The 57,671-nt window shown below is 66.4% G+C and carries 49 protein-coding genes and 1 riboswitch (1 of these 50 running past the window's edge); of the genes, 24 read left to right on the plus strand and 25 right to left on the minus strand.

Going from position 1 to position 57,671, the window contains the following annotated elements; all coding sequences use genetic code 11:
• Positions 1-129: 129 nt before the first annotated feature.
• A complete protein-coding gene (locus tag GR303_RS03325; protein WP_161721412.1) occupies positions 130-1,326 on the minus strand; it encodes a fumarylacetoacetate hydrolase family protein in 1,197 nt (398 codons plus the stop codon).
• Between the two features lie 469 nt (positions 1,327-1,795).
• Here GR303_RS03325 and GR303_RS03330 point away from each other — a divergent pair, with 469 nt between their 5' ends.
• From GR303_RS03330 to chrA, 3 genes are all read left to right on the plus strand, one after another.
• On the plus strand, positions 1,796-2,584 hold the full coding sequence (locus GR303_RS03330; RefSeq protein WP_161721411.1) for an LOG family protein: 789 nt from the start codon (positions 1,796-1,798) through the stop codon (positions 2,582-2,584).
• A gap of 115 nt (positions 2,585-2,699) precedes the next feature.
• Positions 2,700-3,524, plus strand: a complete 825-nt coding sequence (locus GR303_RS03335) for a chromate resistance protein ChrB domain-containing protein (RefSeq protein WP_161721410.1) — start codon at positions 2,700-2,702, stop codon at positions 3,522-3,524.
• Between the two features lies 1 nt (position 3,525).
• The gene (chrA, locus tag GR303_RS03340) at positions 3,526-4,926 is read left to right on the plus strand and encodes a chromate efflux transporter (protein WP_161721409.1); all 1,401 of its coding nucleotides are present in this window, start codon (positions 3,526-3,528) and stop codon (positions 4,924-4,926) included.
• Between the two features lie 55 nt (positions 4,927-4,981).
• Here chrA and GR303_RS03345 read toward each other — a convergent pair whose 3' ends face one another.
• The 5 genes from GR303_RS03345 to GR303_RS03360 form a co-directional block, all read right to left on the minus strand.
• Positions 4,982-5,761 carry an SDR family oxidoreductase gene (locus GR303_RS03345; protein ID WP_161721408.1) on the minus strand — a complete coding sequence of 260 codons (780 nt, stop codon included), beginning with the start codon at positions 5,759-5,761 and terminating at the stop codon, positions 4,982-4,984.
• An 18-nt stretch (positions 5,762-5,779) separates the two neighbouring features.
• Positions 5,780-6,691, minus strand: coding sequence for a dihydrodipicolinate synthase family protein (locus GR303_RS03350; protein WP_425515140.1), 912 nt, complete (start codon positions 6,689-6,691; stop codon positions 5,780-5,782).
• A gap of 98 nt (positions 6,692-6,789) precedes the next feature.
• Entirely contained in the window at positions 6,790-6,963 is a 174-nt protein-coding gene (locus GR303_RS24310; RefSeq protein WP_201751882.1) for a hypothetical protein, read from the minus strand.
• A gap of 87 nt (positions 6,964-7,050) precedes the next feature.
• The gene (gene ppc, locus GR303_RS03355) at positions 7,051-9,837 is read right to left on the minus strand and encodes a phosphoenolpyruvate carboxylase (protein ID WP_161721406.1); all 2,787 of its coding nucleotides are present in this window, start codon (positions 9,835-9,837) and stop codon (positions 7,051-7,053) included.
• A 90-nt stretch (positions 9,838-9,927) separates the two neighbouring features.
• Complete coding sequence (locus GR303_RS03360; protein WP_161721405.1) at positions 9,928-11,238, minus strand: Hsp70 family protein; 1,311 nt, start codon at positions 11,236-11,238, stop codon at positions 9,928-9,930.
• Between the two features lie 185 nt (positions 11,239-11,423).
• Here GR303_RS03360 and GR303_RS03365 point away from each other — a divergent pair, with 185 nt between their 5' ends.
• From GR303_RS03365 to nagA, 8 genes are all read left to right on the plus strand, one after another.
• Positions 11,424-13,772 (plus strand): Tex family protein, encoded by a 2,349-nt coding sequence (locus tag GR303_RS03365; protein WP_161721404.1) that lies wholly within the window; start codon positions 11,424-11,426, stop codon positions 13,770-13,772.
• 50 nt (positions 13,773-13,822) lie between these two features.
• Positions 13,823-13,929: riboswitch (TPP riboswitch) on the plus strand.
• Between the two features lie 70 nt (positions 13,930-13,999).
• Entirely contained in the window at positions 14,000-15,004 is a 1,005-nt protein-coding gene (gene thiB / locus GR303_RS03370; RefSeq protein ID WP_161721403.1) for a thiamine ABC transporter substrate binding subunit, read from the plus strand.
• A 6-nt stretch (positions 15,005-15,010) separates the two neighbouring features.
• The gene (locus GR303_RS03375) at positions 15,011-16,588 is read left to right on the plus strand and encodes an ABC transporter permease subunit (RefSeq protein WP_161721402.1); all 1,578 of its coding nucleotides are present in this window, start codon (positions 15,011-15,013) and stop codon (positions 16,586-16,588) included.
• Positions 16,575-17,276, plus strand: a complete 702-nt coding sequence (locus tag GR303_RS03380) for a thiamine ABC transporter ATP-binding protein (RefSeq protein WP_161721401.1) — start codon at positions 16,575-16,577, stop codon at positions 17,274-17,276. Before GR303_RS03375 ends, GR303_RS03380 begins: the two co-directional genes overlap by 14 nt.
• Before the next feature lie 107 nt (positions 17,277-17,383).
• Positions 17,384-18,310, plus strand: coding sequence for a glucosamine kinase nucleotide-binding domain-containing protein (locus GR303_RS03385; protein WP_246205259.1), 927 nt, complete (start codon positions 17,384-17,386; stop codon positions 18,308-18,310).
• Entirely contained in the window at positions 18,307-19,092 is a 786-nt protein-coding gene (locus tag GR303_RS03390) for a GntR family transcriptional regulator (RefSeq protein ID WP_161721400.1), read from the plus strand. The genes GR303_RS03385 and GR303_RS03390 overlap by 4 nt, the downstream gene beginning before the upstream one ends.
• The gene (locus GR303_RS03395; protein WP_161721399.1) at positions 19,082-20,137 is read left to right on the plus strand and encodes an SIS domain-containing protein; all 1,056 of its coding nucleotides are present in this window, start codon (positions 19,082-19,084) and stop codon (positions 20,135-20,137) included. The genes GR303_RS03390 and GR303_RS03395 overlap by 11 nt, the downstream gene beginning before the upstream one ends.
• On the plus strand, positions 20,137-21,270 hold the full coding sequence (nagA, locus tag GR303_RS03400; RefSeq protein WP_161721398.1) for an N-acetylglucosamine-6-phosphate deacetylase: 1,134 nt from the start codon (positions 20,137-20,139) through the stop codon (positions 21,268-21,270). The genes GR303_RS03395 and nagA overlap by 1 nt, the downstream gene beginning before the upstream one ends.
• 5 nt (positions 21,271-21,275) lie before the next feature.
• On the opposite strand, the gene GR303_RS24565 is transcribed toward nagA, so the two are convergent.
• The 4 genes from GR303_RS24565 to GR303_RS03420 form a co-directional block, all read right to left on the minus strand.
• Positions 21,276-21,713, minus strand: a complete 438-nt coding sequence (locus GR303_RS24565; protein WP_161721397.1) for a GNAT family N-acetyltransferase — start codon at positions 21,711-21,713, stop codon at positions 21,276-21,278.
• Positions 21,710-22,534 (minus strand): ABC transporter permease subunit, encoded by an 825-nt coding sequence (locus GR303_RS03410; protein WP_161721396.1) that lies wholly within the window; start codon positions 22,532-22,534, stop codon positions 21,710-21,712. The genes GR303_RS24565 and GR303_RS03410 overlap by 4 nt, the downstream gene beginning before the upstream one ends.
• A gap of 4 nt (positions 22,535-22,538) precedes the next feature.
• A complete protein-coding gene (locus GR303_RS03415) occupies positions 22,539-23,486 on the minus strand; it encodes an ABC transporter permease (RefSeq protein ID WP_161721395.1) in 948 nt (315 codons plus the stop codon).
• Between the two features lie 62 nt (positions 23,487-23,548).
• Positions 23,549-25,048 carry an ABC transporter substrate-binding protein gene (locus GR303_RS03420; RefSeq protein ID WP_161721394.1) on the minus strand — a complete coding sequence of 500 codons (1,500 nt, stop codon included), beginning with the start codon at positions 25,046-25,048 and terminating at the stop codon, positions 23,549-23,551.
• A 141-nt stretch (positions 25,049-25,189) separates the two neighbouring features.
• On the opposite strand from GR303_RS03420, the gene GR303_RS03425 reads away from it, so the two are divergent.
• From GR303_RS03425 to GR303_RS03450, 6 genes are all read left to right on the plus strand, one after another.
• Positions 25,190-26,287 carry an anhydro-N-acetylmuramic acid kinase gene (locus GR303_RS03425; protein ID WP_161721393.1) on the plus strand — a complete coding sequence of 366 codons (1,098 nt, stop codon included), beginning with the start codon at positions 25,190-25,192 and terminating at the stop codon, positions 26,285-26,287.
• A gap of 5 nt (positions 26,288-26,292) precedes the next feature.
• A complete protein-coding gene (locus GR303_RS03430; RefSeq protein WP_161721392.1) occupies positions 26,293-27,327 on the plus strand; it encodes a serine hydrolase domain-containing protein in 1,035 nt (344 codons plus the stop codon).
• A 92-nt stretch (positions 27,328-27,419) separates the two neighbouring features.
• The gene (locus tag GR303_RS03435) at positions 27,420-28,310 is read left to right on the plus strand and encodes an N-acetylmuramic acid 6-phosphate etherase (protein WP_161721446.1); all 891 of its coding nucleotides are present in this window, start codon (positions 27,420-27,422) and stop codon (positions 28,308-28,310) included.
• A gap of 43 nt (positions 28,311-28,353) precedes the next feature.
• Positions 28,354-29,262 (plus strand): N-acetylglucosamine kinase, encoded by a 909-nt coding sequence (locus tag GR303_RS03440; RefSeq protein WP_161721391.1) that lies wholly within the window; start codon positions 28,354-28,356, stop codon positions 29,260-29,262.
• An 86-nt stretch (positions 29,263-29,348) separates the two neighbouring features.
• Positions 29,349-30,284 carry a sugar kinase gene (locus tag GR303_RS03445; RefSeq protein ID WP_246205258.1) on the plus strand — a complete coding sequence of 312 codons (936 nt, stop codon included), beginning with the start codon at positions 29,349-29,351 and terminating at the stop codon, positions 30,282-30,284.
• A gap of 82 nt (positions 30,285-30,366) precedes the next feature.
• Positions 30,367-31,833, plus strand: a complete 1,467-nt coding sequence (locus GR303_RS03450; protein WP_161721390.1) for a PAS domain-containing protein — start codon at positions 30,367-30,369, stop codon at positions 31,831-31,833.
• A 15-nt stretch (positions 31,834-31,848) separates the two neighbouring features.
• On the opposite strand, the gene GR303_RS03455 is transcribed toward GR303_RS03450, so the two are convergent.
• The 8 genes from GR303_RS03455 to GR303_RS03490 all read right to left on the minus strand — a co-directional run bounded on the left by GR303_RS03455 (position 31,849) and on the right by GR303_RS03490 (position 44,072).
• Positions 31,849-33,432 carry a peptide chain release factor 3 gene (locus GR303_RS03455; protein ID WP_161721389.1) on the minus strand — a complete coding sequence of 528 codons (1,584 nt, stop codon included), beginning with the start codon at positions 33,430-33,432 and terminating at the stop codon, positions 31,849-31,851.
• A 272-nt stretch (positions 33,433-33,704) separates the two neighbouring features.
• On the minus strand, positions 33,705-34,820 hold the full coding sequence (locus tag GR303_RS03460; protein WP_161721388.1) for a succinylglutamate desuccinylase/aspartoacylase family protein: 1,116 nt from the start codon (positions 34,818-34,820) through the stop codon (positions 33,705-33,707).
• 45 nt (positions 34,821-34,865) lie between these two features.
• Entirely contained in the window at positions 34,866-35,846 is a 981-nt protein-coding gene (locus tag GR303_RS03465) for a glucokinase (RefSeq protein ID WP_425515141.1), read from the minus strand.
• 62 nt (positions 35,847-35,908) lie between these two features.
• Complete coding sequence (locus tag GR303_RS03470) at positions 35,909-37,717, minus strand: glycoside hydrolase family 15 protein (protein WP_161721386.1); 1,809 nt, start codon at positions 37,715-37,717, stop codon at positions 35,909-35,911.
• Between the two features lies 1 nt (position 37,718).
• Positions 37,719-38,471, minus strand: coding sequence for a trehalose-phosphatase (gene otsB / locus GR303_RS03475; RefSeq protein WP_246205256.1), 753 nt, complete (start codon positions 38,469-38,471; stop codon positions 37,719-37,721).
• 24 nt (positions 38,472-38,495) lie between these two features.
• On the minus strand, positions 38,496-40,697 hold the full coding sequence (locus GR303_RS03480; protein ID WP_246205296.1) for an alpha,alpha-trehalose-phosphate synthase (UDP-forming): 2,202 nt from the start codon (positions 40,695-40,697) through the stop codon (positions 38,496-38,498).
• 279 nt (positions 40,698-40,976) lie between these two features.
• On the minus strand, positions 40,977-42,302 hold the full coding sequence (locus GR303_RS03485) for an HlyD family type I secretion periplasmic adaptor subunit (RefSeq protein WP_161721384.1): 1,326 nt from the start codon (positions 42,300-42,302) through the stop codon (positions 40,977-40,979).
• A complete protein-coding gene (locus tag GR303_RS03490; RefSeq protein WP_246205255.1) occupies positions 42,303-44,072 on the minus strand; it encodes a type I secretion system permease/ATPase in 1,770 nt (589 codons plus the stop codon). It lies immediately after the preceding gene.
• 392 nt (positions 44,073-44,464) lie between these two features.
• On the opposite strand from GR303_RS03490, the gene GR303_RS03495 reads away from it, so the two are divergent.
• Positions 44,465-45,319: a ribonuclease E inhibitor RraB gene (locus tag GR303_RS03495; protein ID WP_161721382.1), complete on the plus strand. Its 855-nt coding sequence runs from the start codon at positions 44,465-44,467 to the stop codon at positions 45,317-45,319.
• On the opposite strand, the gene GR303_RS25100 is transcribed toward GR303_RS03495, so the two are convergent.
• From GR303_RS25100 to GR303_RS03525, 7 genes are all read right to left on the minus strand, one after another.
• Positions 45,316-45,447, minus strand: coding sequence for a hypothetical protein (locus GR303_RS25100; RefSeq protein ID WP_281351416.1), 132 nt, complete (start codon positions 45,445-45,447; stop codon positions 45,316-45,318). The two genes, GR303_RS03495 and GR303_RS25100, sit on opposite strands and share 4 nt — an antisense overlap.
• Positions 45,447-46,496: a cytochrome d ubiquinol oxidase subunit II gene (cydB, locus tag GR303_RS03500; protein WP_161721381.1), complete on the minus strand. Its 1,050-nt coding sequence runs from the start codon at positions 46,494-46,496 to the stop codon at positions 45,447-45,449. Before cydB ends, GR303_RS25100 begins: the two co-directional genes overlap by 1 nt.
• Before the next feature lie 11 nt (positions 46,497-46,507).
• A complete protein-coding gene (locus GR303_RS03505; protein ID WP_161721380.1) occupies positions 46,508-47,944 on the minus strand; it encodes a cytochrome ubiquinol oxidase subunit I in 1,437 nt (478 codons plus the stop codon).
• Between the two features lie 68 nt (positions 47,945-48,012).
• Positions 48,013-48,891: an MBL fold metallo-hydrolase gene (locus GR303_RS03510; protein ID WP_161721379.1), complete on the minus strand. Its 879-nt coding sequence runs from the start codon at positions 48,889-48,891 to the stop codon at positions 48,013-48,015.
• A gap of 67 nt (positions 48,892-48,958) precedes the next feature.
• Complete coding sequence (locus tag GR303_RS03515) at positions 48,959-49,309, minus strand: hypothetical protein (protein WP_161721378.1); 351 nt, start codon at positions 49,307-49,309, stop codon at positions 48,959-48,961.
• A 212-nt stretch (positions 49,310-49,521) separates the two neighbouring features.
• Positions 49,522-50,694 carry a DNA topoisomerase IB gene (locus GR303_RS03520; protein WP_161721377.1) on the minus strand — a complete coding sequence of 391 codons (1,173 nt, stop codon included), beginning with the start codon at positions 50,692-50,694 and terminating at the stop codon, positions 49,522-49,524.
• Between the two features lie 28 nt (positions 50,695-50,722).
• Positions 50,723-51,040: a SemiSWEET family sugar transporter gene (locus GR303_RS03525; protein WP_161721376.1), complete on the minus strand. Its 318-nt coding sequence runs from the start codon at positions 51,038-51,040 to the stop codon at positions 50,723-50,725.
• 110 nt (positions 51,041-51,150) lie between these two features.
• On the opposite strand from GR303_RS03525, the gene GR303_RS03530 reads away from it, so the two are divergent.
• The 6 genes from GR303_RS03530 to GR303_RS03555 form a co-directional block, all read left to right on the plus strand.
• Positions 51,151-52,302 carry a glycosyltransferase family 4 protein gene (locus GR303_RS03530; RefSeq protein ID WP_161721375.1) on the plus strand — a complete coding sequence of 384 codons (1,152 nt, stop codon included), beginning with the start codon at positions 51,151-51,153 and terminating at the stop codon, positions 52,300-52,302.
• On the plus strand, positions 52,299-52,949 hold the full coding sequence (locus tag GR303_RS03535) for a class I SAM-dependent methyltransferase (protein WP_161721374.1): 651 nt from the start codon (positions 52,299-52,301) through the stop codon (positions 52,947-52,949). Before GR303_RS03530 ends, GR303_RS03535 begins: the two co-directional genes overlap by 4 nt.
• A 150-nt stretch (positions 52,950-53,099) precedes the next feature.
• Positions 53,100-53,603: a Fur family transcriptional regulator gene (locus GR303_RS03540; RefSeq protein ID WP_161721373.1), complete on the plus strand. Its 504-nt coding sequence runs from the start codon at positions 53,100-53,102 to the stop codon at positions 53,601-53,603.
• A gap of 88 nt (positions 53,604-53,691) precedes the next feature.
• Entirely contained in the window at positions 53,692-54,978 is a 1,287-nt protein-coding gene (ispG, locus tag GR303_RS03545; protein ID WP_161721372.1) for a flavodoxin-dependent (E)-4-hydroxy-3-methylbut-2-enyl-diphosphate synthase, read from the plus strand.
• Positions 54,979-55,160: 182 nt separating this feature from the next.
• Positions 55,161-57,107, plus strand: a complete 1,947-nt coding sequence (locus GR303_RS03550; protein ID WP_161721371.1) for a potassium transporter Kup — start codon at positions 55,161-55,163, stop codon at positions 57,105-57,107.
• 43 nt (positions 57,108-57,150) lie between these two features.
• Positions 57,151-57,671: the 5' portion of a GNAT family N-acetyltransferase gene (locus GR303_RS03555; protein ID WP_201751883.1), read on the plus strand. Its footprint extends 31 nt past the window's final position; 521 of the gene's 552 nt are visible here — the first part of the coding sequence; its start codon is at positions 57,151-57,153; its stop codon lies off the right edge, out of view.

Here is a 57,671-nt window from a genome sequence, read left to right on the forward strand (position 1 = left end):
CGGCTTCAGCCTCCGCCGCGGACGCGCGGGCGTACTCGCCCACCACGTCGGCGGTGTTCGACGGGTTGATGTTCGGCGATGCCTCCGTCGCGCCGACCCACTCCCCAGCTATGTAGTTCTTCGTCATCGCTAACCTGCCTGTCTGGTGTTGATGAGGCCACGCTGGGCCAAGTTGGACATGAACGCGCCGATGCCGAAGGTCCAAGGTTCGCATTCGGAACTCGGCTTCATGCGGTTGACGAGAGCTCCCAGCTTGGGAGCGGCGATGGTGACGATGTCGCCCTGCTTGTGCGTGAAGCCCATGCCCGGCTCATCCCGATCCTGGGTCGGGGCGAACATCGTTCCCAGGAAGAGCGCAAATCCGTCGGGATACTGGTGATGAGGGCCGATGGTCTGCGCGACGAGATCCTCGGGATCTCGGCTGATCTTCGTGATGGAGGACGATCCTTCGAGCGTGAAACCGTCCTCGCCCTCCACCTTGAGCGTCACCGTGGTCTGGCGCACGTCGTCGAGGGAGAAGGTTGCGTCGAAAAAGCGGATGAACGGGCCGATGGAGCAGGATGCGTTATTGTCCTTGGCCTTCGAGAGCAGCAGGGCGGAGCGGCCCTCGAAGTCACGAAGGTTCACGTCGTTGCCGAGCGTCGCCCCCACGATCTTTCCCTCGGCCGTGACGATCACCACCACTTCGGGCTCGGGGTTGTTCCAGGTGGATTTGGGATGCAGGCCCGCATCCATGAAGGCGCCCACGGCGGAGAGGGTCGGCGCCTTGGTGAAGACCTCCGCATCCGGGCCGATCCCCACCTCAAGGTACTGGCTCCAGGCGCCTTGATCCATCAGAACCTTCTTCAGCGCCATGGCCTCTGCGGAGCCCGGTTTGAGCCGGCTGAGATCGTCGCCCACGAGCCGGAGCACTTCGGCCCGGATCGCTGCAGCGGCGCTGGCATCCCCCCGCGCGCGCTCCTCGATGACGCGCTCCAGCATGGAGACAGCAAAGGTCACGCCGGCCGCCTTGATCACCTGCAAATCGATGGGTGCCAGGAGCCAGGGCTTCGAGAGGTCTCGGGTATCGGGAGGCGTGTTGGCGGCAATCTCCTCAAGCGACCCGACCCGCTCGCCCTTTGCTGATTTCACCACCTTCGCCGGATCGTCCATGGCGGCCAAGCCGCTCACCGTTGAGCAGACAGGGGAAATGTCGAACAGACCGTCCTCCCGGATTGCCACCACGGAAGGGCCGAGGCCGGGACGCCAGACACGCCCGACAAGGGCGCCCTCGAAGCGGTCGGCAGGCAGAATACGGTCTATGGTCGTTGAAGACAGGTGATCCATCGGCTGGCGCTCGCTTTCCCTTGAGGGCGCTTTCTCGCTCTCGTCCCTCATGCGACCTTGATATAGCCTCCGTATCGGGAGCGACGATAGAGAAAATAAGCATGGGTGCCCCTCGCTGGAGGAAGTTCGGAACAAACCCGATTCATCCCCCGTTGCGCAGCGAAGTTGCAGAGAAGGCTACCTGAGCAAGGATGCAGTTCATGTCCGATACACCGTCTCCCAACCCGCAGCCCGACGTTCCCAACCCTGCGCCTCAACCCGTGCATCCTGATCCGGGCCCTCCCGGACTTCCCGGATCGCAGGAGCCCGTCGGCGTCCCGCCGACGACCCCGAGTGAAGCTCCCAGTCCGGTCGAGCCCGTGGGAATTCCTCCCTCCAGCCCCCAGGAGCTTCCGATCGGCCCGATGGGGAATTAACACCACCTCGGAAACCGTGAATTGTGCCGACCTCACCGAAGGAGTTTTCCATCATGGACGACACCACGCCCCCGAACGCCTCCAACATGGCCTCGCCGTCCTACCGGCTGGCGGCCATGGATCAGGACTTCCTCCTGGGAGATTCCATGCGCGGTGTCCGTTTCCTGCTGGAATATGCCAAGGCCGAGGAGAGCCTGCGGACCTGGGGCGTGCGCAGCACGATCGTCGTCTTCGGCAGCGCCCGCATCCGCGAGGATGGACCGGGACGGCATCCATTCTGGTACAGGGAGGCGCGCTCCTTCGGGGCCATCGCCTCCCAGCGGGGCGGCGCCCTGACCCACAACAACGGCATCCGGGACAATGTGATCGCCACTGGCGGGGGCCCGGGGATCATGGAGGCGGCCAACAGGGGCGCCTCGGAGGTCGGCGCCCCGTCCATCGGCTTCAACATCACCCTGCCGCACGAGCAGGCGCCCAATGCCTATTCGACCCCGGAACTGACCTTCCGCTTCCACTACTTCGCCATGCGCAAGATGCATCTGGCGATGCGGGCCAATGCCCTCGTGGTGTTTCCCGGCGGCTTCGGCACCCTGGACGAGTTGTTCGAGCTTCTCACCCTCCGGCAGACGGGGAAGGCGCCTCCGCTTCCGATCGTGCTTTTCGACCGCGGGTATTGGGAATCCGTGATCAAGTTCGATGCCTTGCTCGAACACGGCATGATCAATCCTGACGACCGCCATCTCTTTCATTACGCTGAGAATGCGGAGGAGGTCTGGAGCTCCCTGATCGAGAACGGCCTCGTCGTGCAGACGCTGGAGAGGGAAGCCGGACAGGACTTTTGAATTGATTTGACAAACCTGGCGGGCTGAACTTTGATTGCTGCCATGGGGATTGCGATCTCCCCACGAGGCGACATGCCCAAGCATCGCATCCGCACCTAACCATCACGGATGCATCATGTCGTCGTTCAACACCATCTCCATCGAAAAACTCGCTCGTCTTGTCGGCACGCCCAAATGTCCGGTTCTCATCGATGTCCGTACCGACGAGGACTTTGCGGACGATCCCCGCTACATTCCTGGATCCATAAGGCGTCCGTTCGCCACCGCCCCGGATTGGGCTCCCCAGCTCATGGGGCGATCGGCGGTCGTGATCTGCCAGAAGGGACTGAAGCTCAGCCATGGCGTGGCCGCCTGGCTCCGGCATGCCGGCATCCAGGCCGATTCCCTCGAAGGCGGAGCATTGGCCTGGGCCCATGCCGGCCTGCCCATGGTCCCCGATTCGCAAATTCGCCAACGAGACTCGCAAGGACGAACCGTCTGGGTGACACGCTCCCGCCCCAAGATCGACCGGATTGCCTGCCCGTGGCTGATCCGTCGGTTCGTTGACCCTTCAGCCGTCTTCCTCTTCGTTCCGCCGTCGGAGGTCCAGGCTGTTGCCGAGCGCTTTGCTGCAACGCCTTTCGACATTGAGGGCAGCGATGTCTTCTGGACCCATCGCGGCGATCTTTGCACATTCGACGTGATGGTCGAGGAATTCGGCCTTGCCACAGCGCCCTTGAGACAGCTCGCCACCATCGTCAGAGGGGCTGATACCGCTCGGCTCGATCTGGCGCCCGAAGCCCCCGGCCTGCTGGCAGCTTCCCTAGGTTTGTCGCGCATGTATGCGGACGATCTCGCCCAACTTGAGGCCGGCCTGCCGCTCTACGACGCCTTCTATCGCTGGTGTCGCGACGCGACGGACGAGACTCACAACTGGCCATCGAAGAAGCCCGGAGCATGACATGAGCGGAACCGCTGGATCCTCTGGCCGCCGGCACGCCCAGCCTCTCCCGGCCCATGGCGTCTCTCTCGGCGAAGCCTTCCGGGTCTGGCTGCGTGTCGCGGCCTTGAGCTTCGGCGGCCCGGCGGGCCAGATCGCCGTGATGCATCGCATCCTGGTGGAGGAGAAACGCTGGATTTCGGAGAGCCGCTTTCTTCATGCCCTCAACTACTGCATGCTCCTGCCGGGACCCGAGGCCCAGCAACTTGCCACCTATATGGGTTGGCTCATGCACCGCACCGTCGGCGGGATCATGGCCGGCGGCCTGTTCATCCTGCCCGGCATCGTCGCGATCATGGCGCTCAGCTGGATCTATGCCCTGTTCGGACAGGTCGGCTTCGTCTCGGCCCTGTTCTTCGGCCTGAAGGCGGCCGTGCTCGCCATCGTGCTCGATGCAGTGGTGCGGATCGGCAGGAGAGCCTTGAAGAACCGGGTCCTGATCGGGATGGCCGCCGTGGCCTTCGTGGCGATCTTCTTTCTCGACGCACCCTTTCCGCTGATCATTCTCGTGGCCGGACTGACCGGCCTCCTCGCAGGAAAGGCCGGCCTGCCGCAGTTCCAGATGAGCGGGCATGGCAATGGCAACGCAACGGATACCGACGATCTGCTCGGCGACGAACTGCCAGCCCATGCTCGCCCGAATGCGGGACGAAGCCTGCGCATCGCAGCCGTGTGGCTTGCGCTCTGGCTCCTCCCTGTTGCGGCTCTGCTGCTGACCCTCGGCGGAGGCAATGTCTTCAACCAGATCGCCGTCTTCTTCTCCAAGATGGCTATGGTGACCTTCGGCGGGGCCTATGCGGTGCTGGCCTATGTGGCCCAGCAGGCCGTCGAGACCTATGGCTGGCTGCGCCCGGGAGAGATGCTGGATGGGCTCGGCATGGCGGAGACGACGCCGGGTCCCCTGATCATGGTGCTGCAGTTCGTGGGCTTCATGGCGGCCTTTCGGGATGCGGGGGCCCTGAGCCCGCTCCTCGCCGGCACTTTGGGCGGCCTTCTCGCCACCTGGGTGACCTTCGCCCCCTGCTTCCTGTGGATCTTCCTCGGCGCGCCTTACATCGAGACCCTGCGCGGCAACAGGGCTTTGAGCGGCGCGCTCTCCGCCATCACGGCGGCCGTGGTCGGTGTGATCCTGAACCTCGCTCTCTGGTTCGGGATCCATACGATCTTCAGGGAGGTTCAGCCGTTCGCATGGGGGCCGTTCGAATTCGACGCCCCGGTCTGGGAGAGCGTGAATCCTTGGGCGCTTGCGCTCTCTGCCGGGGCCATCGTTGCCATGTTCCGCTTCCATGCCGGAATGCTGCCGACACTGGCTGCAACGTCAGCAGCCGGAATCGTCCTCTACCTGGCTGGCGCTATCGGCTGAGAGTCGGCTGCGAGGCAGGGTGGGGCAGCATCCTGCCTCACCCCATTGTGGTCGATCAGGTCACGGACGAGATCTGCCCGCCATCCACGCGCAGGATCGAGCCCGTCATGAACGAGGCCCTCTCGCTCGCGAGGAAGACGGCCGCGGCCGCAAACTCCTCGATCTCGCCGTAGCGGCCGGCCGGAATGCCTGCACGCGCCGCTGCGGCGACGTCCTCGACCGAGCGGCCCGTGCGTTCCGCATTGGCGGCGTCGAGCTGCTTCAGGCGGTCGGTTGCGATGCGGCCCGGCGCAATGGCATTCACCGTCACGCCCGAGGATGCCACCTCGCTCGCCAGGGTCTTGCCCCAGCCGACGAGGGCCGGACGGATGGCATTGGAGATGGCGAGATTCGGGATCGGCTGGATCACGCCGGACGAGATCACCGAAATGATGCGGCCCCATTTGCGCTCGATCATGCCGGGCAGCAGATGATCGGCGATGCGCACCAGATTGACGAACATGGCCTCGAAGGACTGGCGCCACTGATCGGACGACACGCCCTGCGCCTTGCCGGGAGGCGGTCCGCCGCTGTTGAGCACGAGGATGTCGACGCCGCCGAGAGCCTCCGTCACGTCCTTCGCCAAGGCATCGACTTGATCGACCTCGCCCGTGTCGCAGACAAAGGGGAGAACGTCCTTGCCGATCTTGTCGGCGGCTGCTTTCGACCCTTCCAGGGTGCGGCTCGCGACAGCGACGCGGGCGCCCTCCTCCGCCAGCCCCTGCGCGATCCCGAAGCCCAGGCCCTTGCTGGCGCCGAGCACAAGCGCACGCTTTCCTTCCAATCCGGTCTTCATACTAAGACTCCCCTGTCCTTACGGGCGCTCGATGCGCTCCATCATCCACTCGATCTCGGCGATCGTCTCCGGGCTCAGCTTCGGCCCAGGCTTGCGCAGCGTGTCGGACGCGATGATGCCGCGCCGCTTCAGCACGTATTTCCGAACGGCCAGACCGAGGCCGGGCTGCGTCTCGTAGCGAACCAGCGGCAAGTGACGGTCGAAGAGGTCGTGCGCCTCCTGCCGCCTGCCCTGGTTGATAAGGTTGACCACGCCTACCAGCATCTCAGGGTAGGCATAGCCCGTCATGGCGCCGTCCGCTCCACGCTCCATTTCGAAGGGGAGGAACATGCCGCCATTGCCGCAGAGAATCGACACGCGGCGCACCCGGCCCGCATCGCTCGCGCGGCGCAGGGCGGTGATCTTGTCGAGGCCCGGCCAGTCCTCGTGCTTGAGCATCACGCAGGAGGGGCTCTGCTCGATGATGCGCATAATCACGTTCGGCGTCATGACCACATTGGTCGTGAGGGGGTAATCCTGGATCACCCATGGCACGTCCGCGCCGATCGCCTCCACCGCGTCGGCGTAGTAGGACACGATCTGGTCGTCGGTCTTCAGGGTCGAGGGCGGGGCGATCATGACGCCCGCCGCACCCGCATCCATGACCTTGGAGGACAGGCCAGCCATCGCGGCGAAGCCCGCTGCCGAGACGCCGACGACGACAGGAACGCGGCCCGCCACCGTTGCGATCACCTGGCGGGCAAAGGCCAGCGCCTCGTCGGCGGCGAGCTTCGGCGCCTCGCCCATGATCCCGAGGATGGTCAGTCCGGTGGCCCCGGCTTCCAGATAAGCCTCGACCATCCGGTCGGTCGAGGCAGCATCCACCCGCCCGTCGCTCTCGAAAGGCGTGGGGCAGATGACATAGACGCCGGCGGCAGAACTCGTGAGCAAGGCATCCTCCATGGTAGGCCTGGCGAAGGGTCAGGGCCCCTCATACACCCGCTTTCCGCCCGGTGCACTACCCTAACCGGACCTGCCTAGGTATGACCTTAGCTGTGTCCGGAGCCGCTTTTCTTGCCGCCGCCATCCTGCTTGTTGACGGCGGCCCAGGCCCGCCGCTCGGCTTCCTTCCCGGAAACGCCGCGGCTCTCGTAAGAATCCTCGATATGCTCGGCCTTGCGCTTCTGCTTGTCCGTATAGGCGGACTTGTCACCGCGGGACATGGCTCTCTCCTGATCCAAATGAGCCTCTTGGGATGCGATCCCCGGACTCAACCGAATGGCCCTGACCCAGTTCCGGCGCTCTGTTTCCTATCCGCTGTTGCGCAGGCCTGCCGCGATGCCGTTGATGGACAGGTGGATGCCCTGCACCACCTGCTCGTCCGCATCGCCGGAGCGGTGCCGCTTCAGGAGTTCGATCTGCAGATGATTGAGCGGGTCGAGATAGGGGAAGCGGTTGCGGATCGAGCGGGCGAGCAGAGGATTGCCGTCGAGGAGTGAATCCTGCTGCATGATGGCAAGCAACTGCCTGATGGAATCCTCCCATTCCCGCCGCAGGCGCGGGAAGATGGCGTGGCGCAGGGTCTCGTCCTCCACGAGATCCGCGTAGCGGGAGGCAATGGCGATGTTACTCTTGGCCAGCACCATGTCCATATTGGACAGCAGCGCCTGGAAGAACGGCCATTCGCGATACATCTCCTGCAGCAGCGCGAGGCCCGTATCCGGCCTTTTCTCCAGCCAGGCATTGACGGCGGACCCGAACCCGTACCAGCCCGGCAGCATGAGACGGCACTGGGCCCAGCCGAACACCCAGGGGATGGCGCGCAGGTCCTCGATTCGCCGCGAGTTCGTGCGCGAGGCGGGACGGCTGCCGATGTTCAGGTTGGCGATCTCGCCGATGACGGTGGATTCCCAGAAGTAACGCTCGAACCCCTCCGTCTCATAGACGAGGGCGCGGTAGGCTCTGAAGGCGCTGTTCGACAGCTCCTCCATGGCCTTCAGATAGTCCTGGCGCGGAGCGGGCTGGCCGGAATGCAACAGGGACGCCTCGAGCGTCGCGGCCGCAAGGATCTCAAGGTTGCGGCGACCGAGTTCCGGATTCGAGTACTTGCCGGCGATCACCTCGCCCTGCTCGGTGATGCGGATGGCGCCCTGCACAGCGCCGCCCGGCTGGGCCAGAATCGCCTGATAGCTCGGGCCGCCGCCTCGGCCCACCGAGCCGCCACGCCCATGGAAAAGGCGCAGGCTCACCCCATGGCGCCTGAAGACCTCGACCAGCTCGATCTCCGCCTTGTAGAGTTCCCAGCCGGAGGTGAGGAAACCCCCATCCTTGTTGCTGTCGGAATAGCCGAGCATCACCTCCTGCGCCTGCCCGCGGCTGCGCAGGAGGTGCATGTAGTCGGGCAGCGCGAAGAGCGCGTCCATGACGTGGCTGCAATGGCGCAGGTCGGCGATGGTCTCGAAGAGCGGGACGATGTTGACATGCATCTCGCCTTCGCGGGGACGAAGCAGACCCGCCTCCTTGAGGAGCAGAGCCACCTCCAGGATGTCCGACGGGTCGCTCGCCTTCGAGATCACATAGTTCGGCACGGCCGCGCGCCCATAGCGGCGGTGCGACTCTGCGGCCTCGTGAACGATGGCGAGTTCGGACGAGGTTTCCGGCGAATAGTCGAGGTAGGGTGAGGTCAGGAGGCGTGGCGTCCGGAGTTCCTCCAGGAGGAGAGCGACACGATCTTCCTCCGGCAGGGTCTCATAGCCGGTGCCCGGCATCGCCTTCTCGAACAGCTCAGCCACCACGCGCTGGTGAACGTCGGAATTCTGGCGCAGATCGAGGCTTGCCAAGTGGAAGCCGAACACATCGACGGCGCGACGCAGCTTGCGCAGGCGTCCCCGGGAGAGGGATCCGGATCCGTTCGACAGAAGCGATCGGTGCAGAACCGACAGATCGCCCGCGAATCCCTCGACGCTGGCATAGGCCGGAGCCTCGCCTACGGCGTGCCGCGCCACGTCGCCGTGACCAAGCGCAGCGGCTGTTGCGGCCAAGCGCGCATAGATACCGGTGATGGCCCGGCGATAGGGCTCGTCCTGGCGATGAGGCGATGCATCGGGCGACGCCTTGGCGAGCTCCCGCACCTGCTCGGACACGTTGACATAGCGGACATCCAGGGACAGCTCGCCGCCCAGGCAGTGCAGTTCCTCCAGGTAGAATTGGAGTGCGTGCTTGCTCTGGAGCAGCAGGGCCTGCCGAAGCGCATCCGCCGTCACGAAGGGATTGCCGTCGCGATCGCCGCCGATCCAGCTCCCCATGCGCAGGAACGACGGAAGCTCCACGTTCTCCCAGGCTGGGTCCATGGCCGCCAACTGATCCTCCAAGGCGGCATAGACCCGCGGCAGCTCCTTGAAGAAGGTGTAGTCATAATAGGACAGGCCGTTATTGACCTCGTCGATCACCTTCAGCCGGTTGCGCCGCAGGATGCTGGTCTGCCAGAGCGTCAGAATGGCCCTGCGCAGGGACTCCTGGCAGGCCCCCTCCTCCTCGGGCGTCAGATGCTGCCGGTCCCTTTGCGCCAGGATCTGCGCAATCTCCATCTCCCGGTCGATGGTGCTTTTGCGGCGCACCTCGGTTGGGTGGGCCGTCAGGACCGGGCACACCAGCGCCGACGCAAAGAAGGCCTGCAGGGCCGCCCGGCTGACGCCCGCCTCCTGCGTCAGCTTGAGAGCCCGCGCCAGCGTGCCTTCCCGCGGCGCCGGGGCCGTGATCGCGTGCGCACCCGCCTTGGCATGCGCTCGGGAACGCCGGACGTGATGCTGGTCCTCGGCGATGTTCGCCAGATGCGAGAAGTAGGTATAGGCGCGGATGATTTGATTCGTGCGGCCGCGCGAGAGGCTGTTCAGGATCGTCTCGAGTTCTCGGCGCGCGGCCTCGTCCTCGTCCCGGTGAAAGCGAATCGAGGTCTGGCGGATGCGCTCCACGATCTCGAAAGCCGCCTCTCCCTCCTGTTCGCGGATCGTGTCGCCGAGCAGGCGCCCCAGAAGCCGGATGTCGTCGCGAAGGGGAAAGTCCTTCTCGGGCGTGACGTCGGGGTTGAGCAGGGACATGAGGCGGCTCTCGTTGCGGTGCATTTGCTGCACTGCGAAATAAAACGCTTATCATTCCCTCGCAAGCGTAATTTTATTTTAAAAAGATCTTCAGCTCGCCACCGACCAGCGGCCGGGATCCTCCGACTGCCCGATCAGCGCGAGCCCATAGGCAATCGATTCGAACTGGTCGGCGGAGGTCAGGCGGCTGTCGCCGAAGCGCTCCACGAACAGGCGGCGGATGGCAGGCACGAAGGATGTGCCGCCCGTGAGAAAGACGCGCTCGATCTGCTCCGGCCGCACATCGGCCCTGGCGAGCGCCTCATCCACCGTGGCGGCGATGCGCGCCACATCCTCTTCGATCCAGCTCTCGAATTCGGCGCGGGTGATCCGCGCCTGGATGTCGATGCCCTCGCCCTGGAACCGGAACTGCGTCTCCTCCCGGCTCGAAAGGGCCATTTTGGCCGACGACACGGCACGGTAGAGGGCGAAGCCCAGGTCATATTCGATGATGTCGATGAACTTTTCGAGCGGTTCGGGATCGAGCGCCGTGCGGGCAAGTTCCCGCAGTTCCTTCAGGTCCCCGCTGCCCTTCATCATCGCCAGCTGGTTCCAGCGGGCGAAATTGGCGTAGTAGTGGTTCGGGATCGACAGCGTCTTGCCCATGGAGCGGTAGTGCCCGCCCTTGCCCAGGCGCGGCGAGACGACATGGTCGACGATGCGGTAGTCGAAGGCGTCGCCAGCCAGGCCGATGCCCGCATGTCCCAAAGGCTCGGCCCGCAGCACGCCGCCCGCCCTCGAAAAGCGCATCACCGAGAAGTCGCTGGTGCCGCCGCCGAAATCCGCCACGAGCACGGTCGCGTCGTGATCGAGCTGCCGCGCGTAGAAGAAGGCGGCTCCCACCGGCTCGTAGACGTAGCGGGCCTGTTCCGCACCGAGCCGTCCGAAGGCGGCGCGGTAGCGCTGCATGGCGAGCGCGTCGTCCGGATTGTAGCCCGCGAACTGGACCGGGCGACCGATGATCACATTCCGGGCGCCCCAGTCCAGGCGAGAGCCGCCATGGCGCGCGAGGGTGCGCAGGAACGCGCTCAGGAGATCCTCGAAGGCGTAGCGCTCGCGGAAGATGCGCGTCTCCTTGAAGGAGGGGCTTGCCGCGAAGGTTTTGAAGGACTGGATGAAGCGGTGAGCATGGAGTCCTTCCAGGAACTGCTCGATGGCCCAGGGGCCGCCTTCGACCTGGGTGCGCAGACCGTTGCCGTGCCGTTCGTCCCAGAAGCAGAGCGCGGTCACATAAACCTTCAGGCTCTCGCCCCCATGCTCGAAGGTGAGCGCCTCCACCTGCCCGTCCGGGCCCGCGATGGCCACGACCGTGTTGCTGGTGCCGAAATCGATGCCGACGGAAAATTCGTGAGACGGGGGCATGAGGACCTCGGAAATGGGCGGGAGGGGCCGGACGGTCTATACGCTAAGGCCTTTGGAGCCAAGCGAATTCGCCGGGTAATGTGCCTTCCCTTCAGGCACTGCGACCCTGGCGCTGTGGACGGGCCGTTGACCCAGGGGCTTCGCCCGCCGTAGAAGCCGCGCCTTACGCTTATTCGGAGACGTTCATGCTATCCATCGGTCAGCGCATTGCGAATGAACTGAATGTTCAGGAATGGCAGGTCAAGGCGGCCATTGAGCTCCTCGACGGCGGCGCGACCGTGCCCTTCATCGCGCGCTACCGCAAGGAAGTGACCGGCACCCTCGACGATGCGCAGCTGCGCACCCTCGAGGAGCGCCTGCGTTACCTGCGCGAGTTGGAGGATCGCCGCAAAACGATCCTCGACAGCATCCGCGAGCAGGGCAAGCTCACCGACGAGCTGGCGCTCCAGATCAACAATGCCGATACCAAGGCGCGCCTCGAAGACCTTTATCTGCCCTACAAGCCCAAGCGCCGCACCAAGGCGCAGATTGCCAGAGAGGCGGGCCTGGAGCCGCTGGCCGACCTGCTTCTGAGCGAGCCCGCCCGCGATCCGAAGGAGGCGGCTGTCTCCTTCGTCAATCCGGAGAAGGATGTGGCAACCCCCGAGGCGGCCCTCGAGGGCGCACGCTCCATTCTGGTCGAGCGCTTTTCGGAGAACGCCGAGCTCCTCGGTGCCCTGCGTGAGATCTACTGGGAGCGCGGAAGCCTCACCTCGAAGGTGCGTGAGGGCAAGCAGAATGACGGCGCGAAGTTCTCTGACTACTTCGACTTCGCCGAGCCGCTGGCGAAGCTTCCCTCCCACCGCATCCTCGCGCTCTTCCGCGGCGAGAAGGAGGAGATCCTCGACCTGCGCATGGAGGAGGACAGGGACGCGGCGGAGCCCGGCTATGTCAGCCGCTACGAAGGCCGCATCGCATTGGCCTTCGGCATCGCCGACCGGGGCCGCCCCGGCGACAGGTGGCTGCTCGACACCGTGCGCTGGGCCTGGCGCACGAAGCTGCGCTTCTCCATCGAGCTCGACATGAAGATGAAGCTCTGGCAGATCGCCGAAGACGAGGCTGTGAAGGTGTTTGCCGGGAACCTGCGCGACCTGCTGCTCGCGGCCCCCGCCGGCGCCCGCCCGACGCTGGGTCTCGATCCAGGCTACCGCACCGGCGTGAAGGTGGCGGTGGTGGATGCCACCGGCAAGGTGGTGGCCACCGACACCATCTATCCGCATGAGCCGAAGCGGCAATGGGACGAATCCATTGCGACCCTGGCCCGCCTCTGCCGCGTCCACAAGGTCGAGCTCATCGCCATCGGCAACGGCACGGCCTCGCGCGAGACCGACAAGCTCGCCGGCGAGCTGGTGTCGAGGCACCCGGACCTGAAGCTCACCAAGATCATGGTTTCGGAAGCGGGCGCGTCGGTCTATTCGGCCTCGGCCTTCGCAAGCCAGGAGCTGCCGGATCTCGACGTGTCCCTGCGCGGCGCCGTCTCCATCGCGCGCCGCCTGCAGGATCCGCTGGCGGAACTCGTGAAGATCGACCCGAAATCCATCGGCGTCGGCCAGTACCAGCACGACCTCGCCGAGCACAAGCTGTCCCGCTCCCTCGATGCGGTGGTGGAGGATTGCGTGAACGCGGTGGGCGTGGACCTCAACACGGCGTCCGCTCCGTTGCTTGCGCGCGTCTCCGGCCTCGGCGAATGGGTGGCGCAGAACATCGTCGCCCATCGCGATGCCAATGGCCCGTTCAGGACGCGCAAGGCGCTGACCAAGGTTCCTGGCCTCGGGCCGAAGACCTTCGAGCAGGCCGCAGGTTTCCTGCGCATTCCGAACGGCGACGATCCCCTCGATGCCTCCGGCGTCCATCCGGAGGCCTATCCGGTGGTGCGCCGCATCCTGGAGGCGACCAAGAGCGACATCAAGGTGGTGATCGGCAACGGCGCGTTGCTGAAGAAGCTCAACCCGCAGAGCTTCACCGACGAGAAGTTCGGCGTGCCCACCGTGAAGGACATCCTGAACGAATTGGAAAAGCCGGGGCGCGATCCGCGTCCCGAGTTCAAGACCGCCACCTTCATGGAAGGCGTCGAGACAATCGGCGACTTGAAGCCCGGCATGATGCTGGAAGGCGTCGTGACCAACGTGGCGGCCTTCGGCGCCTTCGTGGATATCGGCGTGCACCAGGATGGGCTGGTGCACATCTCGGCGCTGGCCGATACCTTCGTGAAGGACCCGCGCAGTGTGGTGAAGCCGGGCGACATCGTGAAGGTGAAGGTGCTGGAGGTCGACATCCCCCGCAAGCGCATCTCGCTCACCATGCGCATGAGCGATCCGGCCGAGAAGCGCCCCTCGGGGCGGCAGGACGACAATCGGGCAGCTTTCCAGAAGCACCGGTCTCAGGCCGACCGGAAGCCCGCGGCTCAGCCATCTTCGGGCGGCGCCCTCGCCGATGCCCTGCGCCGGGCCGCAATGGCCAATAATCCCGGGAAGGACAAGGGCGGTCGTCGCTGACGATCTTGACAGGGATGGCTTGTGGCCGCGTCCGATCTGTTCTAGAAGCAAAGCGTCTCACGGGGAGCCTCACACGAGGCTGAGAGGCGGCCTGGCCGCCGACCCGTCGAACCTGATCCGGGTCATGCCGGCGGAGGGAATGAGCATGCGACATCGCCAAAAAAGCTGTGCCCCGTGCATTCTGTGCCGCCAACCCGGCCTGCCTCATGCATGGGAGCACCTTTGAGATGCTGCGCCGAATTCTTCTCACACTCGCTTCGCTCGGGCTGGCTGCCGGCCTCGCCCAGGCCCAGACCAAGCCGACGCTGACCATCTATACCTACAGCTCGTTCGCCGGGAAATACGGCCCTGCGAAGACCATCGAGGAACGCTTCGAGGCGACCTGCAACTGCGAACTCACGTGGGTCACCGCCGAGGATGCGGGCAGCCTGCTCGGGCGGCTGCGTCTCGAAGGCCAGAACACCAAGGCCGACGCGGTCGTCGGGCTCGACATGAACCTCGTTGCGGAGGCGAAGGCCCTCAATCTCTTTGCCCCACACGGCGCCGAGGTGAAGGATCTGTCGCTTCCCATCGCATGGAAGGACGACACCTTCATTCCCTTCGATTGGGGCTATTACGCCTTCGTCTACGATGCCAACAAGCTGCCCAATCCCCCGAAGAGCCTGAAGGAACTGGTCGACAATCCCAACGGTCCGAAGGTGGTGCTCCAGGATCCCCGCACCAGCGCTCCGGGCCTCGGCCTCCTGCTCTGGATGCAGCAGGTCTATGGCGAGAAGGCCGGCGAGGCCTGGGGCAGGCTCAAGCCCCGCATCGTCACCTTCACCAAGGGCTGGTCGGAAGCCTATGGGCTCTTCCTGAAGGGCGAGGCAGACATGGTGATGTCCTACACCACCTCGCCGGCCTATCACGTCGTCGCGGAGAAGAAGAGCAACTACAAGGCCGCTGCCTTCGCGGAGGGGCATTACCTCCATGTGGAGCTCGCCGGCATGACCCGCACGACGAAGGAGCCGGAACTCGCCAAGAAGTTCATGGCCTTCATCCTCAGCGAGCCGTTCCAGTCGGCCATTCCGGAAACCAACTGGATGTATCCCGCCAAGACTCCCGCTGCAGGGGTGCCGGTCGCCTTCAAGGATCTTGTCCAACCGGAGAAGGCGCTCCTCTTCACCCCCGAGGAGGTACAGCAGAACCGGCGCGCCTTCACCGATGCCTGGCTCAACGCCACGGCGCGCTGATCGCCGATGACGACGCTGAAGCTGCCTCATCCCGGAAGCCTGGCGGCTCTTGCCATCCTGGGCCTGGTTGCGGGCGGCTTCATCGCCCTTGCGAGCTTCGATGGAGGGGCGCCGCCGCTCCCCTCCATCGGCCCCTATCTCGGCCGCGTCCTCGCCTTCACGGTGGGCCAGGCGGCGCTCTCGACCTTGCTGTCGCTTGCTCTCGGCATCGGCCTTGCACTGGCCCTCGCACGCAGGAGCTTTCCGGGCAGGGGCGTCGTCCTGGCGGCGTTGAGCACGACCATGGTGATGCCCACCATCGTCGCCGTCTTTGCGGTCTTTGCCGTCTATGGCCGGAGCGGGTGGTTCGCCGAGCTTTTGGCCTTCCTCGGTTGGAAAGGCTCCTTCAGCATCTTCGGCTACCCGGGCATTCTCATCGCTCACGTGTTCCTGAACGCGCCCTTCGTGGCGCGGATCACGCTCGACGGGTTGAACCAGATTCCGACGGAGCACTGGCGCCTCGCCGCTGCCTTCGGCTTCACGCCGGGCCAGATCTTCCGCCATCTCGACTGGCCCGTGCTGCGCGCGGAGCTCCCCGGGATTGCCGGTCTCATCTTCCTGATGTGCTTCAAGAGCTTTGCCATCGTTCTTGCCCTCGGCGGTGGCCCGAGCCGCTCCACCCTCGAAGTGGCCATCTTCGAGGCGCTCAAGGTCGATCTCGATTTCGGCCGCGTCGCCTGGCTTGCCCTGATCCAGCTCGCGATCTGCCTGTCGCTGACGACGCTCATGCACTGGGCCTTCACGCGGCCGCCCGTCGGCCACACGATCCGCAGCCTCGTCCGCCGGCCCGATGCGAAGAACCGCCGCCTGATGCTCGTCGATGCGGTGGTGCTCGCAGCCGGAGCGCTCTTTCTCGCCCCGCTCGCCCTGAGCGTGCTGACGGGCTTGCGAAACATCCCGGATGTCGTCGATGCCGATCTCCTGCGCGCCTTCGGCACGAGCATGACCATCGCGATGGCGGCAGCTTTCATCGCCTGCGTGCTTGCTGTGGCGCTTGCCTCCGCGGCCCGGCGCCGGCGGCTCGTCCTGCGCTCGCCGCGCATGGCTGCCTTGTACGATGTCCTGCCAGACGCGCTCCTCGCCATGCCGCCCTTCGCCTTGACAGCGGGCCTCTTCCTGCTGATCCAGCGCTTCGGCGATCCCTCGGCGGCGGGGTTCATCCTGCTGCCCCTCATCAACGGGCTTGCCGCCGTTCCCTTCACCTATCGTTATGTCGCGCCCAGGCTGCTCACCGCAGAGGAACGCTACGGCCGCGTGGCGGCCTCCCTCGGCCTAGCCGGCTGGTCGAAGTTTACGATCATGGACTGGCCCGTGCTCAAGCGCCCCCTCGCCGCCGGGTTCGCCCTGGCCATGGCGCTGTCCTTCGGCGATTTCGGCATCATCGCGCTCTTCGGCGGCACGGAACTGGTGACGCTGCCTTACCTGCTCTACGAGCGTCTCGGCGCCTATCGCCTTGACGAAGCCTCCGCGGTGGGTCTCGTCATCGTGCTCGTCGCGTTTCTTCTTTCTCACCTCTCGGGACGATGGTCCGATGCTCGCGATTGAGAACTGCCGCCTCACCTGGCCGGACTTCGTGGCCGATTACTCACTCACGGTGGAGGCGGGAAGCCTGTGCGCGGTTATCGGCCCCTCCGGCGGCGGCAAGACCACCCTGCTCCACATGATCGCCGGCTTCGAGACGCCGCAGAGCGGCAGGCTCACCTTCAACGGGCAGAACCTGCTTCCGCTCGAACCCGCCAAGCGGCCCGTCGCCATCGTGTTCCAGGACCACAACCTGTTTCCTCACCTGACCGTCACGCAGAATGTAGGCCTCGGCCTGCGGCCTTCCCTGCGCCTGACGGATCAGGAGAAGACGCTCATCGAGAGCACGCTGGATGCCGTAGGGCTCAAGGGCTTCGATACGCGCAGACCCGGCGAGATGTCGGGCGGCCAGCGCCAGCGCGTGGCGCTCGCCCGGGCGCTCGTTTCCGGGCGCCCGCTCATCCTGCTCGATGAGCCGTTCAGCAGCCTCGATCCCGGTCTGCGCCGCGACATGATCCTGCTCGTCGACGCCCTGCGGCGCAGGCGGGCGGTCACCATCCTCATGACCATTCACACCCCCGAGGACGCGGCGGATGTGGCCGACCGGATGGCCTTCATCGCCGACGGCCGGGTGGCCGCGTCGGGACCGCCCGCAGCCATTCTCCATGGCTCCCTCGCTCCGAGGATTGCAGCCGCGGTTTCGAACACCTGAGCCGAGCCGAGAGACGGTTCAGCCAAGTGACCTCATACTGGTATGAGGCAGGCGAGTCGTCTGGGTTATCCCCGGCCCGCCCCTTCCCCAAGTGGACATTAAGTGGCATGGTGCCACTCGTTCAGATTTACCGTCCTGAGTTCCATTCCAGCATGACCGGTCCCCTGTTTCTTGGCCTCGATGGCGGCGGCACCAAGTGCCGGGCGCGGTTGCGCGATGCGCAGGGGAACCTGCTCGGGGAAGGCACAGGCGGACCATCCAACATCCGCATCGATCCGGACCTCTCCTGGACCTCCGTTCTCACCGCCTGCCGCGAAGCGCTGGCGCAGGCCGGTCTCGACGAGAGCAGCTTCGAGCGAATCCATGCCGGCATGGGAGCCGCCGGGGCGGGGCAGAGCAGCGCGGTGGAACGTTTCCTGGCCCGCTCCCATCCCTTCGCATCCTTCGGGATCGATACGGATGCGCACACCGCCTGGCTCGGCGCCTTCCATGGCGGCGACGGGGCGATCCTGATCGTCGGCACCGGCTCCTGCGGCTATGGCGGCGCAAGCGGCCGGTGCCACTACGTGGGCGGCTGGGGCTACGAGGTGTCCGACGAGGGCAGCGGCGCCTTCATCGGCCGCGAGCTCCTGCGTCGGGCGATCTGGGCTCATGACGGACGCACGCCCCCGACGCCGCTCTCGGACGCGGTTCTGGCCGATTTCAACAACGACCTCGAGGTTCTGGTGGATTGGGTCGGCAAGGCCCGTTCGAGCGATTACGGGCGCTATGCGCCGCTCGTCCTGCAGCATGCCGAACGGCGCGATCCCCTCGGCATGGCCATCGTCGCGGATGCGGCCGCCGGGCTGGCGACCATCGCCACGCGTCTGCTCGATCTCGGCGCTCCGACCCTTTGCCTGTTCGGCGGGCTGGCGGAGCCGCTGAGGCCCTGGCTTCCGCCTCCGGTGCAGAAGGTGATTGCAGAGCCTATCGCCGATGCCCTCGACGGCGCCATTCTGCTCGCCCGTTCGGCCCTGGCAGGGAGTCCCTCATGAGCACGCAGCCCGGCGAGGCCCTGCCGCTTCTCCCCCTCGACGAGGGCAACCCCACGCCCCTCTACCTCCAGCTCCAGCAATCCATTGAGGATGCGGTGCGCAAAGGCACCCTCAAGGCGGACGACGCCCTGCCGGGAGAGCGGGATCTGGCAAGGCAGCTCGGCATCTCGCGCGTCACCGTGCGCAAGGCCATCACGGGCCTCGTGCAGAAGGGCGTTCTCGTCCAGCGCTGGGGCTCGGGCACCTTCATCGCGCCGCAGATGCGTCTGGAGCAGCCCCTCTCCCGCCTGTCGAGCTTCACCGACGACATGTCGGCACGGGGCCTGAAATCATCGGCGGTGATGCTGAGCCAGTCGAAGGGGCCGGCTTCCACCGACGAACTCATGGCGCTGGGGCTCTCGCCGGGAGACCTGGTGAGCCGGGTCAACCGCCTGCGCCTGGCCAACGGCATTCCCATGGCCATCGAGAACGCAGTGATACCGTCGCGCGTTCTGCCCGATCCATCGCTCGTCAAGCAGTCGCTCTACGCGGTGCTGCATGAGAACGGCTTCATGCCAGTTCGCGCCCTGCAGCGCCTCCATGCGGTTCTCCTGAATGAGGAACAGGCGTCCCTGCTCGGCGTTCCGCCCCAGAGCCCTGCGCTCTACATCGAACGCCGCTCGTTTACCGCAGCGGGCGAAGTGGTCGAGTTCACCGCCTCCTACTACCGGGGCGACGCCTATGATTTCGTGGCCGAGCTGACCATCAGCCAGCCCGAACGGATGCACAACGATGATGCCTGACGACAACAGCACCACCTCCACCGACACGGCCATGCTGCGCGAGGCGCAGGAGGCGCCTCAGGTGGTCGCATCCCTTCTCGAACGCAATGCTCCGCTCTGCCGTGATCTGGGCGAACGCCTGCGCGCATCCTCGCCGCCTTTCGCCGTCACCTGCGCGCGGGGCAGCTCGGACAATGCAGCCACCTTCGTCAAGTACCTGCTGGAGATCCATTCCGGACTGGTGACCGCGTCCGTCGGCCCTTCGGTGACCTCTGTCTACGAAGCCCGCCCGCGCATGCGCGATGCGCTCTTCCTCGCGGTTTCGCAATCGGGCCGCAGCCCGGACATCCTCAACTTAGCCCAGGCCGGCCGTGACGACGGCGCGCTCACGGTCGCGCTCGTCAACGACACCGCTTCGCCGCTGGCCTCCACCTGCGAGGTGGTGCTGCCGCTCCACGCGGGCCCGGAAAAAAGTGTCGCCGCCACCAAGTCCTTCATCGCGGCGCTCGCCGCCGGCCTGCAGCTCGTCGCGCACTGGTCGCAGGACCAGGCATTGCTCAATGCCCTCGACACCCTGCCGGATGTGCTGGCGAAGGCAGCCGCCGCCGATTGGTCGGCCGCGCTGCCTCTCCTGTCGGATGCGGACAATCTGTTCGTCGTCGGTCGCGGCGTCGGCTTTGCCGTGGCACAGGAAGCGGCGCTCAAGATGAAGGAAACCTCCGGCATCCATGCGGAGGCCATGAGCGCGGCCGAGCTGATGCACGGTCCCTGGACGCTCGCGGGAGATCGCTTCCCGATCATGGTGCTCAGCCAGCAGGACGAGACCTTAAGCGGCGTGAGCGACCTCGTGACGAAGCTCAACGACCAGGGCGTTCCCGTGGTCGTAGCCGGCGCGGCGGAAGGACCTGCCGCCGTCATGCTGCCTGCCGCGACGGAGGTGCACCCCTATCTGGCACCGATTGCCCTCATCCAGAGCTTCTATCCACTCGTCAATGCGATTGCCCTGGCGCGCGGACGCAACCCCGACAGCCCGCCGCGGCTGCGCAAGGTGACGGAGACCGTCTGATGGCCTTTGCGCTCACCGGAGCCCGCATCTTCGACGGGTCGCACCTGCTCGACGGCCGCGCCGTCGTGGTCGAGAACGGCCGCATCCTTGCCGTGCCGGGCGAGAGCGACCTCGGCACGGGCATCGAGCGCCGCAGGGTCGAGGGCCTCCTGGCTCCCGGCTTCATCGACGTGCAGGTGAATGGGGGCGGCGGTGCCCTCTACAACGATGTCCGCACCGTCGAGGGCATCCGGATCATCGCTCAGGCGCACCGGGCCTATGGCACCGTCGGCCTGCTGCCGACCTTCATCACCGACACCCGCGAGGCGATGGCGGAAGCGGTCGAGGCCATGCGCGCCGCGCTCGCCGAGAAAGTCCCCGGCGTGCTCGGCATCCATCTGGAGGGCCCCTTCATCAGCCCCGAACGCAAGGGCGTTCACAATCCCGCCTTCATGCGCCCGATGGAGGACGAGGACATCGCGATCATGACCTCGCTCGCGGAGGGGCGTACCGTGGTGACTCTGGCTCCGGAGCGCAACAGCATGGAAGCCATCGCGCGGCTTGCCTCTGCCGGCGTGCTTGTCTGCGCAGGCCATACGGCGGGCGACTACGATGTGGTGATGGAGGCGATCCGCCACGGCCTGCGCGGCTTCACGCATCTCTACAATGCGATGCCGCCGCTGGCGGGACGCGATCCCGGCCCTGTGGGCGCGGCCCTCGACAGCCGGAACACCTGGTGCGGCCTCATCGTGGACGGGCACCATGTGAGCGATGCCGCGCTGAGGGCAGCCATCGCCGCCAAGGGTACGGAGCGGATGATGCTCGTCACGGATGCCATGTCGGTGACGGGAACCGATCTCGCCGGTTTCGATCTCCATGGCCGCCGGATCCATCGCAAGGATGGCCGGCTCACCACTGAGGACGGAACGCTTGCAGGCTCCGACCTCGACATGGCGAGCGCCGTACGCAACAGCGTGAATCGGCTGGGTCTCGCCCTGCCCGACGCGCTGCGGATGGCATCCCTCGTTCCTGCCGCGTTCCTGAAGCTCGATCACGAGCTCGGGCGCATCGCGCCCGGATACCGGGCAAGCCTCGTTCTCCTCGACGATGCGCTGCAGGTGCAGGAAACCTGGATCGACGGCCGCAGCGACTGAGCGGGTCAGTCCTTCGCGTAGAGGACGAAGCTGCGGCTTCGTCCTGCGAATTCCCGGTCGTATTCCCGCACAACATGCCAGCCGTGGCGCTCGTAGAAGCGGCGGGCGCCGTGGTTGTCGCGGAAGCATTCGAGGCTGCGGGCTCCGCGTTTCTCCGCCTCGCGCAGCAGCAGCGCGCCCCCGCCTCTGCCTGTGGCATCCGGATCCATGAACAGCATGTCGATATGACCGTCCGTCATGAGGAGGAAGCCGGCAAGCCCGTCATCCGAGCAGGCGACCAGCATGCGCTCCCATGCGTGAGCGAACCGCCCCGTGAAATAGACGATGTCCCGATCCTCCAGCACCTCCTCTTCCAGGATGCTGGCGAAGGCCAGACGGTAGGAGGCTTGCGCGATACCGGCGAGGCGGAGAACATCGTCGGGCTGCGCTGGCCTGACGATCACGGTTGGCCCCTCAGGCGCGGGTCGAGAGTGTCGCGCAGGGCGTCCCCCAGGAGGTTGAAGCCGAAGGACAGGAACAGGATGGCGAAGCCTGCGAAGACCGCGCTCCACGGCGAGAGCATGAGGAAGTTGCGGCCTTCCGACAGCATGAGGCCGAGGGAGGGCGTCGGCGGCTGCGTGCCGAGCCCGAGGAACGAGAGCGAGGCCTCCACCAGGATCGCGGCGGAGAGAAGCAGGCTCGTCTGGACCAGGATGACCGAGGCAAGGTTGGGCAAAATATGCAGGAAGATGATGCGCGCATCCGATGCGCCGATGGCGCGCGCACCTGCAACGTATTCGCTCTCGCAGAGCACCAGCGCCGGGCCGCGCAGGAGCCGGGCGAAGATCGGCGTGTAGACGATGGCGATGGCCGCCGCTGCGCTGTAGGTGTGCGGCCCCAGAACTGCGATGATGCCGATGGCCAGCAGCATCACCGGGAAGGCGAAGAGCACGTCCATGATGCGCATGATGATCCGGTCGAGCCAGCCTCGGTAGTAGGCGGCGACGAGCCCAAGCGCGCCGCCGCCGAGGAGCGCGATGCCCACCGCTAGCAGGCAGGCGATGAGGGACGTGCGGTAGCCGTAGAGGATGCGGGTGAGCACGTCGCGGCCAAGTTGGTCGGTGCCGAACCAGTTGAGCTCGGAGGGCGCCCGCAGGCGCCTCGCAACGCTCTGGGCCATCGGGTCGTAGGGCGCGAAGAGCGGCGCGCCGAGAGCCAGCACGATCTGGACCGCCACCAGGACGACGGCGAAGGTCAGAAGCTTGTTCCTCGCGAGGCGCTGCACGGCTCTAGGCTCTCACACGGGGGTCGACGACGATGTAGAGCATGTCGACGAGGAAGTTCACGAGGACGAAACCCGCCGTCACTACCAGAATGGTGGCCTGGATCAGCGGGTAGTTGCGCTCGGCGATGGCACCCAGGATCAGGCGGCCAAGACCCGGAATGGCGAAGACCTGCTCGACCACGATGGCCCCGCCGAGCAGATAGCCCGTCATGATGCCGACGCTGGTGAGAAACGGGATCAGCGCGTTGCGCAGGGCATGCTTGTACACGACCGTGCGCTCGGCGAGGCCCTTGGCACGGGCGGTGCGGACGTAGTCCTGCCCCAGCGCATCGAGCATGGCCGAGCGCACGAGGCGGGAGAGATTGGCGAGGATCGGCAGGGCCAGCGCCAGCGACGGCAGCAGCATGCGCTGCAGGTTTCCGACGGGATCCTCCGAGAACGGCACGTAACCGAGGGACGCGAAGCCCGGGGCCCAGGCGGAGAGCAGCAGGATCAGCACGATGCCGAGCCAGAAGGAGGGGATCGTCAGCCCGGCGATGGCGCTCACGCGCATCGCCACGTCCGCCGCGCCGCCACGGGTCTGCGCCATCAGGCAACCCACCGGCACGGCGAGCACCGCCCCGATGAGAAGCGAGAGGAAGGTGAGTTCCAACGTGGGCCACAGATGCAGCAGGATCTCGGCGGCCACGGGTCGACCCGTCCAGAGAGAGGTGCCGAAGTCGCCACGCAAAGCCGCGCCGGCCCAGAGGAGATACTGCTCCACGATGGGGCGGTCGAGCCCGACGCGCCGGTTGAGCTCCGCCATGCGTTCGGGCGTGATCTCGGTGTTCGCACCCAGCATGATCGCCACCGCGTCGCCGGGGATGAGGCGGATCATCAGGAACACGATGACCGACACGCCGAAGAGAACGATGACGAGATCGATCAGGCGCGCGAGCAGAACTCGGTTCATGCGGAGGGCTCTTCAAAAAGGCAACCGGCGCCGCTTGGGCGGCGCCGGGGCCATGGACGGCCTTAGTGGGAGGCGTTGCGAAGCAGCATCAGCGAGCGGTTCGGCATCACGTCATAACCCTGGAGCTTGGTGTTCATGGCCGAGAACAGAGTGCCGTAGGTCAGGTGGGCCACGGGCCCCGAGCAGGCGAGCTTCTGCTGCACCTTGTCATACGCCGCCTTGCGCGCCGCCTGGTCCTGCTGGGTGCGGGCCTGGTCGAGCAGACCGTCGATCTCCGCGTCCGAGTACTTGAACACGTTGGTCGAACCGCCGGTGCGGAAGGTGCGGTAGAAGTAATCGTCCGGATCGGGCTGGCCGGCATTGATCGAGGCGAACATGTCGAAGTTGCTGTTGCGCCAATCCTGAATGAACTGGCCCTGCTCCTGGTTGACCAACTCGACCTTGAAGCCTGCCTTGTTCAGCTGCTCCTGCACCACCTGGGCGATGTCCTTCACGTCCTGGCGCGGCAGCACCTTCAGGGTGACGGCGACCGGCGTCGCGACGCCCGCCTCCTTCAGCAGGGCCTGCGCCTTCGCGACATCGGACTTGTAGCAGGCGAACTGATTGACGTTGAGCGCCCAGGACTTGAGGGCCGGCGAGAGCGGGCCGCCCGGAACGCCGGCGCCGAAGAGCGCCGCATCCACGATCTCCTGACGGTTGATCGCATAGTTCACCGCCTCGCGCACCTTCGGGTTGTCGAAGGGCGGCTTCGACACGTTCATGCCGATGAGCGTGTAGGCGAGATCCATGGTCTCGGCGAGCTTCACGTTCGGCTTGCCCTTGAGCTGCAGGGCCGTGGCCGCATCGATGTTGGGCAGGAGCGCATATTGCCCGTTCGTCAGCCCCACCTGTCGCGTCGCCGATTCCGGCACGATGTTGAACTTGAGGCCGGCAAGCTTCGGCAGGCCCTTCTCCCAATAAGCCTCGTTCTTGGTGAGCAGGATGAAGCCGTTGGGCTGCCATTCCTGGAACTTGAACGGGCCTGTACCGACCGGGGCTTTCTGCAGGGCGTCCTTGTTCGCCTCCATGGCGCTCGGCACGATGGCGATGGTGGCAAGCGACGACAGGAGCGCCGCGGAGGGCTCCTTCAGCTTCAGCTCCACCGTCTGGGGATCGACCGCATTCGCGCTCTCCACCGCCGAGAGCCGGCTCGCCAGCGGGGAGGCGATGTCCTTGCTCTGCACGCGCTTGATGGAGGCCACCACGTCTTCCGCGTTCATGTCGGAGCCGTCGTGGAATTTCACGTTCGCGCGCAGCTTGAAGGTGTAGGTCTTGCCGTCCGCCGAGGCGGTCCAGGACTCCGCGAGACCGGGGATGATCTTGAGATCCTTGTCGATGGCGGTGAGGCCCTCATAGATGTTGCCGTTCACCACCATGAAGCTCGGAAATGCCGTGATGAGGTGCGGGTCGAGGCCCGTGGGGCTGTTGTCCGCTCCGATCTCCAGAACCTGAGCCGAGGCGGAGGCCATCGCCGCCATCAAGAAACCTGCACCCACTACCGTGCGCAGTGCTGATCGGACCATGTTTTTTATCTCCCTTGGAAGCCGCTCCGGATTTATAGGCCATCCCTGCGGACCTGTCATGATCCAATCTCATACCACTCTGGACCGCGCTTCCGGCTGTGCTATGGTCCAAAGTCAGACCAGCCCCTCCCGGAGAGACCGATGTCGGAACGTCACCCTGTCAGAGCCATCGGCGTGATCAGCGGCACGTCGATGGACGGCATCGACGTCTCCATCGTGGAAACCGACGGCGACACGATGGTCAGGCCGGGGCCGGGGCACACCTATGCCTATCCGGACGACTTGAGAAAAACGCTGCAGGCTCTCATCGCGGAACCGGCGCGGGCGCAAAGCGAACCGCTCGAGGATCTAGAGCGGGCAGTCACGGACGCCCATATTTCGGCCATCCGGCGCTTCATGGCGGATGCCGGCATCGCCGCAACGGAGGTGAGCCTCATCGGCTTCCACGGCCAGACGGTCTATCACCGGCCGGAGATCCGCTTCACCCGACAGCTCGGCATCGGTGCGCAGGTGGCGCAGGATCTCGGCATCGACACGGTGGACCGCTTCCGCCATGCGGACGTGGCCTCGGGGGGCGAAGGCGCTCCTTTCGTACCGCTCTATCACCGGGCGCTTGCAAGCCGCCTCGCGCAGCCAGTCATGATCCTCAATCTCGGCGGGGTCGGGAACGTCACCTATATCGACGGCGACGTGGTGATCGCCTTCGACACCGGCCCGGCCAGCGCCCTGCTCGATGATTTCGTGCTCCGCCGCCGGGGCTTGAGCTTCGACCAGAACGGACAATTGGCGGCATCGGGCAAGGCGGACGAGAGCCTCGTAAGAGAGTTCATGACCAATCCCTATTTCGACCGTCCCGCGCCGAAGTCGCTCGATCGCCAGGATTTTCACGCCCGCGCCAAGAGTGTGGAAGCCCTCTCCGACGCCGACGGCGCGGCGACGCTCGCGGAATTCACCGTGCGATCCGTCGTTGCGTCTCTGCGCCATGTTCCCCGGGCGCCGCAGCGCTGGCTCGTGACCGGCGGCGGGCGGCGCAACGGGCATTTCATGCGGCGCCTGCAAGAGGAGCTGCGCGTCGCCGTCGATCCGGTGGAGGCCGTGGGCTGGGACGGCGACTTCCTGGAGGCGCAGGCCTTCGGCTACCTCGCCGTGCGATCGACGCTCGGGCTTCCCCTGAGCCTTCCGACGACGACGGGCGTGCCCCATCCCATGCCCGGGGGCGAGCTGCACCGGGCCGCGTGACCGTCATGACGCCCGCTACCATGATCGAGCAGGCCTTCGCGCCGGCCGCCGCCGCTATCGACAGCGGCAACATCCCCTGTGCCGTTCTCGGCGTCGTTACGGCAAACGGCGAGCGCGCCGTGCATTGGGCGGGCCATGCCCAGATCGAGCCGGTGCACGAACTTGTTTCCCGTGAAACATGGTTCGACCTCGCCTCGCTGACCAAGGTCATCTTCACGACCGCGCGCATCCTGCACTTCGTCGAGGCAGGCAGGATTGCGCTTGACGATCCCCTCGTGACCGTCATCCCGGACCTACGCCAGTACGACTTGAACGCGGCCGAGCGGCGACTCACCTTCCGTCAATGCCTCGCGCACAACACGCATCTGCCGGCGGTCGAGCCGCTCTACACCTATGGGCAGGATCCCGGCACCCTGCGCGCCTTCATCCTGCAGCGCGTCTGGCAGCCGGGGCCTCCGGTCTATTCCGACATCAACTTCATGCTCCTTGGCATCGCCATCGAGCGCATCACCGGACAGGCGCTGATCGACCAGCCCCTGCCCGAGCGCTTCTCGTTCCGGCCGGACCCGAAGCTGTGCGCGGCAACGGAGAAGGACACATGGCGCGGTCGCATCGTCCGCGGCGAGGTGCATGACGAGAACGCCTTTGCGCTCGGCGGCGCCTCGGGCCATGCGGGCCTGTTCGGCACCATCGACGGCGTGCTCGACTTCGCCCTCTCGCTCCTCGACGGCTCCGCCCTGTCGCCCGAGTCGATCAGGGCCATCCGCACGCGCGAGTCGGAGAAACGCACGGTGGGCTGGGAGGGGTTCTATCCCGGCTGGCATGGAGGCGATGCCTGTTCTCCCGAGACCATCGGCCATACGGGGTTCACGGGCACCGGTTTGTGGATCGATTTCGAGCGCGGGCTCGCCTGGTCGCTGCTGACCAACCGCGTGCACCCGAGCCGGCACAAGGACAGCGGGATCCTGAACCTGCGCCGCGCAACGGGCGAGCGGGCGGTCGCGTTGTTCGACCAGCACGGGCGACTTTCAGCAACTTAAAGGCAGGTCGGCGGACGGAGTTGGCTGGCGGACGCAGACCTTTGTTGCAGCCAGAAACTGGTCCTATATTGGTACGCAAGAAAGTTGGTATGATGGCGACAGAACATTTCAGCCCCCGCTACCAGGACCTGGACACCTGGCCAAGCCTCGACGTCCTTGCAGCCTTCTATGAGGGCCAACTCTCCGCAGTCGCCGCCGTCAGACCCGCCCTGCCCGCCATCGCCGCGGCGGCGGAGGAGGCGGTCCTGCGCCTGCGCCGGGGCGGGCGCCTCGTCTATGCGGGGGCCGGCACCTCGGGCCGCATCGGGGTTCAGGACGGCACCGAGCTGCCGCCGACCTTCAACTGGCCGGAGGACAGGCTGGTCTATCTCATCGCCGGCGGCAAGGGCGCCATCATGCAGGCGGTGGAGAATGCCGAGGATTCGGTGGAGGACGGCATCGCCGGCATTCGCCACAACGGCATCGGCCCCGACGACGTGGTGATCGGCGTGGCGGCGAGCGGCCGGACGCCCTTCACCATCGCCGCCCTGAAGGAAGCGGCGTCGCGCGGTGCCCAGACCATCGGCATCGCCAACAATCCCGACACGGACCTGCTCGCGGCCTGCTCCCACCCCATTCTGGCCGATACCGGCGAGGAGGTGATCGCCGGCTCGACGCGCATGAAGGCGGGCACGGCGCAGAAGGTGATCCTCAACCTGCTCTCGACCCTCATCATGGTGCGCATGGACCGGGTCTATCGCGGCCTGATGGTCAACATGCGGGCGACGAACGCCAAGCTGCGCCGGCGCAGCGAAATCATGGTCATGCAGATCACCGATTGCGACGAGGCCACCGCAACGGATGCGATCCTCGAGGCCGGCGGCGACCTGAAGACCGCCGTGCTCATCGCCATGGGCGCCAGCCCGTCCGAGGCGCAGGGCGCGCTCGAGCGAAACGGTGGCAATCTGCGCAAGGCCCTGGCAGACTTCGCGAAAGAAGCATAGCACGGTCGGCCCATCGACGGGCTGACGGAAAAGGCGAAGAATCATGGGGCTGGGGCTTGGCATCGACGCGGGCGGAACCGCCACGCGCTGGCGGCTGGCGGACGAGAGCGGCCGCTGCGTCGCCGAAGGCTCCGCCGCTCCCCTCACCGGCCATCTCTTCTCCGCCGCCGCCGAGGAGCGCGCCCGGCAGATCGTCCTCGACATGGCCCAGGCCGTGATGAAGGCCGGCCGGCCCGCAGGCATCATCGCCGGCATCACCGGCCTCACCCGCGACACGCCGCCGGAAGCCACCATGCGCGCCCTGTTCGCGGAAACCTTCGAGCTCTCCCCCGACAGGGTCTTCGTCGCCGAGGACATGTGGATCGCCTACCTGTCCTATTTCGCCCTCGGCGAGGGCATCCTGGTCTATAGCGGCACCGGGTCCATCGGCTACTACCTGTCGGAGACGAAGGAGGTGATCCGGGTCGGCGGTCGCGGCAACCTCATCGACGATGCGGGTTCCGGCTTCTGGATCGCCCGCGAGGCCTTGAAGGCCATCTTGCGCGCGGAGGAGGAAAACCCCGGCGAGGGCTGGACCACCACCTTGGGCACCTGCCTCGCGCGGGCGCTCGGCGGCACAGAATGGAGCACGGTGCGCTCCTTCGTCTATGGCGGCGACCGGGGCAGGATCGGCTCGCTCGCCCGTGCCGTGGGCGAAGCGGCACAGGCGGGCGACCCGACGGCGCTGCGCATCCTTCGCGAGGCCGGCGAGGAATTGGCCCGCCTCGCCAATTGCCTCATCAAGCGGCTCGGCCCCCGGCCTGTTGCCCTGGTGGGCGGCAGCGCCCGCCTTCACCCGCTGCTTGCGAGCGCGTTCCGGAGGGAGCTGGCGGCCCCCGTCGAATTCATCGCAACGGACCTGGATGCCGCCCTGACGGCGGCACGCCTCGCCGCGACGCTGAACAGGAGCTGAGTCCGGCGAACCGTCAGGCTTGCCTATTCGCCCCCGCTCGTCCAAGACTCCTGTGACCACCCCGCATCCAGGACCCTTTTCCAGCAATGCACGCCCTCTTTGTCGGACAGACCTATATCGACGTGACCTTCCTGGCGGACGAGCTCCCCACCGGCGACGAGAAGACCGTCGCGCGGGATTACGCAATCTCGTTCGGCGGCAATGCGGTGACGGCCGCCTTCGCCTGCGCCAAGCTCGGGATCGCGCCGGACCTCCTCACCTCGATCGCGGACGACTGGCTCGGCCGCATGTTCATCGACATGGCGGCGAAGTACGGCATTTCCGTTCATCATCGGAAAGTCCACGAATCCTCCCTGTCCTTCATCATGCCGCGGGGCGGCAAGCGCGCCATCGTCCGCTGCCGCGACGACCATTACCTCCACCCCGTCCCGCCGCTGAACCTCCAGGGCTGCAAGGCCTTGCACCTCGACGGCCACCAGGCGGATGCGGCCATGCACTACGCCAAGGCCTGCCGCGAGGCCGGCATCCTCACCTCCCTCGACGGCGGCGGCCTGCGCTCCAACACCCATGAGCTTCTGGAGTTCATCGATGTCGCCATCGTGGCCGAGCGTCTCTGCGAGCAGATGAACCTGTCGCCGGCCGGAATGCTGGACTACCTCAAGAGCCGCGGCTGCAGGATCGGCGGCGTGACCTTGGGCGAGCGGGGCCTCGTCTGGTATGACGAGACCGGCACGAACGGCGTCATGCCCGCGCTCGACGTTCCGGCCGAGAAGGTGGTGGACACGAACGGGGCCGGCGACATCTTCCATGGCGCCTATGTCTATTCCGCCATGGCCCGGCCGGAGCTTCCGTGGCGCGAGCACTTCATCTTCGCCCGGGCCGCATCCTCCCATGCCATCCAGCACCTCGGCAACGAGGCGAGCCTCCCGGCGCTGGAGGATATCGGCCGGGTGCAGGCGCTCTTCCCTGAGAAGGCACGATCCGGCGCGGGGATGGGCGCGGATTTGGAAAAAGCGAGCTGACTCTCTAGAATAATATTACATCTGACATATGATTCAGCCCCGGCCGCTTCCCGCCGATGGCTCATTCGAAAAGGATGCAAGCGTGAGTCCTTATCAATCCTGGGCTTATGGACTCAACGAGATCCGCTTCCAGGGAGCAGAAGGGGGGTTCAGCCGGGAGGCTCTGTCCGAGCTTCTCGAGAAGGTGCCGCTGGCCATTGCCGTCACCTTGGGAGCCCAGCAGCGCTTCGCCTTCGCCAACCGCCTGTTCCGGTCGGCCCTGTCCGTTCCGGACGAGGACCTGATCGGGCGAACCGTCTCCGAGGTCATGGGTGACCGCTACACCCCCGAGCTTCAGGATGCGCGCGAAAAAACCTTTCAGACCGGCGAGCCTCAGGAGCTGAAGGATTATCCTCTCGTCCTGACGCCCGGCACGACCACCTATTGGGACATCAAGCTGCTGCCGGTTCGCGATGGCGACGATCGGATCAATGGCATCCTGACCCTCGCGGCTCATGTGACCGAGCGGGTCAAGGCCCGCAGCGAGGCCGAGATCAAGGCCCGGGAGGTAACGCTCCACAACGAGCGCCTGGCGCTCGCCGTCGAGGCGACGGAGATGGGCCTGTGGGAGTGGAACGCCCAAAGCGGGGAAACCTTCTGGTCGGACCGGCAGAAGGAGATCTTCGGCCTGGCGAAGGACGAGCCTGCAACCTACGAGTTCTGGTACTCGGCCATACATCCGGAGGATCGCGAGCACGTCGTCAGCAGCATTGGCGCCCTGAGCGAACCACGCTCGGGAGGACAACTCCAACTCGAGCACCGGATCATCCGCCCGGACGGGGAGATCCGCTGGATCCTCAGCCGCGGGCGCATGCTGTACGAGATCGTGGACGGCGAGCTGAAGCCCGCCCGCCTTCTCGGCACCGTTGTCGACATCACCGAGCGCCGCCGTGGCGAGGAGGTCCGACAGCTCCTGGTGCAGGAGCTCAACCACCGGGTCAAAAACCTCTTTGCCATGACGAGCGGCATGATCGCGCTCACCGCGCGCACGGCCCAGACGCCGAAGGAGATGGCTGCGGCCCTGCGCGGGCGCATCGAGGCCCTGGCGCGGGCGCACGAGCTCATCCGCCCCGCCATCACCGGCAGCGAGCCGGCCGACGGCGAGACCTCGATCGAGGAGATCGTTCAGGCGATCCTGGCGCCCCACATCATCCAGGATGGGCCTCCGCAGATGACGCTCGACGGCCCGCCGGTGCGCATCGGCGCGAAGGCAGCGACGGTTCTGACCCTGGTGCTGCACGAGCTCGCCACCAATGCCTCGAAATACGGCGCCCTATCGGTTGCCGAGGGCCGCCTGGCGATCACCTGGATGCAGGGTGCGATGCTGACATTGCTGTGGCGGGAGGAAAACGGCCCCGCCGTCGCCGGTGCGCCGGCCGCGGAGGGCTTCGGCTCGAAGCTCGCGCGCCGAAGCGTGACGGATCAGCTCGGCGGCGCCATCGCTTACGACTGGCAGCCGGAGGGCCTGCAGGTGCGCATCGACCTGCCGCTCAGCCAGCTGCGCACGTAACAGGAAAGGCAGCCGTCAGGCCGCCTTCTTCTGGTAATCCTTCACGTCCGAGAATCGGATCGCCTTGTAGCGGTCCATCTCGTATTGAAGGTTGAACTGGTTGGGCGCCATGAACACCGGGGCCTCGTCGAGATCGCGCGCCATGGACGACAGGTGGCTCTCGATGAACTTGTCGAGCTCCCGCGGGTCGTCCGCCGTGATCCAGCGGCAGATGGAGAAGCGCGTCGGCTCGTAGTCGATCGGCAGGCCGTATTCGGCTCCCAGGCGCTCCTTCAGCACGTCGAGCTGCAGCGCGCCGACGACGCCGACGATGGCGCCGGACCCGTCCTGCGGCACGAAGAGCTGCACCACGCCCTCCTCGGCCATCTGCTGCAACGCCTCGCGCAGCTTCTTCGCCTTCATGGCATCCTGCAGCTTGATGCGGCGCAGGATCTCCGGCGCGAAGCTCGGCACGCCGCGAAAGACGATGTCCTCGCCCTCGGTGAGCGTGTCGCCGATGCGCAGCGTCCCGTGGTTCGGGATGCCGACCACGTCGCCGGCCCAGGCTTCGTCCGCGATGGCGCGGTCCTGCGCGAAGAAAAATTGCGGCGTGTTGAGGCTCATGGGCTTGCCGGTGCGCACGAGCTTCACCTTCATGCCGCGCTGGAGCCTGCCGGAGCAGATGCGCATGAAGGCGATGCGGTCGCGGTGGTTCGGATCCATGTTGGCCTGGATCTTGAACACGAAGCCGGTCATGCGGCTCTCGCCCGCCTCCACGAGGCGCTTGTCCGCCTCCTGGCCGCGCGGCGGCGGCGCATGTTCGGCAAGCGCATCGATGAGGTCGCGCACACCGAAATTGCGCAAAGCGCTGCCGAAGAACACGGGCGTGAGATGCCCCTCGCGGAAGGCCTTGAGGTCGAAGGGCTTGCAGGCTTCCTGCGCGAGGAAGACCTCCTCCTGCCAGGCCTCCACCTCTTCCGGCGGCAGCAGGTTCAACAGCTTCGGATCGTCGGGGCCTGAGACCTCCATCAGCGCGTCGTCCGTATCGATGCGACGCACCTGGTTGCGGCGCAGGTCGAAGGTGCCGGCGAAGCCCTTGCCCTGGCTGATCGGCCAGGTGACGGGAGCCGTGTCGAGAGCGAGCGTCTTCTCGATCTCGTCGAGCAGGTCGAAGGGGTTGCGCGCCTCGCGGTCCATCTTGTTGATGAAGGTGACGATCGGGATGTCGCGCATGCGGCACACCTCGAAGAGCTTGCGGGTGCGCGCCTCGATGCCCTTGGCCGCGTCGATCACCATGATGGCGGAATCGACGGCGGTCAGCGTGCGGTAGGTGTCCTCGGAAAAGTCCTCGTGGCCCGGCGTGTCGAGCAGGTTGAAGACGCAGCCGCCATACTCGAAGGTCATGACCGAGGTCACCACCGAGATGCCGCGCTCCTTCTCGATGCCCATCCAGTCGGAGCGGGTCGAGACGCGGTTCTTCTTCGCCTTCACCTCGCCGGCGAGCTGGATCGCGCCCCCGAACAGCAGCAGCTTTTCGGTGAGCGTGGTCTTGCCCGCGTCCGGGTGGGAGATGATCGCAAAGGTTCGGCGGCGGCCCACGGGGGCCGGAAGATCGGTCATGGCTATCAAAATTCTCTGGGAACGAAGGTGGGGACAGAACGCCGCAGCGCCCCGCCCTTCCGCTGGGCTCTTCTCACCCCATATGGGGCTTTCCCGTCAACAGCGAAAGGAGGTGATCCAGTGTCTCATTGTCATACCCTACGTTCCCCGGTTGCCGCGACCTGGATCTTGGCCTCTGCCGAGATTTGTGCGTAACGCACCTTTAAGGGCGGCTCTTCGGGGCCGTGGAACCGACAATGGAAAGGCCGCCCCTCGGGGCGGCCTTTCTTGTTTCAGGCGCTGAGCAGCTTCCCCGTGCGCTTGGACTGAGTGCCGGCGACCTTGGCAATGCGCATGCCCCTCGTCACGAAGCGCCCGGCGATGCGGGCGAACATCACGCCGTCGCAGGGGGCCTTGGCCTCGGTGGTGAAGCCCGTCATGGGATCGACGATGTCGGCGATCACGTCACCGGCTTTCACGCGCGCTCCCACCTCGGCCTTGAAGACCAGGATCCCTGAGGCCGGCGCCGGAACAGGCTCGGAGGCAGCCAGCGGCGTTGCCCGGCAGAGGGCCTCCGGCACCCGCGGCGTCTCGCCCGCAATGGCGCCGCGCAGGATCAGGAAACTGACGATGGCCGCCGCATCGGCCCGGGCCGTCTCGTGGCTCACGTCCCGCTCGCCCCGGAACTCCAGGGTGGTCGAGTGGCAGCCGAAGGGGATCGGGTGATCCGGGAAGCGGTCGGCGAGTTCCGCCCAAGGGCGACTGCAGGCCTCGTCGAAAGGCTCGTCGCCCGACACGTCGGCGAGCAGGTAGGCATGGGCGCCGATGAGGGCGGAGAGCGGGGCGAATGCCTCCTCGGAGCGGGTGTGGGTGTAGAGGTGCACCACCGCCTCCGCGTCGCAATGCATGTCGAGGACGATGTCCGCCTCCAGGGCGAGGCCGAGCAGGGCCTTCTTCATCGTCTCGGCCGGGTTGGACGGCTCCCACACTTCGAGTTCCGCCCGCAAGGCCTCGCGGACGAGGCGGACATTCGCTTCCCCGTTGCCGGTCAACTTGCCGTCGATCCGCTCGGCCACCTTCGGCACGAAGTCGGGATAGCCCCGGTTGAAGTTGATCCCATCAGACAGGTTGAAGCGGCCGATATGGTCGCCCAGCACCCTTTGGCCAAGGCCGATGGGATTGGCGGAGGGCACGAGCACGATCTCGCCCCTGATCCGCCCCTCCGCCTCGAGGGCCGTGAGGCGCTCGCGCAGGTGATGGGCGGCAATCATGCCCGGGATCTCGTCGGCGTGGAGCGAGGCCTGGACATAGATGCGGGGGCGGGCGCCCTCCCGGCCGAAGCGCTGCACCGTCAGGGAGAGGTCGGCGCCGGGTGCGAGGGGCGAAAGCGCAATCTGTTCTGTTCTCATCACTCGTCACCGGATTCGGGGTGCGAAGCGCTCGGGCAGGGCAGCTCAGGTCGCCTGCCACCCCTGCGATTGAAAGACGAAGCGCCCGGGATTCGTGACGATGGCGGCCAGCCCCTGCAGGGCCGGCTCCGGGTTGACGATGGCATAGACCGGCACCCGGCTCGCCCAGGCATCGTGCGGCGCCTTCCGGTCGAAGGCCTCCCGGAACGGGCCGGCCTGAAGGATGTCGATCATCCGCGGCGCGATGCCCCCTGCGATGAACACGCCGCCGGAGGCTTCGAAGGTGAGCGCCAGGTCGCCGGCGAAGCGCCCGAGGAAGCGGGCGAAGAGCGCCAGCGTATCCTTGGCGAGATCGTCGTCCTCGCGGGCGGCGGCCAGCACATCGTTGGGCATGGCGAAGGGGCATTCCACGCCCCGATGGGCGGCCAAGGCCCTGGCGATGCGGAAAAGGCCCGGACCTGAGAGCACGACCTCGCCCGACACCCGCCCGCCGACCCGCTCCAGATGGGGCCAGAGGGCGGTTTCCTCGTCGGTGGTCGGCCCGAATTCCATATGCCCCGCCTCGGTCGCAAGGATCGCGAAGCGGTCCTCCACCGGCACGAGGGCGCCGGCGCCCAGGCCCGTGCCGGGCCCGAGCACCACCCGCGGGCCGGACCGGGCCGGCGCGAAGGCGCCGAGCGGCGCGAGGTCGCCCTTCGCCTCGTCGAGCACCGTCACGGATGCGGCAACCGGCGTGTAGTCGTTGACGAGGGTCACGCGCTCGAGCCCGAGCGCCCGGCCGATGGCCTGCGCATCGATCACCCAATGGGCATTCGTGAGGCGGATCGCCGGCGCATCCACCCGGGTGGCGACCGCAATGATGGCGGAGCGGGGGGCAGGCCCCGCATAGGCTTCGAGCGCAATCCGGATGGCGCCGACCGGGTCCGGCGTCTGCGCCGTCAGGGCGCGCGGGAGGAGCTGAACGGGATCGCCGGGCGCCGGCAGGACGGCGAAGCGGGCATTGGTGCCGCCGATATCGCCGAGCAGAACGGGAAATGCGAACATCGAAGCCTATCGTCCTTCTTGCCTCCGGCGCCCGATCCTTCCGGTCAGAACGCCTCCTCCCAGCTCCGGCTCAGGCGCACCGCCGAGTTGATGAGACCCACCATGGAGTAGGTCTGGGGGAAGTTGCCCCACAGCTCGCCGGTGGTGAAGTCCGCATCCTCAGAGAAGAGCCCGAAGGAGTTGCGCAGGCTCAGGATGTGCTCGAACAGCTCCCTCGCCTCCTCCTTGCGCCCGATGGCCCACAGCGCATCCACGTACCAGAAGCCGCAAATCATGAAAGCCGTGTGCATGCGCCCGAAATCGTCTTCCACATCATAACGCAGCAGCAAGTCGCCACGCCGCAGGGTCTTGCCCACAGCCTCCACGGTGGCGACGAAGCGCGGATCGTCCGCCTTCACGAAATCGAGCTCCGCCAGGAGGAGGAGCGTCGCATCGAGGTGCTCGCCGTCGAACGAGGAGACGAAGGTTCCCGTCTTGGGGTTGAAGGCGCGCTCGTTGATGACCTGGTGCATGCGCTCGGCATTCTCGCGCCAATAGGCGGCCCGGTCCTCGCGTCCCATCGCTTCGGCGATCTTGACGAGCCGGTCGCAGGCCGCCCAGCACATCACGCTCGGAAAGGTGTGCACGGCCGCCTTGGTGCGCAGCTCCCACGGGCCGGCATCGGGCTTGTCGAACACCTCGACCGCCCTTTCGCCCAGCTTTTCCAGATGCTCGAACAGGGCCCGGTTGCCGGTGCGGATGAGCCGCTTGTCGAGGAAGGCGTGGACGGAGGCCAGAACCACGCTGCCATAGGCATCGTTCTGGATCTGCGTGTAGGCCGCATTGCCCACGCGCACGGGCCCCATGCCGCGATAGCCTGCCAGCGCCGTCGCCTCGCGCTCCTCCAGATCCGGCGAGCGCGTGATGCTGAAGAGCGGCGGCATGTCCTTCTGGTCAGGGTTGGAATCCATGTCGTCGACGATGTTGGTGATGTAGGTGAGGTATTCCTCCATCGTCTTCGTGGTGCCGAGGCGGTTCAGCGCCTGGATCACGAAATAGGCATCCCGCAGCCAGCAATAGCGGTAGTCCCAGTTGCGCTGGGTGTGCGGCGCCTCCGGCACGGAAGTGGTGAGCGCCGCAACGATGGCGCCCGTCTCCTCGAAGTTGCAGAGCTTGAGCGTGATGGCGGCGCGGATCACCGCCTCCTGCCAGTCGAAGGGGATGGAGAGCGAGCGCACCCAGTCGCGCCAGAAATCCACCGTGCTGTCGAGGAAGGCGCGGGCGGTGGTGTCGGCCTCCGAGCGCAGGGGCTCGTCCTCGCCGAAGAAGAAGGACATCGGCCGGTCCACCACGAAGAAGCGCTCGTCCTGAACGTAGGAGATCGGCGCGTCCGTGGTGAGGCGCAGGGAGTAGTCCGGCCCGACGAAGCGCAGATGGTTGCTGCCGCGCGTGCGGCCGGGCGGACAATTGCCCCAGTCGAAATGGGGGCGCAGACGGAGGCGGATGCGTGGACGCCCCTTCACCGGCTGGACCCGGCGCACGAGCATCGGCGGGCGGAAGGTGCGGTCGAAATGCTTGAAGCGCGGGGCAAAATCCGTGATCTCGACGATGTTGCCGAAGGAATCCGTCAGGCGCGAGACGAGAACGGCCGTGTTCTGAAGGTAGCTCTGCTCGCAGCTGACCATGCCCGCCATGTCGATGGCGAACACGCCCTTCTGGTCCGCATCGCTCTGCCCTTCCGGGCAGTCGAGCAGGGCCGAGAAGACCGGGTCGCCGTCGAAGCGGGGGAAGCAGCTCCAGACGATCTGCGCGCGGCGATCCACCAGGGCCGAGATCATGCAATTGCCGATGACGGCGAGGTCCAACGAACTCATGTCAACAATCATCCCCTCTAAAAGGAAGAGAACCTTCGAGCGCCCATGTGGACAGGCAATGTCGCAAGTCCGCAGGCGTTCCAAGGCGCACCTTGGCCACGGTCTCGCCCGGGCCGATTCGCACGGAGAGGCCGCCATGGGCATTCACGGTCTTGAAGCCGTTTTCGTCGGTCAAGTCGTCCCCGACGAAGATCGGATGCCGGCCCCGGTAGGGCGACTCTTCGAGAAAGCGCTCGATCACCTTTCCCTTGCCGGCGGCCGAGGGCAGGATCTCCGCCACGGCCTTGCCGTACTGGATCCGGTAATTGTCGCCCAGGGCCTCGACGGCAGCCCGGGCGGTGGCGAGGGCAAAGTCCTTCTCGTGCGGGGCAAGCCGCCAGTGGATGGCGACCGAGCAGCCCTTGTCCTCGATCAGGACCCCGTCCTTGTCGGCCACGATCCGGTTCAGGCGCGCGACCGTCTCGCGCAGGGCCGGATGCTCCTCCGGATCGCACATGGACAGCCGCCCCGCGATGCGGTGCTCGAGCCCATGGAGGCCTGCCATGTCGAACCGGTGCGGCGCGAAGCGTCCGTCGAGAAAGGCGACCGGGCGTCCGCTGATGATGGCGAGCGCACCGCCGAGCCGCTCCTTGAGCCGGGTCAGGATGCGCGGCAGTTCCGGCTCCACGGCAACCGCGTCGGGGCGCTCGACGATGTCGACGAGGGTCCCGTCGAAATCGAGGAAGAGGGCATAGTTCTCGTTCATGTCAGGCATCGGCCTTGTCGTCCTGCATGAGCGTCACGCATTGGCAGGCGCCCGGCGGCGCCCCTTGGCGATGAGCCGCCGGATCCGCTGCTGCTTGCGCAGGCGGGAGGCGGCCAGCAGCATCTGGCCGGCCCAGCGGTAGACGTTGCGCTCCTTCACCTGGTCGCGCATCAGCCGCATCCGCTCGCGCTGCTCCGGCTGCGGCATGGTGAGCGCCCGGTTGATCGCCTCGCCCATGGCATGGGCGTTGTATGGATTGACGATCAGCGCCTCCGACAATTCGCGGGAAGCCCCGGCGAAGGCCGAGAGGATGAGCACGCCCTGCTCGTCGTCGCGGGCGGCCACGAACTCCTTGGCGACGAGGTTCATGCCGTCATGCAGGCTGGACACGATGCACAGGTCCGCGGCGCGGAAGAGTTCGAACACCTCGTCGGGCTCGTGGTGGCGGATGAGGAGCTTGATGGGCTCGTACCCGTCTCCCCCATGCCGCTCGTTAATCTCGCGGGCGAGCGCCTCCGCCTCCTCCTGGAGCTGGCGGTAGTTCTGGAGCTTGCTGCGGGTCGGGGCTGCAACCTGGACGAAGGCGAAGTTCCCGTGCCATTCGGGGTGCTCGGCCAGCAGGACGTCGATGGCCTGCATGCGGTCGAGGATGCCCTTGGTATAGTCGAACCGCTCGATGCCGACGCCGATGCGCATGTCAGGGGGAAGGCCGAGGCGCTCGCGCACGATCCGGCGGCATTCCTCCACCGGCCTCTGCCCCTCCAGCGCCGTCGGCGGCCATTCGATGGAGATCGGATAAGGCCGGATCAGGGTCTCCTCGCCGCCGAAGATCACCGAATCCTTCTCCCGGTCGATGCGGCTTTCCACGTAGGAATCCACCGAATCGAGGAAGTTGTTGCAATGGGCCTGGGTATGGAAGCCCAGGATCGAGGAGCCCAGCAGCCCGTCGATGATCTCCTCGCGCCAGGGGCAGATGCCGAAGGTCTCCGCATTGGGCCAGGGAATATGCCAGAAGGTGACGATGGTCGCCTGGGGCAGCCGGTCCCGGATCATGCGGGGCAGCAGGGCGAAATGGTAGTCCTGCACCAGGATGATCGGATCCTCGCGCTTGGCCTCGGCAACGATGGCCTCGGCGAACTTCTCGTTCACGGACCGGTAGAACTGCCAGTCGCTCTCGCGGAAGATCGGCCGCACGAAGGCGATGTGGCAGAGCGGCCAGAGTCCCTCGTTCGCCGCCCCGTAATAATAGCCGTCCTGCTCCTCCTCCGAGAGCCAGACCCGGCGCAGGGTGTAGGAGGGGTTGTTCGGCGGCACGGGCACCCGGTCGCCGGCATCGACCGTCTCCCGGTCCGCGCTGCCGCTGCCATGGGCGACCCAGGTGCCGCCGCAGGCGCGCACCACCGGCTCCAGGGCCGAGACGAGACCGCTCGCGGGGATCTGCAGGCTGATTCGGCCGTCCTCGGTTCTGTTGTGGATATAGGGCTCGCGGTTCGAGACCACGATCACCTCCGAGCCCGACAGCTCGTTGGCCAGGGCTGCCCGCAAGGTGTCGGGGCTCCAGTCGGTATGGGCGGCATCGATGGTGCGGCGCGAGGCCTCCAGCTCCTGCAGGACGTCGCGGATCTCCTGGCCGAGGGGGATGATGTTCTCCTCGACCGGCGGCTGGGCGCCCCCCGCCCGGGCGTTCTCGAGCGCCTGGCGGATGGAGGCCAGCCAGCGCCTCATGATGATGGCGGCGATCATGGCGGCCAGGGCCGCAGCCCCGAAGGCGACGCCGGCGAGGGCCAGGAAGAGATAGTTGCGCGCCTCCCCGCCCCTCTGGTCGGCATAGCTGAGGTCATGAAGCACCACGAGGTGCCCTGCCCGGCCGCCTGCATTCAGGGGAAACGAGCTGACCAGCACGTTGTGGTCCTGGTTCCGCACGGTCGAGAAGCTCTCCGCATCGGACCGCGACGCCTCCGTGCAGGAGAAGGAGGGAGGCATGTTGCGGGAGGGAAAGCGCAGTTCCTGCCCATCGCAAAAGCCGATGGCCAGGACGCGCTCGTCGGAGGCGATGCGCTCGAACAGGGTTGCAATCTGCTGGGTGTCGTTGCGGGCCAGCAAGCCGCTGACCTGGTCGCGCACGGAGTTGAACACGAGGCGGGACCGCAATTCGACGTCACGGCGCGACCATTGCTCCACGAAGGACGTCGCAAAGGGCAGCACGGCCAGGATGACGATGGCCGCGACGAGCATCGCGATGCCGCCAAAGCGGAAGATGATCCTCAAAGCACTCAGTTCCTCAAGAAGTCGATACCTGCATCGAGCGGCCGGGCGGGCTCCGGGCGAGCCCTTGGACCTCGCCTTCGATGGAGGGCTGCAGGGGAATGCGGCCTTCGCCCCTGTTATGGGCTCCCGGACCGAACTTTCCAGGCTTGAGCGGAACGGGAGGAGGATCGGAGGGCTCCCGAAACGAAAACCGCGGCCCGTGGTGTCGACACGGGCCGCGGTTCCAGGACTCGAAAGGCGGGAGGGTCAGTGCTCGCGGAAGGCGCGGGCGATCTGCTCCTGCATCGGCTTGAAGAAGTACTCGAGCGGGGTGCGCTCGTTCACCTCGACGAAGACCTCCGCCTGCATGCCGGCGATCAGGTGCAGGTTCTCGAGCTTCTTGAGCTCGTTCTGCGGCAGCTCGATGCGGATCGTATAGAAGGTGGTGCCTGTCTGCTGGTCGCGGGACACGTCGGCCGAGATGCGGCTCACGGTGCCGTGCAGGTCGGGCATGTTGCGGGCGTTGGAGGCATGGACCTTCACTGTCGCCTTCTGGCCGATCTTCACCTGGTCGATCTCGTTGGGGAGAACCCTCGCCTCGAGCTCGAGCTTGTCGTTCACGGGCACGATGTTCATCACCGGCTCGGCGGGCGAGATCACGCCGCCGATGGTGTGCACGTTGAGCTGGTGCACGTAGCCGTCGCTCGGCGCACGGATGTCGATGCGCTTGAGCTGATCCTCGGCCGCCACGCGGCGCTCGGTGTACTCCGCGACCTTGGCCTGGATCTCGCGCAGCTCCTGCACCGCCTCGGCGCGGGTCTGCTCGTCGATCTGGATGATCTGGAACTCCGTCTCGGCGATGCGGCTCTCGGCCTGGGCCACCGACGCGATGAGCTGGCCGCGCTGGCCTTCGATGCTGGCGGCATCGCGCTCGAGCGCGTTGAGGCGCGTGATCGGAACCAGGTTCCTCTGGTAGAGGTCGCGCACGCCCTTGAGCTCGTCCACGATCAGCTCGGCCTCGCGGGCCTTGGCCTGCTGCTGCGCCCTCAGGCCCACGATCTCGTCGCGGGACTGGGCGATGCGCTTCTTGAGCTGGTCCTTCTGCGCCTCGCGCGAGGCGCGGCGCGCCACGAACAGGGTTCGCTCGGAGGACATGATCTTCTGCACGGCCGGCTCGTTGAGACGGTGGGCGAATTCCGGCGGGGTCTGCACATCGGGAGCACCGTCGCGCTCGGCCTCGAGACGGGCCTGGCGGCCGAGATACTCGTCGAGCTGCTTGGCGACCACCTGAAGGTTGGCCCGGGTCACCGTCTCATCCAGGCGGATCAGGAGATCGCCCTGTGCGACGCGGTCGCCCTCCTTCACCTTCAGCTCGCCGACGATGCCGCCGGTCGAGTGCTGGACCTTCTTGACGCTGGTGTCGACCACGAACTGACCGCCGGCGACGACCGCGCCGGAAAGCGTCGAGGTGGCCGCCCACAGGCCGATGGTTCCGCCGAAGAGGCCGATCATGGCCATGCCGCCGATCGCGGACTGGCGCAGGATCCGCTGGTGGACGGAAGGCTTCTTTTCGGGAGCTTGAATGACCAACATTTAACCGACCTCTCGCAGGTTGGCCGCGGGAGCGGCCGGCGCCTGCTGCGGGCGCGCCGGAGGCGGCGCCGCGTTGCGCTTCATGACGGATTGCAGGACCTCGTCCCGCGGGCCCATGGCCTTGATCCGGCCCTCTTCCATGATGGCGACCTGATCGACCTGACCGAGAGCGGCCGGGCGGTGCGTGATCACGACCACGATGCCGCCGCGCTTGCGGACCGACAGGATGGCCTGGTTCAGGGCCTCGTCGCCGGCGCCGTCGAGGCTGGCATTCGGCTCGTCGAGCACGACCAGGAACGGGTTGCCGTAGAGGGCGCGGGCGAGCGCCACGCGCTGGCGCTGGCCGCCCGAGAGGGAGGCCCCGCCCTCGCCGAGGCGGGTGTCGTAGCCGTCGGGCAGGTTCAGGATGAGCTCGTGCGCGCCGGCCGCCTGGGCCGCGGCGATGACGTCCTCCGGCTTCGCGTCGGGCTGGAAGCGGGAGATGTTCTCCGCGACCGTGCCCTCGAACAGCTCCACGTCCTGAGGCAGGTAGCCGATGTGGCGGCCGAGCGCGTCGGATTCCCACTGGTCGAGGGCGGCGCCGTCGAGGCGGATCTCGCCGCGCAGGGTCGGCCACACGCCGACGAGGGCCCGGGCCAGGGTCGACTTGCCGGAGGCGCTGGGACCGATGAGGCCGAGGCCCTGGCCGGCGCGGAGCTGCAGCGAGGCGGCCTGGACGATCGGCAGCGAAGCGCCGGGAGCGCCCACATAGATGTCCTCGACCGACAGGACGGCCTTCGGCGCGGGCAGCGGCATGCGCTGGCCCTGGGCAGGCACCAGGGACATGATGTGCTGCAGGCGGCGATAGGCCTGGCGGGAGGCGGTGAAGCCCTTCCAGTGCGCCACCGCGATTTCGATGGGAGCGAGCGCGCGGGACATGAGGATCGAGCCGGCGATCATCAGGCCGCCCGACATCTCACCCTGGATCACGTAATAGGCGCCCAGGCCCAGCACGGCGGACTGGAGCACCATGCGGAAGACCTTGGCGAAGGCGCTGATGCCCGCCGAAGACTCGCTGGCCATCAGGCCGTCGTTGACGTGGCGGACATGGATCTCGTCGTAGCGCTTGGAGAGGTAGCTCAGCATGCCGTTGGCCCGGATGGCCTCGGCGTTGCGGCGGCTGGTCTCCGCGATGGCATGGCGCTCGGCGCCGCTCTTCGTCACCTCGTAGGAGGGGCCCTTGCTCTTGGCGTCCGTGTAGATCGTCAAGAGAATGATGACGACGCCGCCGGCCACGGACAGCACGCCGATGCCAGGATGGATCATGAAGCAGCCGATGAGGAAGATCGGCATGAAGGGCATGTCGAAGAGCGCGGTCGGGCCCAGGCTCGAGAGGAAGCCGCGGATCGTGTCGAGGTCGCGGATCGGCTGCATGCTCTCGGCCTGCTTGGCGCCCTTCAGCGGCATCGTGGCCACGAGGTCGAACACGCGGTGGGAGAGCAGCTCGTCGAAGCGAGCGCCGATTCGGGCCAGCATGCGGCTGCGGATCATGTCGAGACCGCCGGAGAGGGCGAAGGCCGCCAGCGTGATCAGGGACAGGCCGATGAGCGTGGGAATGCTCCGGCTCGACAGCACCCGGTCGTAGACCTGGAGCATGTAGATGGAGCCTGTGAGGGCAAGAAGGTTCACCACGGCCGAAAAGACCGCCACCCCCGTGAAGGAGGGAAAGCACGACTTCAGAGCGTCTTGGACCTCTGTGCTTTCTTCCCGATGTCTCGATGCCTGCTTCATGTTGTCTTTCCATCGGCACGCCGGCAACCCGGCGCCTGCTGGTTGGTACCATTGCGCAAGGTTATACCTTACCACAATGTTCGCCATCTGACGATGGCCGCGATGTCGGGCTTTTGGCCCCACAAGAGTATCTCGTTATAGTTAGGCCAGGAGGCCCTGCTGTCGCACTACTCTTATGGGTATCGAGGTGCCCCTAAGGTGTCGCCTTCCGTTACGCCACCTTTTGTAACCCTATCCACTGTAACTATGTCAACAAAAAGTCTCGTCAAAGGCAGAAAAGAATTTTCTTCCCCTTTGTTCGAAGGGGAGCAACGTAACTACGTAGGACCGGAAATAACGGTTTGGTAAACTTTTATGGTTAATCGTCTCTGACCTACAATTGAGGTCGGATTATGGAATCCACGAAGCGCCCCCAGGAGCCCGGCGAGGCCAAGGCCTCCCCAGCCCAAGCCGTTCAGATCGATCCCGCTGCGAGCGCCGCCTTGGCGGAGGCCGTTCGCAGCGCCAGAGGCGAGGCGAAACCCGCCACCGCCTCGTCCCCGACCATGGAACCGAACCCGTCCGCCGGACGCTGGGCGGCTTCCGCCAGGCTGGCGGCCCAGGCCGCGGTTGCGCTGCTGCTCGTGGGAGCGGGGTGGTCCGCCTCCTATACCGGCACCCTGGCCAGCCGCGACGCGATCGGCAGGCTTGAGGCCGAGGCTGCCCGCAGCCGGGAGATCCTCGACCGCCTCGGCAGCGATGTCGACGCCCTCAAGCAGACGGTCGCCGCCTACCGGGAAGTCGAGCACACCGCATCGACCGCCTCCGCTTCGGAGCGGACGACGCTGGCCGACAAGGTCGAACGCCTCGCCGTCAGTCTCCAAGAGCCCGGCAAGAAGCTCTCGTCGCTCGAGGAGAGGCTGGAGCGGATGGAGGGTCAGATCATGGCCACCCTCGCCTCACTCAGCACCAAGCCCGCGGCCCCACCCGCCCCGGCGCCTGCACCGGCCGCGCCCGTCCAGGCGACCGAGGCTGCGGTTCGCGAGGAGGCGCCGGCTCCCAAGTCGCTCCGGAACGAGCCCGTCGACGGCTGGGTGCTGCGCGAGGTCTATGACGGCGCGGCCCTCGTGGAGAGCCGCAACCGCCGCCTCTACGAGGTCATGCCCGGCGGCATCCTGCCCGGCGTCGGCAAGGTGGAGGCCATCGAGCGCCGCGGCGCCCGCTGGGTGGTGCTCACCGACAAGGGCTTCATCGGCACCTATCGCTAATGGGGAATGAGCCCCCTCAGGCCATAGACGAGCCCCGCGAAAACCGCGAGGCTCGCCAGGTAGAGAAGGACGAACCAGAGCAGGCGCGTGGAGCGCCGCTCCGGCCTGGGATGTGCGTTCTCCGGCATCAATGGTATCCGTAGCCGCCGCCCTGGATCTCCTCGGCCACCTTGCCGCGGAACACCCAATAGGCGTAGGCCGTATACGCGAAGGTGATCGGCAGCACGATGGCGAAGCCGACGAGCGCGAAGAGTTGCGAACTGACCGTGTTGGCCGTGTCCCAGATGGTGAGGTTCGGCGGCACGTTGTAGGGAAAGAGGCTCACGCCCAACCCCAGATAGCCGAGCAGGAACAGGGCGATGGCCAGGAAGAACGGCCGGTAGTGACGCCCCTCCTCCAGATCGCGCAAGAGCCTGTAGGCCACATAGGCCGTGACCAGCGGGATCGGCGCCAGGAAGGCGACGTTGGGCCAGGAGAACCAGCGCGTCTCGATCTCCCGCCCGAGGAACGGCACCCACAGCGACACCGCCGCCATGGCCACGATGGTGAGCAGAAGGAAACGCACCGACATGCGCCGCGCCCAGATCTCCAGTTCGCCCGTGGTCTTCATCACGCACCAGGTCGCACCCAGAAGGGCATAGCCGAAGATCAGGCTGATGCCGGTGAGCACGCTGAACGGCGTGAGAAAATCGAAGGTGCCGCCGGTGAACTGGCGCCCGTCGTTGGAGAAGCCCTGCACGAAGGCGCCGAGCACCATGCCCTGGAAGAAGGTCGCCAGCAGCGAGCCGAAGAAAAAGGCGTTGTCCCACAGGAATTTCGAGCGGTCCGCCTTGAAGCGGAATTCGAAGGCCACGCCGCGGAAGATGAGCGCGATCAGCATGAGGATGATCGGCACGTAGAGCGCCGGCATCAGAACCGCATAGGCCACATGGAATACGGCGAAGAGGCCGCCGCCGCCGAGGATGAGCCAGGTCTCGTTGCCGTCCCAGATGGGAGCGACGGAAAACATCATGCGGTCGCGCCAGTTCTCGTTGTGAGCGGCCTTGAAGAGGATGCCGACGCCGAGATCGAAGCCGTCGACGATCACGTACATGGCCACCGCCACCGCGATCAGGCCCGACCAGATCAGCGGCAGCCAGAAGGCCAGTCCCTCATATTCCGTACCGAAGCTGAACATGGCGCCGTCTCCTATCGCACAGGCAAGGCTTTGTGGCCGGGTCGCCCGTCGAGACCCTCGTCGGGCACCGAGAACGGGCGCTTCGGCTTCTTGCCGATATCGTCGCCACGGATGTCCTCCACCGGATCAGGCCCGCGCCGCAGGAGCTTGGCGAGGTAGTAGGAGCCGAAGCCGAACACGAAGGCATAGACGACGATGAAGGTCAGCAGCGATGCCGTGACCGCACCGGCCGAGACGGGCGAAACCGCATCGGCCGTGCGCAGGTGCCCGTAGACCACCCAGGGCTGGCGGCCGATCTCGGCCGTGAACCAGCCGAAGAGCACGGCGCCGAAGCCCGAGGGCGTCATGATCATGGCCGCCGTGAGAAAGGCCCGGTTGGTGAACAGCGTGCCCTTCCAGCGCAGATAGAGGCTCCACAGGCCGATGCCGAGCATGGCGAAGCCGATCCCCACCATGATGCGGAAGGAGAAGAACACGGGCCAGACCGGCGGGCGATCCTCGGGCGGCACCTCCTTGAGCCCCGGAACCTCGCCGTCGAAGGCATGGGTCAGCACCCAGCTTCCGATCTTCGGGATGCCGATCTCGTAATGGTTGGTCTCCGCTTCCGTGTCGGGAATCGCGAAGAGGCGCAGGGGCATGTTGGACATGCGGTCCCAGTTGCCCTCAATCGCGGCGAGCTTCGTCGGCTGATACTTCAGCACGCCGAGGCCATGGAGATCGCCGATGATGATCTGCACGGGCACGAAGATGGTGGCGAACCACAGGGCCATGGACAGCGAGCGCCGCGAGGCGGCAAGCTTCGCCTCCGGGGCATCGTGCGGGTGGCGCAGCAGCATCCAGGCGGACATCCCGGCAACCGCAAAGGCCGTCGTCAGGTAGCAGCCCATCACCATATGGGCATAGCGCAACGGGAAGGATGGATTGAACACGATCTTGAACCAGTCGACCGGCACCGCCTTGCCGTTCTCGATCGCGAAGCCGTCCGGCGTCTGCATCCAGGAATTGGCGGAGAGGATCCAGAAGGCCGAGATCAGCGTGCCGAGCGCCACCATGCAGGTGGCGAAGAAATGCAGGCGGTCGCCCACCCTCTCCCATCCGAACAGCATGATGCCGAGGAACGCCGCCTCGAGAAAGAACGCCGTGATGACCTCGTAGGCGATGACGGGCCCCAGAACGTTGCCCGTGAACTCCGAGAACCGCGACCAGTTCGTGCCGAACTGGTAGCTCATGACGATGCCGGACACGACGCCGAGGCCGAAGGAGACGGCGAAGACCTTGACCCAGAAGCGGAAAAGGTTGCGGTAGAGCGGGTTGCCGGTGCGCAGCCAGTTGAACTCGAGCGCCGCGAGCCAACTCGCAAGGCCGATGGTGAAAGCGGGAAAGATGATGTGAAAGGCGATTGTGAACGCGAACTGGATGCGCGAGAGAATCAGGGCATCGAATTCCATACCGCTTCCCCTTGGACGTCCCAGCCTGCTTTTAGGGCGGGCGCAGGCCGGGACCAGGGGTGCAGCGATCAGGAGGCGTAGACGCCGGGCCCCGATTCGGAGCGCAGCGGACGCCAGCCGGCGCTCAGGCGCTGCAGCGCTTCGAGCTCCACCGGATCATGGCTGCAGAAGATCCTCACATGGCTGTGAGGATCGTTCGCGAGGGCCCGCAACCGCTCCTGGTTGTGGAGGCGTAAGGGGCGGTCCTCCTCCATCATGCGCTGATAGGCGAGGAGCCCGGGCGTGCAGGATGGATCCTCGTCCATCTCGTGCCGGTGGAAATAGGCATCGCCCGCATTGAGCAGCCAGCCCTCCGGCGTGTCGATGGCGATGCCCGCATGGCCCATCGTGTGGCCGGGCAGCGGGATCATGAGGATTTCGGGCGGCAATCCGTCAAGATCGCGCACGGAGCCGAAGCCGAACCATTGCTCGCCCGTCGGATCGTAGAAGCGCCAGTCGCGCACCCCGTCCCATTGCTCCGGTCTGTAGCGGCGGCGATGGATGAAGCCCTGCCGCACCTCCGCCTCTTCGACCTCGGCGCGCAGCACGTGAACGATCGCCTCGGGAAAGTCCTCCAGCCCGCCGGCGTGATCGAAGTCGAGATGGGTGAGCACGATGTGGCGCACGTCCCGCGGCGAGAAGCCGAGTTCCTTCACCTGCTCCAGGGCCGTGTAGCGGTGCTCGAGCTGGATGCGGTTGACGTGCACGAAGAGCGGGCTCAGGCGCTCGTAGGGGTTTTCCACATCTCGGGCGCCGATGCCCGTATCCACCAGCACCAGGCCATGGCGGTCGGTCTCGATGAGCTGGCAGTGGCAGACCAGATGCCCGGTCAGGCCGCGGCTCACCCCGTCCCAGAGCCTGCCTCCGACCGGGCACATGCAGCCGCAGTTGAGATGGTGGATTCGCATGGAAGCCTCGCTGAACGGATGGAGCGACACCCTAACGCGAGGAACAGTCGAAATGTTCGGACGGCGGCTACTTGCGGCAGGCGAAGGGCGGGAAGGTGCTCGCCGTGCCTGCATTCATGGCGGCGACGACCATCATGTTCGCCACCTCCAGCTCCTCGGCGGACCGCGGGCAGACATCGGCCCTCGCCATGCAGCCCGAGGCCAGAAAGGCCTCATGTCGCTCAAGGAAATCCCGGCCCAGGCCCCGCGTGCCGCGCCGGGCGAGCGCATCAGCCCAAGCCTTCCCGTAGCGCTCGCACTTCACCTCGGGCCACGATCTTGGAGGAGCATTCTGAGCTGCGGTGTGTGAAACGCCACCGGCAAAGGCAACAGCCAGCAACGCCGCAATGGTAGCAATCGACTTCAGCGAACGGCTCATCTCACACAGTCCCGGTTCACGCCGCTGCGATGGACCACGGGAGATGCCAGGGGTCAAGCCTCTGCCTATGATATAGGCGGGTGCGCAGGCGATCCGGGATCGCGTGCAGGATGAAGCTTTGATCTCCCTCTCTCACGGAGAAGTTAAGAGAGCCGCACTCGTCCTGCGATCCCGGATCTGCGCTGCGCTACGTCCGGGATGACGCTGAACTTTCAGGCCCGAATCTCGGGCTGGCTCTTGGCCTGCGCCTTGCGCGATGGGGAGCGGCGGCGCTTGGCAGGCTTTGCCTCCTCCTGCTTCTTCACCTCACGGGACAGGCGTTCCTGGAGGAGGGTGAGAACCGCCGCCTCCTCCGGCTTCAGCGAGGGCAGATCCTCGCGCAGCTCGGTTTCGATCTCCTCCTTGATCTCCAGGAGCAGCTCGCCGTCCAGATAAGAGGAGAAGACCTCGGGATGGACGTAGCACTTGCGGCAGATGCTGGGCGTGTTGCCGAGGCGGCCTGCGACCTTCTCGATGGCCGCGCGGATGTTCTTCTTGGCCCTGGCCTGGTTGTCGAACTCCTCGAACTCCGCCAGCGCCAGCGCGGCGAGAACCGTTCCGGCCCAGGTGCGGAAATCCTTGGCCGTGATGTCCCGGCCGGTGATCTCCTTCAGGTAGGCGTTCACGTCGGCGGATGTGATCGATTGCTGCTCGCCGTTCTCGTCGAGATACTGGAACAGGTCCTGCCCCGGCAGGTCCTGGCAGGCCTTCACGATCCGGGCGATGCGCCGGTCCTTCACCTGCAGCTTCCAGGTCTTGCCGCTCTTGCCCTTGAACTGGAAGCGCAGCTCGCCGCCCTCGACCTTCACATGCGGATCGCGCAGGGTGGTGAGGCCGTAGCTCCTGTTCTGCTTCACGTAATCGGCATTGCCGACGCGGATCAGGGTGTTCTCGAGCAGATGCACCACCGTCGCGAGCACCTTCTCGCGCGGCAGGCCGCGCAGGCTCATATGCTCGTCGATGGTCTTGCGGATCGCCGGCAGGCCTTTCGCGAATTCGAGCATGTGCTCGTATTTCGTGCTCTCGCGAACCTCGCGGAAGGCGGGATGGTAGCGGTACTGCTTGCGGCCCTTGGCATCCCGCCCCGTCGCCTGGATGTGCCCGTTGGCCTTCGCACAGATCCACACATCCGTGTAGGCGGGCGGGATGGCAAGCGACCTGATGCGATCCAGCGTCGCCTTGTCCGTCACCTTCGAGCCGTCGGGCTTGAGGTAGGTGAAACCCTTGCCGGACTTTTTCCGCCGGATGCCGGGTTCCTCGTCCGAAACGTAGGTAAGTCCCGCCGTCTCGGCCGCATCCCGCGGATCGACGATGTTCTCGGAGGTGGCGTTGGGTTCCAGCAGCATGGGAAGCCTTGCGTGAAGAAGCAGAACGTCAACCGGACCGTGCGGCCTCGGGTTCCCCCTGCGATGCCGTGGCACGGGTCTCGCTGCGGTCGTTGCGGATCTTCAGCGCAAGGATGGTGCCGCTCAAGGCAAGGCTCAGCAGGTTGAAGACGATGAGCGGCCAGCTCCCGATCAGGAAGCCGTAAGCCGACCACAGCACGAAGGCGGTGACGGTGACCAGGTACATGCGCTTGGAGATGGCGGCCGTGTCGCGCTCCCGCCAGGCTTTGAGCACCTGCGGCACGAAGCTCGAGGTCGACAGGATTCCGGCGACGGTCGCCAGAAGCGTCGGCAGCCAATCCGCCATGAGAATCCTCCCGTTGAGCGAACCGACGGCAACGGGCGTCGCCGAAGGGGAGTTCCCTTCTCGTGCCCTGGGGCGTTAGAAGAGCGCAGCCGTCTCACCCGGATCGTCCCTTGCCCGCCTCTCCTTTTCCCGACCTTCAAGGCCGCACGCTCGTCTTCGTCGTCACCGAGGACTGGTTCTTCGCCTCCCACTTCCTGCCCATGGCCCGGGCCGCGCGCGAGCTGGGGCTCGCGGTCGCCGTGGTCACGCGGGTGCGCGACCACCGGGGGGCCATCGAGGCCGCGGGGGCGAGGGTGATCCCGCTCGAGGCGGAGCGGCGCAGCCTGAACCCTATGGCGGCGGGCTATGCCGCAGGCCAGCTCGCCGCCATCCTCAAGGCCGAGAAGGCCGACCTCGTCCATTGCATCGCCCTGAAGAGCATCCTGGTCGGGGGCTTCGCCGCCACGCTCGCCGGGATCGGGCCCAGGGTCTATGCGCTCACGGGCTCCGGCTTTCTGGGGGCGCGAACCGACACGGTCGGGCGCCTCTCGCAGCGGGCCGTGCGCCTCCTGGTGCGCGGCCTGGAGACCGCCAGAACCCGTTACCTCTTCGAGAACACGGACGATCCCGGGCTGCTGGGCCTCGACCCGGCGGACGCCCGCGTCACGATCCTCGGCGGCGCCGGCGTCGACCCGGACACCCTCAGGCCCGAGCCCCTGCCGGCCCAGCCGCCGCTCAAGGTGGCGGTCGTCGCCCGCATGCTCTGGTCCAAGGGCATCGACCTCGCCGTGGAGGCCGTTCGCCGGGCCCGGGCGGAGGGCGCGGCCGTTGAGCTCTCCCTCTACGGTGCGCCCGACCCCTCGAACCCGAAGGCGGTTCCGGAGGAGACCCTGAAGACCTGGAGCGCAGAGCCGGGGATCGCCTGGCATGGCACGACCCGCGACATCGCGGGGGTCTGGCGGGAGCACCACGTCGCCTGCCTGCCCTCCCGCGGCGGCGAGGGCCTGCCGCGGACGCTTCTGGAGGCCGCCGCCTGCGGCCGCGCCATCCTCACCACGGACGTGCCCGGCTGCCGGACCCTCGTGCGCGACGGGATCGAGGGTCTTCTCGTGCCCTCCGGCGACCCGGCGGGCCTCGCGCAGGCCCTCATCGCCCTGGCGCGCGAGCCGGACCGCGTCGCCCGCATGGGCGAGGCCGCCCGCGCCCGGGTTCTCGACGGCTTCACGGAACGGGACGTGATGGAGAGCGTCAAGAATCTGTACCGCTCGATGCTCACCCCATGATCGCCGATCCCATCGCCTTCATCCGGGCCGAGACCCGACTCCGACCTGTGCCGCACGCCCCGGAAATTTCCCTTCACGTGGCGGACGAAGCCACGGAACTGTGGCGCAAGACTGAAGAAGAACTGGGCGAGATCGGCTTGGCCCCGCCCTTCTGGGCCTTCGCCTGGGCCGGCGGGCAGGCGCTGGCGCGCTACATCCTCGATCATCCCGAGACGGTTGACGGTCGGCGCGTGCTGGATTTCGCCTCCGGCTCCGGCCTTGTCGCCATCGCGGCCATGAAGGCCGGAGCGGCCGAGGTGACGGCCTGCGACATCGATCCCTTCGCCATCGCCGCCATCGGCCTCAACGCACAGGCCAACGGCGTCGCGGTGACGCCGATTGCGGTCGACCTCATCGGACAGGACAGGGGCTGGGATACGGTGCTCGCCGGCGACATCTGCTACGAGCGCGACCTTGCCGGGCGGGTGGCGGATTGGCTGAACTTCTTGAGCCGGCGCGGCGCCACGGTTCTGATCGGCGACCCGGGGCGCAGCTATCTCCCCAAGGACCGGCTGGAGAACCTGGCGACCTACGAGGTGCCGGTCACACGCGCCTTGGAGGACGCGGAGATCAAGCGGTCCAGCGTCTGGTGCTTCCGCCAGCCTTGAGCTGGCTTTGTATGATGATTTGTTACTTCATTTCCTTGTTTACCTCTCCAAACATGGGGTGTTATAACCTACCTGAATGAGGTGGCTTCACCCTGTTGCGGGTGCAGCCTCGCATTGATTCTCAACTCTTCCCCACGAAGGACGATCCCGATGGTCCATGCCCCGTCCCTGCCCCATGCCCTTCCGGCCGCGGGCCTGCCCTTCCAGGCACCACACGGCTCCAAGACGAAGCAGGTGCTGGCCCGATCGGAAGCTCTATGCCGCACGCGGGGCGCCCGGCTCACCCCCATCCGCAAGCGTGTGCTCGAGACGCTTCTGGACGCGCCCAAGCCCCTCGGAGCCTATGACATCGCCGACGTGCTCGCCTCCCATGGGCGACGCATGGCTCCGATCACGGTCTATCGCGCCCTGGACTTCCTGATCGAGCAGGGCCTCGCCTACCGGATCGCGAGCCGGAACGCCTATGTGGCCGGAACCAGCGGCCGGGAGACGACCGCCTTCCTGATCTGCGAAGCCTGCGGCGACGCCACCGAGGTCGCCTCGCCAGAGGTGAGCGAGGCCGTGTTCAAGGTGCTGGCGCAGCAGGGCTACCAGCCCCGCGCCCGCGTGCTGGAGATCACGGGCCGCTGCGCCCATTGCCAGGATGTCCATTGAACGCGCGAGCCTAGGCCGCGCTTGACGAAGAGGGCTTTTGGCATCAGCTAAACGGCGGCAGCCCGGAGCTGCCGTCGTGGATTGCAGCATGCCCCTCACCTCGTCCCCCGAGATCCAAACCGCCCCCGAGGTCCTGGCCGGCCCGGCTCCGCGCCACCGCACGGTGGGCGTGCGCGTCGGTTCCGTCATGGTCGGAGGCGGCGCGCCGATCGTGGTGCAGTCCATGACCAACACGGACACGGCGGACGTGGACGCGACCGTGGCCCAGGTGGCGGCGCTCGCCCGGGCGGGTTCCGAGATCGTGCGCATCACCGTCGACCGGGACGAGGCGGCAGCGGCGGTTCCCAGGATCCGCGAACGGCTGGACCGGCTCGGCGTCGACGTGCCCCTCGTCGGCGACTTCCATTATATCGGCCACCAGCTGCTCGCCGATCATCCAGCCTGCGCCGAAGCGCTCGCCAAGTACCGCATCAACCCCGGCAATGTGGGCTTCAGGGAGAAGAAGGACCGGCAGTTCGGCGCGATCGTCGAGCAGGCGATCCGGCACGGCAAGGCCGTGCGCATCGGCGCCAACTGGGGCTCCCTCGACCAGGAGCTCCTGACCCACCTCATGGACGAGAATGCCCGCTCGGCCAGCCCGCGCGACATGCGCTGGGTCACCCGGGAGGCCATGGTCCAGTCGGCGCTGCTCTCCGCCGCCCGCGCCGAGGAGATCGGACTGGGCAAGGACCGCATCATCCTCTCGGCGAAGGTGTCCGCGGTGCAGGACCTGATCGCCGTCTACCAGGAACTCGCCCGCCGCTCCGACTATGCGATCCATCTGGGCCTCACGGAGGCCGGCATGGGAACGAAGGGCATCGTCGCCTCCTCCGCCGCCATCGGCATCCTGCTGCAGCAGGGCATCGGCGACACGATCCGCTACTCCCTGACCCCGGAACCCGGCGGCGACCGGACCCTGGAGGTCAAGACGGCCCAGGAACTCCTCCAGACCATGGGCTTTCGCACCTTCGTGCCCCTGGTGGCCGCCTGCCCCGGCTGCGGGCGAACCACGTCCTCCGTCTTCCAGGAGCTGGCGCGCGACATCCAGAACTGGATCTCCGCCTCCATGCCCGAATGGCGGCGCACCTATCCGGGCGTCGAGAACCTGAACGTGGCGGTCATGGGCTGCATCGTGAACGGGCCGGGCGAGTCGAAGCACGCGCATATCGGCATTTCGCTGCCCGGTACCGGCGAGCAGCCGGCGGCCCCCGTCTTCATCGACGGCAGGAAGGCCATGACCCTGCGCGGGCCGACGCTCGCCCAGGACTTCCAGAAGATCGTCCTCGACTATATCGAGAAGAATTACGGCCAGCCCGGGCGCGACGCCGCCGAGTGAGGCGACCAAAGCCCTATGGAACCTTGAGTGAAATTCCGTTTTAAGCTGAGGCGCGGTGTGCTAGACAGCCGCCGCGCCGGCAGTGACGGCCGCTGCGTTCTTGAGAAGGGGCCGCCCTTCGTCGTTAGCAGGGTTATTTCAACAAGGGCCGTCGGCGGGCACATCCGCAAAGAAAAGCACCCATGGCAGAACAGCATGCTGTCGCCCCCGGACATGCGGATTCCGCAGTCCCCGAGGCTACCCTTCCCGAAAACCGCCACCAGGCGAGCTTCTGGACCCTGACCCTTGGCGCCATCGGCGTCGTCTACGGCGATATCGGTACCAGCCCCCTCTATGCCATGCGCGAGACGGTCGCTGCCGCAACCGGCGGGCACCATGGCGTTCCGGTCGACCTGACCCGCGAGCTGGTGATCAGCATCCTGTCGCTGCTGCTCTGGGCCTTGATCCTCACGGTTACCGTCAAATACGTGATTCTCCTGCTGCGGGCGGACAACAAGGGCGAGGGCGGCTCCCTGACCCTGGTCGCCCTGACGCAGCTCGCCCTCGGGCGCCGAAGCCTCCCTGTGCTCATGATGGGCATGGCAGGAGCAGCTCTGTTCTATGGCGACGCCGCGATCACGCCGGCCATTTCCGTGCTCTCGGCCCTGGAAGGCCTGAAGCTGGTCGCCCCCTCCTTCGAGGCTTATGTCCTGCCAGGAGCCCTGGCGATTCTGATTGGCCTTTTCGCCGTGCAAAGTCGCGGCACCGGTAAGGTCGCCACTTTCTTTGGCCCCCTTACCCTCCTGTGGTTCGTGACCATGGCCGGCCTCGGCCTCCTGCATATCGCCGACGATTGGGAGGTCCTGCTCTCGTTCAACCCCTATTACGGCGTGTCCTTCCTGGTCACCCACCCAGGAACCGCCTTCGCCATTCTCGGAAGCGTGTGTCTTGCGGTGACCGGAGCGGAGGCGCTCTACGCGGATCTGGGCCATTTCGGCCGCAAGCCCATCCGCATGGCCTGGGGCACGGTGGTCTTTCCAGCCCTCGCTCTGAACTATCTCGGTCAGGGCGCGCTTGTCCTGTCGAACCCCGAATCCATCGCCAACCCGTTCTTCCTGCTGGCGCCTCCCTGGCTGCTCCTGCCAGTTGTTATCCTGGCCACCCTCGCGACCATCGTTGCGAGCCAGGCGGTGATCACCGGCGCCTTCTCCCTGACGCGCCAGGCGGTGCAGCTCGGCATCCTGCCGCGCCTTGAGGTGCGCTTCACGTCCGAAACGCATCAGGGCCAGATCTATCTGCCGCGGGTGAACTGGTTCCTGCTCGCCGCCGTCGTGACCCTGGTGATTCTGTTCGGCTCCTCGAGCAGCCTGGCCAGCGCCTACGGCATTGCGGTCTTCGGGACCATGGTGGTCACCACCCTGCTCGCCTGCGTGGTGATGAGCCGGAGCTGGGGCTGGGGGCCGTTGAAGACAGGCTTGATAATGGTTCCCCTGCTGCTGATCGACCTCACCTTCCTGTCCTCGAACCTGGTGAAGCTCCTGGACGGCGGCTACGTGCCGCTTTTGATCGCCGGCACCTTCTTCGTGCTCATGTGGACCTGGGTGAAGGGAACCCGGATCCTGTTCGAGAAGACCCGCAAGATCGACGTGCCCTTCCTCGAGCTGGTGCAGATGCTGGAGAAAAGCCCGCCGCACCGGGTGAAGGGCACCGCCGTGTTCCTGACGAGCGACCCGGACACGGCCCCAGCCGCGCTGCTGCACAACCTCAAGCACAACAAGGTGCTGCACGAGAAGAACGTGATCCTCACCGTCAACAGCGCGGACGTTCCCCGCGTGGAGGACGAGGACCGCGTCTCCATCGAGCATGTGGGCGATTCGTTCTGGCGCATCCGCCTCACCTACGGCTACATGGAGACGCCCAACATCCCGCGCGGGCTCGCGATCCTGCGCAAGCAGGGCTTCAAGTTCGACATCATGGCGACGTCGTTCTTCCTGTCGCGGCGCTCGATCCGCCCGGCGAGCCAGTCGGGCATGCCGCTCTGGCAGGACAAGCTGTTCATCAGCCTCGCGAAATCGGCGAGCGACGCCACGGACTTCTTCCAGATCCCGACCGGACGCGTGGTGGAGGTGGGCACCCAGGTGACCGTATAGGCCGGTTGCCCTCCCGGCGGCGCGATGTCACCTTCGTGCCGCCATGACCGACATCACGCTCATCCGCCCCAGCCTCGCGTGGCTGCCGGCCTACGAAGACGCCCTCGCCCGCGGCTGGTCGCCGAACACCGACCAGGATGTGAGCCGCGAGCAGCTGCGGCAGCTGCGGCGCGACCCCGAGCAGTTCCTCCACGACCTTTACAACAGCCCCATGATCCGCCGGCCCGATGGGCGGGAGGTGCCCCGCCTGCCCGCCCACGACTTCTGGATCAGCGACGGCGCGTTCTGCGGCCGCATCGGCTTCCGCTTCCAGCGCGGCACGGAGGAGTTGCCGGCTCATTCCTACGGCCATATCGGCTACACCATCGTGCCCTGGAAGCAGCGGCGCGGCTACGCAACGCAGGCCCTGCGGATGATCCTGCCCGTCTGCCGGGCGGAAGGGTTTTCCCGGGTCCTCATCACCTGCGACGACGACAACGAGCCTTCGCGCAAGGTGATCCTGGCCAATGGCGGCGTGCCGGCCGGCACCGTGCCGCACACCACCCGGCCCGGCCACGTGAAGCT

Origin of the sequence: Microvirga arsenatis (assembly GCF_009910705.1) — a bacterium.
GTDB classification, from domain to species: Bacteria; Pseudomonadota; Alphaproteobacteria; order Rhizobiales; family Beijerinckiaceae; genus Microvirga; species Microvirga arsenatis.

Coding starts and splice junctions, on each gene's coding strand:
- GR303_RS24310 (WP_201751882.1), bottom strand. CDS start 6,963: ATGTCCCGCGGTGACAAGTCCGCCTATACGGACAAGCAGAAGCGCAAG.
- GR303_RS03480 (WP_246205296.1), bottom strand. CDS start 40,697: ATGCTCGTCGCGGCCATCGTCATCCTGGCCGTGCTGCCCTTTGCGACG.
- GR303_RS03520 (WP_161721377.1), bottom strand. CDS start 50,694: ATGCTGCTGGAACCCAACGCCACCTCCGAGAACATCGTCGATCCGCGG.
- thiB (WP_161721403.1), top strand. CDS start 14,000: ATGCTGCGCCGAATTCTTCTCACACTCGCTTCGCTCGGGCTGGCTGCC.
- GR303_RS03330 (WP_161721411.1), top strand. CDS start 1,796: ATGGACGACACCACGCCCCCGAACGCCTCCAACATGGCCTCGCCGTCC.
- GR303_RS03455 (WP_161721389.1), bottom strand. CDS start 33,432: ATGACCGATCTTCCGGCCCCCGTGGGCCGCCGCCGAACCTTTGCGATC.
- GR303_RS03435 (WP_161721446.1), top strand. CDS start 27,420: ATGGCGACAGAACATTTCAGCCCCCGCTACCAGGACCTGGACACCTGG.
- GR303_RS03425 (WP_161721393.1), top strand. CDS start 25,190: ATGTCGGAACGTCACCCTGTCAGAGCCATCGGCGTGATCAGCGGCACG.
- GR303_RS03490 (WP_246205255.1), bottom strand. CDS start 44,072: ATGAAGCAGGCATCGAGACATCGGGAAGAAAGCACAGAGGTCCAAGAC.
- GR303_RS03335 (WP_161721410.1), top strand. CDS start 2,700: ATGTCGTCGTTCAACACCATCTCCATCGAAAAACTCGCTCGTCTTGTC.
- GR303_RS03325 (WP_161721412.1), bottom strand. CDS start 1,326: ATGGATCACCTGTCTTCAACGACCATAGACCGTATTCTGCCTGCCGAC.
- GR303_RS03345 (WP_161721408.1), bottom strand. CDS start 5,761: ATGAAGACCGGATTGGAAGGAAAGCGTGCGCTTGTGCTCGGCGCCAGC.
- GR303_RS03360 (WP_161721405.1), bottom strand. CDS start 11,238: ATGCCCCCGTCTCACGAATTTTCCGTCGGCATCGATTTCGGCACCAGC.
- cydB (WP_161721381.1), bottom strand. CDS start 46,496: ATGTTCAGCTTCGGTACGGAATATGAGGGACTGGCCTTCTGGCTGCCG.
- GR303_RS03550 (WP_161721371.1), top strand. CDS start 55,161: ATGGCAGAACAGCATGCTGTCGCCCCCGGACATGCGGATTCCGCAGTC.
- GR303_RS03485 (WP_161721384.1), bottom strand. CDS start 42,302: ATGTTGGTCATTCAAGCTCCCGAAAAGAAGCCTTCCGTCCACCAGCGG.
- GR303_RS25100 (WP_281351416.1), bottom strand. CDS start 45,447: ATGCCGGAGAACGCACATCCCAGGCCGGAGCGGCGCTCCACGCGCCTG.
- GR303_RS03415 (WP_161721395.1), bottom strand. CDS start 23,486: ATGAACCGAGTTCTGCTCGCGCGCCTGATCGATCTCGTCATCGTTCTC.
- GR303_RS03535 (WP_161721374.1), top strand. CDS start 52,299: ATGATCGCCGATCCCATCGCCTTCATCCGGGCCGAGACCCGACTCCGA.
- nagA (WP_161721398.1), top strand. CDS start 20,137: ATGGCCTTTGCGCTCACCGGAGCCCGCATCTTCGACGGGTCGCACCTG.
- ppc (WP_161721406.1), bottom strand. CDS start 9,837: ATGTCCCTGCTCAACCCCGACGTCACGCCCGAGAAGGACTTTCCCCTT.
- GR303_RS03420 (WP_161721394.1), bottom strand. CDS start 25,048: ATGGTCCGATCAGCACTGCGCACGGTAGTGGGTGCAGGTTTCTTGATG.
- GR303_RS03365 (WP_161721404.1), top strand. CDS start 11,424: ATGCTATCCATCGGTCAGCGCATTGCGAATGAACTGAATGTTCAGGAA.
- GR303_RS03390 (WP_161721400.1), top strand. CDS start 18,307: ATGAGCACGCAGCCCGGCGAGGCCCTGCCGCTTCTCCCCCTCGACGAG.
- chrA (WP_161721409.1), top strand. CDS start 3,526: ATGAGCGGAACCGCTGGATCCTCTGGCCGCCGGCACGCCCAGCCTCTC.
- otsB (WP_246205256.1), bottom strand. CDS start 38,471: ATGCCTGACATGAACGAGAACTATGCCCTCTTCCTCGATTTCGACGGG.
- GR303_RS03495 (WP_161721382.1), top strand. CDS start 44,465: ATGGAATCCACGAAGCGCCCCCAGGAGCCCGGCGAGGCCAAGGCCTCC.
- GR303_RS03525 (WP_161721376.1), bottom strand. CDS start 51,040: ATGGCGGATTGGCTGCCGACGCTTCTGGCGACCGTCGCCGGAATCCTG.
- GR303_RS03395 (WP_161721399.1), top strand. CDS start 19,082: ATGATGCCTGACGACAACAGCACCACCTCCACCGACACGGCCATGCTG.
- ispG (WP_161721372.1), top strand. CDS start 53,692: ATGCCCCTCACCTCGTCCCCCGAGATCCAAACCGCCCCCGAGGTCCTG.
- GR303_RS03460 (WP_161721388.1), bottom strand. CDS start 34,820: ATGAGAACAGAACAGATTGCGCTTTCGCCCCTCGCACCCGGCGCCGAC.
- GR303_RS03515 (WP_161721378.1), bottom strand. CDS start 49,309: ATGAGCCGTTCGCTGAAGTCGATTGCTACCATTGCGGCGTTGCTGGCT.
- GR303_RS03380 (WP_161721401.1), top strand. CDS start 16,575: ATGCTCGCGATTGAGAACTGCCGCCTCACCTGGCCGGACTTCGTGGCC.
- GR303_RS03430 (WP_161721392.1), top strand. CDS start 26,293: ATGACGCCCGCTACCATGATCGAGCAGGCCTTCGCGCCGGCCGCCGCC.
- GR303_RS03510 (WP_161721379.1), bottom strand. CDS start 48,891: ATGCGAATCCACCATCTCAACTGCGGCTGCATGTGCCCGGTCGGAGGC.
- GR303_RS03440 (WP_161721391.1), top strand. CDS start 28,354: ATGGGGCTGGGGCTTGGCATCGACGCGGGCGGAACCGCCACGCGCTGG.
- GR303_RS03385 (WP_246205259.1), top strand. CDS start 17,384: ATGGTGCCACTCGTTCAGATTTACCGTCCTGAGTTCCATTCCAGCATG.
- GR303_RS03470 (WP_161721386.1), bottom strand. CDS start 37,717: ATGAGTTCGTTGGACCTCGCCGTCATCGGCAATTGCATGATCTCGGCC.
- GR303_RS03445 (WP_246205258.1), top strand. CDS start 29,349: ATGCACGCCCTCTTTGTCGGACAGACCTATATCGACGTGACCTTCCTG.
- GR303_RS03505 (WP_161721380.1), bottom strand. CDS start 47,944: ATGGAATTCGATGCCCTGATTCTCTCGCGCATCCAGTTCGCGTTCACA.
- GR303_RS03375 (WP_161721402.1), top strand. CDS start 15,011: ATGACGACGCTGAAGCTGCCTCATCCCGGAAGCCTGGCGGCTCTTGCC.
- GR303_RS03540 (WP_161721373.1), top strand. CDS start 53,100: ATGGTCCATGCCCCGTCCCTGCCCCATGCCCTTCCGGCCGCGGGCCTG.